Source organism: Streptomyces sp. NPDC026515, from assembly GCF_055567595.1.
Genome location: NZ_JBVHQD010000010.1, coordinates 1 through 56871, shown reverse-complemented (window position 1 = coordinate 56871; position 56871 = coordinate 1). Strand labels below are relative to the sequence as shown.

Genomic DNA, 56871 nt, shown 5'->3' with positions numbered 1-56871 from the left:
GACGGCCGGCAAGATCCGGTACGTCGGTTTCTCGGACACCCCGGCCTGGTTCACGGCCAAGGCCCACACCATGGCCCTGCTGCGCGGCTGGACGCCGGTGACCGCGCTGCAGATGGAGTACTCACTGCTGGAGCGCACCATCGAGGGCGAGCTGATCCCGCTCGCCGAGGACGCCGGGATGGGCCTGCTGCCCTGGAGCCCGCTCAAGAGCGGCTTCCTGTCCGGGAAATACCGCCGCGCCGGGGCGGCGCCCACCGACACCAGGCGGGCCGCGGTCCTCGGGCAGCCCAGCGAGGCCCAGTTCACGGTGATCGAGGCACTCGCCGCCGTCGCCGCGGAGGCCGGCGCGAGCCCCGCTGCCGTGGCGCTGTCCTGGGTGCAGAGCCGCCCCGGCGTCACCTCCACCCTGATCGGCCCGCGCACGCTCGGCCACCTGGAGGCGAACGTCGCCGCCCTGGACGTACATCTGACACCGGAGCAGACGGCACGCCTGGACGAGGTCTCGGCCCCCGCCCTCAATTTCCCCTACGACCTGAACCGCCAGGTCGGCGCGATGCTCAAGTACGCGGGTGCCACGGTCGACGGCGAGCCGACCGCGGTCTACCCGCCCCTGCTGGAGAGCACCGCACGCTACTGAACCGGGTCCTCGTCAGGGTGTACGTGGGTGAGCTTGTCCGGGTTGGTGACCACGTAGACGCCGCAGACCCGGTCGCCGTCCGGCGTGAGATCCATGACCATCATGGCGTACGGGGAGTCACCCGTGAACGGCACCGCCGCGTCGTCGCCGTTGACGCGACGGTAGTGGACGTCCAGGTCCCCGGCACGCCGCCGCCGGTCCACACCGTCACGTGCGGGGCGAGGATCGCCATGAGCGCGCGGAGGTCCCCGCCCAGTGCGGCCGACACGAACCGCTCGGTCGCCTCCCGGCGGACCCGGGGGCGGGCACGGTAACGGGGGCGGCGGGCGTGGACATGGGCGTGGGCCCGGTGGGCGAGCTGGCGTACCGAGACGGGGCTGCGGTCGAGCATGCCGGCGATCTCGGTGTGGCGATGGCCGAACACCTCGTGGAGGACGAACACCGCCCGTTCCAGCGGGGTGAGGGTCTCCAGGACCACCGGCATCGCCAGGGAGACGCTCCCACAGGGGAGCGTCTGGTCACCGGTGTCGGCGACCAGGGGTTCGGCCGGCCAGGGACCGACGTACGTCTCCCGGCGCAGGGCGACGGCCTCCCGCCGGGCGAGCGCGTGGTTCACCGCGGTCCGGACCGGATAGGCGCGCGGATGACCGATCGCCGGCAAGGGCGTCCGGCTGTTCCTGCCGGACCAGGACAGCCAGGTCTCCTGGAGCACGTCCTCGGTGCCGGCGACGCTGCCGAAGCATGTTGTGGACGCCGGAGAACAGCAGCTCACGGTGGGCGACGAAGAGCCGGGGCGCGGCGTCCGACGGGCCGTCACGGTCCGGTGCCGCTCGGCCCGCCGCAGCGGTGGAGGCGGCCGGCTCGGTCGGGTCCGGGCTCATTTCCCGCCCCCGAAAGCCTCTTTGCGGATGACGTCGAGGAGGCTCGGAACGCCCTGTGAGTACGGACGTCGACGAAGGCGCGCACATGAAGATCGCCGACCGCCTCGCGCAGCAGCGCGCTGCCCAGATCCGCGCGGGAGGTGAACCGGCCGGGCAGGCGCGAGACGGCGAGCCGGCAGGGGCTGGCGGCGTCCGTGTCGAAGAGTCCGGCGAGGCGGACGACGGTCCACCGGAGATCGCCGTCCCGCACGATCTCCTCCATGTGCCGCATGTCCTCGTACCCGGTGCGCCCGACGGTGCCGGCGATGGCGGGTTCGAGCACCTTCCGGAAGAAGAAGGTCCTACCGGGTGCCGCCACGCCGAAGAGTACGGTCGAACTCACGCAGACCAGACGCCGGACGCCGTGTTCGGTCATGGCCTGCGCAATGCGGGTGACGCCCTCGGAGTACACGCTGACCGGCTTTCGGCCGTAGGGCACCCCGAGTGCCGAGATCACCGCGTCCTGTCCGGCGACGGCGCGTTCCCCCGCGACCGGGTCGAGGACGTCCGCGCCGGCCACCCGCAACCGCGCGTCGCCGAGCGGGAAATCCTCGAGGTGGCGGGTGACGGCGGTGACCGTGTGCCCTTCGGCGGACGCCCGTGCGGTGACCTGTCGGCCGGTCGGTCCGTTCGCCCCGGATACGACGATTTTCGCGTGGTCTTCCCCTCTCTGCGGTCTCCTGCCGGCTGAGAGGGGCCCGGCGGCGGGTGTGACATCCCGCCACCGGATGGGACGTGGATCACTCCTCCCGGGCGGGGAGGTCCAGGAGCGCGAGCCGATCAGGGTCGGCCAGGATGTACATCTCGGTGATCCGGCCGTCCACGACGGTGACCGCCGAGACCGACAACGGGCGGCCCTCGGGCATGGTGACCACGCCGACCGTGCCGTTGACGAGCACGAGCCGCGACCAGAGGGAGAACTGCCGGAAGGTGAACGCCCCTTCGGCCACCGACCGGGCTCCGCGCAGCACCTTGGAGGCGGCCGCGCCCTGGACCAGTGCGCCCGAGTCCACGCGCAGCACCACATCGGGGTGGAGGACCGCGAGCAGCGCCTCGAAGTCACCGCTGCGGGAGGCGGCGAGGAATGCCTCCAGCGCCTGGCGCTGCCGGACGGGATCGGGTTCGGCCGACGGGGCGGCCCCCTGAACCCGGCGGCGGGCCCGGCTGGCCAACTGCCGGGTCGCCGCCGCACCGCGTTCCACGATCGGCGCGATGTCGTCGAAGGGCACCGCGAACATGTCGTGCAGCACGAACGCCAGCCGCTCGTCGGGCTCCAGCGTCTCCAGGACGATCAGCAGGGCGATCCCCACGGAGTCGACCTCGACCGCCTCCCGCTCGGGGTCCACTTCCGACAGCGGCCTGACCAGCGGGTCCGGGACGAACGTCTCGTCGATCGGCTGCTCGCGGCGGGCCGTGCGGGAGCGCAGCATGTCGAGGCAGACCCGGCCGACCACCGTGGTCAGCCAGCCGCCGAGGTTCCGGATCTCGTCCGCGTCGGTGCGGCCGAGCTTGAGCCAGGCCTCCTGGACCGCGTCCTCCGCCTCGACGACCGAGCCGAGCATCCGGTAGGCCACCGCGCGCAGCCGGTCGCGGTGTTCCTGGAAGCGGCGGGCCAGCAGTTCCGTGTCGTTCATCCGGTCTCCCCGTTCGTCGGCCGGGGCGCCCGGTCACCGCCGGGCGCCCTCCCCGCACACCGTCTTACCAGGAGGTACGGACAGCGGGCGTCCGCTTTCCCCGTCCGCCTGCTCCGGCGGCGGGTGTCAGGCCTCGTCGCGGACGAGCGCGAGGAGCCGGTCGAGGACCCGCGGGGCGCCGGTGCGCAGTCCGTCGTGCTCGAACTCGTCGGTGACCCAGGTGCGCAGACCCCGCACGGCCCGTGCGGTCTCCAGCGAGTGCCCGGCGTCGACGTACATGTCGTCGTGGTACACGGCGGCGGCGACCGGCACCTCGTTGACGGCGAGCCGGGCCGGGTCGTACAGCGGCTGCCAGTCGGTGCGGGCGGCGAGCAGTTCGGCGGTCTCGCGCAGCGGGCGCAGGGACGGGTCGGTCTCGAACACCCAGGGGTGGACCGTCTCGCCGGTGAAGAGCACCGGCGCGTCGTCGGTGAGCGCCTTGGCCGCGTCGAACTGCGGGAACTCGGCGCGCACCCGCTCGGCCGCCCAGGCGGTGGGCCGGCTGTCCTGCCCGTAGACCGGCTCGTGGACGAGGGCGTACAGCGGGTTGCTCGCGTACGACAGCAGGGCCTGGGCCTGCTCCTGGAAGCTGTCGGACAGTTCATGGCCGGCCGGGGTGCGGACGAAGGCGTCCTCCAGCAGGAAGTGCAGGCGGTGGCTGCCGTCGCTCATGCCCAGCATCAGGCCGAGGGACTGGAAGGCCTCGACGGTGAGCCGGTAGCCGCCCGGCAGCACCACCGGGTGGTCGAGGAGGTGCCCGGCGATCCGCCGGACCCGCTCGACGTCCATCGGGTAGCGGTCGTAGTGCGCGGCGACCTTGCGTTCGATGCGCGGGTAGGCGGCCCGGTAGACGTCGTCGGCGTGTGCGTCCAGGGACGGCAGGCCTCCGGTGACGAGGGAGGTCCTCAGACCTTCCGGGAAGAACGACAGGTAGGTGACCGTGCAGAAGCCGCCGTAGCTCTGGCCGAGGGTGGTCCAGGGGGCGCCGCCGGTGACCTGCGGGCGGATCGCCTCGCAGTCCCGGACGATCGAGTCGGCGCGGAAGCGGGCGAGGTGGTCGGCCTGGGCGGCCGGGCCGCCGCGCAGGGGCAGCGTCTGCCGGCTGACCGGGGTGGAACGACCGGTGCCGCGCTGGTCGAGGAGGAGGACGCGGTACTCCCGCAGGGCCCGGTCGAGCCAGGCCTGCCGTCCGACGAAACGATTCGCCCCGAACCCCGGGCCGCCCTGCAGATAGAGCAGCCAGGGCAGCTCCTGGTCCGCCTTGTCGCTCGCGACCGCCTCCCGGGCGTACAGCTCGATGATCTCCCCGTCCGGATCAGCGTGGTCCAGGGGGACGGTGAAATGGCGGTCGGTGAGGACGACGCCGGGCTGGCGGTAGCTGAGGCTCAACGTTTCTCCCGTGACGGACGGATGGTCGCGACCCAGTTGAGCACATGTCCGGGGCCCCGCCGCGCCCGGGATCATGAAATCGTTACTGAATAGCCGATCAGCGGGCCACGAGGCTGGAACGGCGCACCACCAGTTCCGGCTGGAGCACCACCCTGCGGTGCTCGTGCGCCGCCCGCCCCTCGCGCTCCTCGGTCTCCTCCAGGAGCAGGTCGGCGGCCATGGCGCCCATGGTCACGGCCGGCTGGCGGACCGAGGTCAGCGGTACGGCGGCCGCGGCGGCGAACTCGATGTCGTCGTAGCCGACGATCGCCAGGTCGTCCGGGACGACCACCCCGGCCGCGTACAGGGCCTGCAGGACGCCGAGGGCGAGCAGGTCGTTGGCGCAGAACACGGCGGTGGGCCGGTCGGCGAGGCCGAGCAGCCGGGCTCCCGCGTCCCGGCCCGCCGCGACGTCCAGCCGCTCCGTCGGCAGCTCGCGCAGCGCGTCGGGCCCCAGGCCCGCCTCGGCGAGGGCGTTCAGCGCACCGGTGCGCCGGTCGCGGACCTGGTTGAGCCCGGGCGGCCCGCTGACGTAGGCGATGGACCGGTGCCCGGCGTCCACGAGGTGACGGACCGCGAGCGCGCCGCCCGCCACGTCGTCCACGCTGACCGAGCACTCGGTGGTGCCCTCCGCGACCCGGTCGACCAGGACGAAGGGGATGCCGTGCCGGCGGAAGGCCTCGATGTTGCGGCCGGTGGCGTCCGCCGGGGTGAGCAGGACGCCGCGCACCCGCTGTTCGGCGAAGAGCGCGAGGTAGTCGGCCTCCTCACCGGCGTTCTGGGCACTGTTGCAGACCATCACACCGAGCCCGGCGTCCCGCGCCGCCCGCTCGGCGCCCCGCGCCACGTCCACGAAGAAGGGGTTGCCCATGTCGAGCACGAGCAGGCCCATGATCCGGCTGCGGCCCGCGCGCAGCTGGCGCGCGGACTCGCTGCGGACGTAGCCGAGCCGGTCGATCGCCGACTGCACCCGCGCCCGCGTCTCACCGGCCACGGAGTCCGGGCGGTTGATGACGTTGGAGACCGTGCCCACCGAGACTCCGGCGGCGCGGGCGACGTCCTTGATACCCACCGACTGGGCCATCGGGCGAGACCTCCAGGGAACCGTGGACGGCACCTTCGCAGCGAGGAAGGGCGCATCCGGAAGGGCTTCACATTACGACATGACTCGCACACCGGCCCGGGTCAGGCGGGCAGCGCGAAGTCGACGACAGGGGGCGCCGAGGGGGTCCTGCCGCTCGACGTCTCCTGGTACATGAACGACAGCACGTGCTCCGACCCGGCCCGCATCTCGTCGATCACGACCTCGCCGAAGGCGTTCAGCCCGCCGCCGTCGTGGAGCAGGGCCCAGTCGGTGTGTCCGAAGGCGCTGGGCGCGCCGGCGATCCGGCCGCGGGGGAACACCGCGTAGGCGTTGTCGTACCTGTCCAGGACCGGCTTGGTGCGCTGGCTGGAGTTCAGGGCGACCGGGATCTCGGTCTTCTCCCAAATACCGGCGGAGTTCCTGCGGACGTTCAAGGCCCGTCCGTTCGCCGTGCGGTGGCCGGCATAGCCCGTGGTGCACCGGCCGAAGCGCCCGGGCACATAGCTGATGATCGCGTGCGGCAGACCCGCGGAATCGGTCCACTGGCTCTCCTGGTTCATCAGCGAGTGGTCCGGGCCGAGCGGGTCGACGACGAGACCCGGGTCGGTGACGGAGACGGTGTCCGCGGTGCCGGTGGTGGCGACCAGGGCACCGGCGTCGTTGCGCCAGGTTCGGCCGCGGTCGGTGGAGCAGACGTAGCAGGTGTCGTAATTGGTGATGCCGCCGCTGTCTTTCGTCACGGCGCCGCTCTGCTCCCGCCAGGTGAAGAAGGCGTGCAGCCGCCCGTGCACGTCGTAGTCGAGACCGTGCAGGTACATGTTCCGGGCGCTGGACGAGCCGTGCTCGCTCGTGTACGTCCCGTCGGAGGCGGTCCGCTCCCCCAGCACGCTCCAGCGCGAACCGTCGTGCTCGGCGAGCGCGTTGCGGCCGTTCCCGGAGATGCCCGTCCGACAGCTCAGTTGCAGCCTCCCCTCGGGCGTGGAGACGAACTGCGGGTAGGTGGACCGCGAGGCCGGCTCCACCCCGTCCAGCGACGTCTGTACGGCCCCGAGGAGGGCCGGGGTCCAGGGCGCGGACCCGGGGTCGTCCAGCAGCCCGGCCACCGACTTCATGCAGAAGAAGCCGTCGCTGTGGGAGTCCATGGTGATGTGGAGGCGGCCGACGACCCCGGAGAGACCCATGGAGATGACGTTGTGGGAGTCCTCGGCCTTCAGCCGGTGGGCGAGGGTGACGGTCGCCCAGCTGGACCCGCCCGGCGACCGGCGCCCGATCACCGCGGCGCCGGTCGCGGTGTACCAGCCGGCGTACTGGTAGCCCTGGTAGGTGAACAGGCCGTCCTTCTGGAAGGAGTTGTTGTTGACCAGGCCGTCGTAGGAGACGGAGTAGACGGCCTGGGCATCGAGTCGACTGCTGCCCGTCCTGGTGACGGAGGGTCTCATGAGCGGCTCCTGGGCGCGGGTGCGGATGCGGGTCAGGCGAGGTGGAACACTTCGGTGAGCGGTCTCATCGCCTCGTCGGGCCGGGTGCCGTCCGGCGCCTCGAAGAACGGCCCCATCTCGGCCTGCCAGCGGGCGTTGACCTCGGTGGCCGCCATGCCGGCACGGGCGGCCTCGAAGTCCTCCGTCTCCAGATAGCCCACCAGCAGACCGTCCTCGCGCAGGAAGAGCGAGTAGTTCCGCCAGCCGGTGGCGGAGAGCGCCTCGCGCATCCGCGGCCAGACGGCGGCATGGCGCTCGCGGTACTCGGCGACGCGGTCCTGCCGGACCTTGAGAAGGAAACACACCCGCTGCATCGGCACCCCTTGGTCGCCTAGAAGTCGAACTGGTCGATGTTCTTCGCGTCGAACACGGTCGGCTTGCCGAGGTTGATCACGCCGTCCTTGCCGATGGTGTACGTGGTGTCGCCGGCCTTGAAGGTCTCGCCCTCCTTGCCGGTGATCTGCCCGGAGGCCAGGGCGACGGCGGTGCGGGCGGCGAGGTCGCCGAGCTTGGCCGGGTCCCACAGCTCGAAGCCCTCGACGGTGCCGTTCTTGACGTACTGGCGCATGTCGTTGGGCGTGCCGAGCCCGGTCAGCTTGACCTTGCCCTTGTACTTGGAGCCGGACAGGTACTGGGCGGCCGCCTTGATGCCGACGGTGGTCGGGGAGATGATCCCCTTGAGGTCCGGGTACTGCTGGAGCAGGCCCTGGGTCTGCTGGAAGGACTGCTGGGCGTCGTCGTTGCCGTAGGCGACCTTGACCAGCTTGACGTTCTTGTACTTCGGGTCCTTCAGCTCCTCCTTCATGAAGCCGATCCAGGTGTTCTGGTTCGTCGCGGTCTGCGCGGCGGACAGGATCGCGATCTCGCCCTTGTACCCGATCTGCTCGGCGAGCAGCTGCACCTCGGTACGGCCGAGGTCCTCGGCGCTGGCCTGCGAGACGAAGGCGTTGCGGCAGCCGGCGTTGGTGTCCGAGTCGTAGGTGACGACCTTGATCCCGTTGCTCATGGCCTGCTTGAGCGCGGTGCACAGGGCGCCGGGGTCCTGGGCGGACACGGCCATGGCGTCGACCTGCTGCTGGGTGAGGGTGTTGACGTAGGAGACCTGCCCGGAGGTGTCGGTGGCACTGGAGGGCCCGACCTCCTTGTACGTGGATCCCAGTTCGGTGAGCGCCTTCTCGCCGCCCTTGTCGGCGGAGGTGAAGTAGGGGTTGTTGACCTGCTTGGGCAAAAAGCCGACGGTCAGCCCCTTCTTGAGGGCGGCGTTCGGATCGGCCTTGGCGGTGGAGGTGGCCGCCGCCGAATTGTCACTGCCGGAGTTGTCCTTGGTGGTGCCGCCGCAGGCGGTGGCGGCGAGAGCGAGGGAGGAGACGGCGGCGAGAGCGACACAGGCACGCCGAAGGGATGACTTACGCATGACGGTTCCTTTTTGAGTAACGGCTCCGGGAGCGCCCTCCGTTCGGGGGCGCCGGGGTCCCCCGGCCGAAGGCCGGGGGAGGAACTGCGCGGCCGGCGACACGCGGCCCGCAGCGATCAGACGGCCTTCGCGCCCCTGTGCCGAGCCAGCGAGATCTGCCGGGCGACCCGGGGCCCGAGCACCGACACGACGAGCAACACACCGGTCACGACGATCTGGGACTGCGCGGACACGTTCAGCAGGCTCATCACGTTCTGGAGCGCCCCGAGCAGGAACACCCCCGCGATCGCCCCGCCGAGCGTCCCCCGTCCCCCGTCGAAGTCGATGCCACCGAGCAACACCGCGGCCACCACGCTCAGTTCGAGCCCGGTCGCGTTGTCGTAGCGCGCACTCGCGTAGTGCAGCGCCCAGAAGATCCCGGTCAGGGAGGCCATCAGCCCGGTGGCGACGAACAGAATCAGCTTGTTCCGCTTCACCCGGATCCCCGCGAACCGCGCCGCCTCCTCGCTCGCCCCGGTGGCGAACAGCGACCGTCCGAACGGCGTGGCGTGCAGCACCACCACGGCGATCACGAGGAGTACCAGGAACGGCAGGAAGGCCCGCGGCAGGAACGAGCCGCCGAGCCGGCCCGCCGCGAAGTCGAGGTACTGGGTGGGGAAGTCGGTGACCGCGTCCGAGCCGAGGACGATCTGCGCGAGGCCCCGGTAGGCGGCGAGCGTCCCGATGGTGACGGCCAGCGACGGCAGGCCCAGCCGGGTCACCAGCAGTCCGTTGACCAGCCCGCAGGCCACGCCGAGCAGCAGGCACAGCGGAATGATCGTCTCGATCGCCATGCCCTCGTTCCAGAGCCTGCCCATGACCGCGCCCGAGAGACCGGCGGTCGAGGCGACCGACAGGTCGATCTCACCGGCGACCACCAGCAGCGTCATCGGCAGCGCGACCAGGGCGATCGGCAGCGTGTTGCCGATCAGGAACGACAGGTTGAGCGCGTTGCCGAAGCCGTCCACGAAGCCGAAGGAGAACAGCAGCAGGACGACCAGCAGGGCGCCGACGACGGTGTCCCAGCGAATCGCACGCGTCAAGGACTCAGGCATGGCTGGTGCTCTCCTTGCTGGTCGCGGTCCTCTTGAGGGCCGACTTCTTCTTCAGCGCGGCCGCCACCCGCAGTGCCACCACCCGGTCGACGGCGATGGCGAGCAGCAGCAGGAAGCCGTTGATGGCGAGCACCCACACGGAGCTGACCCCGAGGGCGGGGAGCACGCTGTTGACGGAGGTCAGCAGCAGTGCGCCCAGCGCGGCTCCGTACACGCTCCCGGAGCCGCCGGTGAAGACCACGCCGCCGACCACCACGGCGCTCACGACGGTGAGTTCGTAGCCGTTGCCGGTGCCGGAGTCGACGTTGCCGAAGCGGGCCAGGTACATGGCGCCGGCCAGCCCGGCGAGTCCGCCGCAGAAGGTGTAAGCGACCAGGATCCGCTTGCGCACCGGGATGCCGGCCAGCCGGGCGGCCTCCGGGTTGGAGCCGAGGGCGTACAGCTCCCGGCCGCTGCCGAAGTGTTTGAGGTAGTAGGCGGTGGCGACCAGGACGGCGAGCGCGATCAGCGCGAGCCAGGGGACGGCCGACAGCCCGCCCGAGCCGAAGTCGTTGAACCCGCCGGGGAGATCGGCGGCCGTGATCTGCCGGGAGCCGACCCAGATCGAGTCGACGCCCCGGATGATGTACAGCGTGCCGAGGGTGACGACCAGGGCGGGCACCTGGCCGAGGCTCACGAGGAGGCCGTTGAGCAGTCCGCAGCCGATGCCGAGCAGCACGGCCAGCACGATCGCGACGACCGTGCTGCCGCCGCCGTGCAGGTAGTCGCCGGCGGCGAAGGCGGTGATGCCGAGGGTGGAGCCGACGGACAGGTCGACGTTCCTGGTGATCACCACCAGGGACTGCCCGGTGGCGACCAGCACCAGGATGGTCGCGTTGAGCAGCAGGTCCTTGATGCCCTGCTGGGAGAGGAACTCGCTGTTGCCGGCCTGGGTGACGGCGATCATCACCAGGAAGACGACCAGGATGGCGAGTTCGCGCATCTTGAAGACACGGTCGACGAGCCGGGTCCCACTGGACTCGGGTGTCCCGGCGACGGAGGTCTGTTCGGAGGTGGTCACCGTCATGCGGCGGCCCTCCCGGTCGCTGCGGCCATCACGGTTTCCTCGGTGGCGTCGGAGCGCGGGATCTCGGCGGTGATCCGGCCCTCGTGCATCACCAGCACGCGGTCGGCCATGCCGAGGATCTCGGGCAGGTCGGAGGAGATCATCAGGACGGCGACCCCGTCGGCGGCCAGCTCGCCGAGGAGCCGGTGGACCTCGGCCTTCGTGCCGACGTCGATGCCGCGGGTCGGCTCGTCGACGATCAGCACCTTCGGTCCGGTCGCCAGCCACTTGGCGAGGACCACCTTCTGCTGGTTGCCGCCGGACAGGGTCGAGACCGCGTCGGCGATCCGGGCGTACTTCACCTGGAGCCTGACCGCCCAGTCCAGCGAGCGGCTGCGCTCGGCGCCCCGGTCCATGAGTCCGGCCCGGACGGTCGTACGCAGTCCGGTCAGGCCGATGTTGCGCTCGATGGACATGTCCATCACCAGGCCCTGGGCGCGCCGGTCCTCGGGGACCAGGGCGAGTCCGGCGGCCATCGCCGTGGACGGGGCGCCGTTGGTGAGCCTGCGGCCCCGCACCTCCACCTCGCCCGCGTCCCAGCGGTCGACGCCGAACACGGCGCGGGCGACCTCGGTGCGGCCGGCGCCGACCAGTCCGGCCAGCCCGACGATCTCGCCGGAGCGGACCTCGAAGGAGACGTCGGTGAAGACGCCCTCCCGGGTCAGCCGCCGCACCGAGAGGGCCACTTCACCCGCCGGTACGTCCTGCTTGGGGTACAGCTCGTCCAGGTCGCGGCCGACCATCCGGCGGACCAGGTCGTCCTCGGTCATGCCGTCGACGGGCTCGCTGGCGATCCGGGCGCCGTCCCGCAGGGTGGTGACCCGGCGGCAGATCTGGAAGATCTCCTCCAGCCGGTGCGAGATGAACAGCACGGCCGCGCCCTGGTCGCGCAGGGTGCGCACGACGCCGAAGAGGCGGGCGACCTCGCTGCCGGTGAGGGCCGCGGTCGGCTCGTCCATGATCAGGACCCGGGCGTCGAAGGAGAGCGCCTTGGCGATCTCCACGATCTGCTGGTCCGCGATCGACAGGCCGCGGGCCGGGCGGTCGGGGTCGAGGGCGACGCCGAGCCGCTTCATCAGGGCGGCCGTGGCCGCGCGGGTGGCCTTGTGGTCGATCCGGCCCAGCGCACGCCGGGGCTGACGGCCCATGAAGATGTTCTCGGCGATCGACAGGTCGGGGAAGAGGGTGGGTTCCTGGTAGATCACGGCGATGCCGGCGTCGCGGGCGTCGCCGGGGCCGTGGAAGACGACGGGCTCACCGTCGAGCAGCACCTGACCGGCGTCCGGTCGGTGCACACCGGCGAGGGTCTTGATCAGCGTCGACTTGCCCGCGCCGTTCTCCCCGGCGAGCGCGTGCACCTCGCCGGGAAACAGCTCCAGGGCGACGTCCCGCAGGGCGCGGACGGCGCCGAAGGACTTGGAGACGTCCTTCAGCGCCAGCACCGGGGACGGTCCCGTGTCGGACGGGTGGGTCATGGATGGCTCCTCGACGACACCCGCGAGGCGGTCGGCACCGACCCCACAGCGTCGTGAAAGGTTTCAACTGGAATGCCGGGACCGTAGGCACCACGGGCATGTCACGTCAATGGGTCCGTATTGAAAAAATTTCGATAGCCTAAGGTCACGGCTGAGTCACGGAAAACCAGGTTGGCCGGAGAGCTTGACACCCCTTCGGGGGGCTCATACTTTGCCGTTCTGAATCGTTTCACCGTTCATACTCCAGGAGCTCCCAAGTGACCGACCTCGCCGCGGTGAAGGCCGCGCTGAAGACCCAGGCCGTCGAGACGCCGTCATGGGCGTACGGAAACTCGGGGACCCGTTTCAAGGTGTTCGCCCAGCAGGGCGTGCCGCGCTCGGTGAAGGAGAAGCTGGACGACGCGGCGCAGGTCCACGCGGTGACCGGGGTCGCGCCGACGGTGGCGTTGCACATCCCCTGGGACAAGGCGGACGGCTCCGACGGGTACGCGGACCTGGCCGCACACGCCGAGAAGCGCGGGCTGAGGCTGGGAACGATCAACTCCAACACCTTCCAGGACGACGACTACAAGCTGGGCAGCATCTGCCACCCGGACGCGGCGGTGCGCCGCAAGGCCGTCCGTCATCTCCTGGAATGCGTCGACATCATGGACGCGACGGGGTCCCGCGATCTGAAGCTGTGGTTCGCGGACGGCACCAACTACCCCGGCCAGGACGACATCCGGGCCCGCCAGGACCGGCTGGCCGAAGGGCTGTCGGAGGTGTACGCGCGCCTCGGCGAGGGGCAGCGGATGCTGCTGGAGTACAAGCTGTTCGAGCCGTCCTTCTACACGACGGACGTGCCGGACTGGGGCACGGCCTACGCCCACTGTCTGAAGCTGGGACCCCAGGCCCAGGTCGTGGTCGACACCGGGCACCACGCGCCGGGCACCAACATCGAGTTCATCGTCGCCACGCTGCTGCGGGAGGAGAAGCTCGGGGGCTTCGACTTCAACTCGCGGTTCTACGCGGACGACGACCTCATGGTCGGGGCCGCCGATCCGTTCCAGCTGTTCCGGATCATGTGCGAGGTGGTGCGCGGGGGCGGGTTCACTTCCGAGGTGGCCTTCATGCTCGACCAGTGCCACAACATCGAGGCGAAGATCCCGGCGATCATCCGCTCGGTGATGAACGTGCAGGAGGCCACGGCGAAGGCGCTGCTGGTGGACCGGGGGGCGCTCGCCGCGGCGCAGGCGGCGGGGGATGTGCTCGGCGCCAACGCGGTGCTGATGGACGCGTACGACACGGACGTGCGGCCGTTGCTGCGGGAGGTGCGGGGCGAGATGGGGCTGGACCCCGAGCCGCTCGCCGCGTACCGCCGGTCCGGGTGGGCCGAGAGGATCGTCGCCGAGCGGGTGGGCGGCGAGCAGGCGGGGTGGGGCGCCTGACCCGTCCGCCGGGATCCGTGAGTCGCGGGGCTGCGGGTCCGTCGCGGCCGGTCGCGCAGTTGCTCCCCCGGCCTTCGGCCGGGGGTACCCCCAGCGCCCCTGGGGAAGTGCAGTCACCCTCGTTCGAGAAGTAAGGAATCTCCCATGTCCACCCATCCCGAGGCCGCCGCTCTCCTCGCCCGGTCCCATCGGCTCGGTGCCGATCCCCGGAACACCAACTACGCCGGCGGGAACACCTCCGCCAAGGGCACCGCCACCGATCCCGTCACCGGTGGTGACGTCGAGCTGATGTGGGTGAAGGGGTCCGGCGGGGATCTCGGCACCCTCACCGAACCGGGGCTGGCCGTGCTCCGGCTGGACCGGCTCCGGGCGCTTGCCGGTGTCTATCCGGGCGTCGAGCGCGAGGACGAGATGGCCGGTGCCTTCGACTACTGCCTGCACGGCAGGGGCGGCGCCGCCCCTTCCATCGACACCGCCATGCACGGGCTCGTGGACGCCCGGCACGTCGATCATCTGCACCCGGACTCCGGCATCGCGCTGGCGTGTGCCGCCGACGGGGAGAAGCTGACCGCCGAGTGTTTCGGGGACTCGGTGGTCTGGGTGCCGTGGCGGCGGCCGGGGTTCCAGCTGGGGCTGGACATCGCGGCCGTGAAGGCCGCCAACCCGCGGGCGGTCGGATGCGTTCTCGGCGGGCACGGGATCACCGCCTGGGGCGACACCTCCGAGGAGTGCGAGCGGAACTCGCTGTCCATCATCCGCACCGCCGAGGCCTTCCTCGCCGAGCGCGGCAGGGCCGAGCCGTTCGGGCCCGTCGTCGAGGGGTACGGCGCGCTGCCGGAGGCGCAGCGCCGGGAGCGGGCCGCCGCCCTCGCGCCGTACGTCCGTGCCGTCGCCTCCAAGGACCGGCCGCAGGTCGGGCACTTCACCGACTCCGACGTGGTCCTCGACTTCCTGGCCCGCGCCGAGCATCCGCGGCTGGCGGCGCTGGGGACCTCGTGCCCCGACCACTTCCTGCGGACCAAGGTACGGCCGCTCGTACTCGACCTGCCGCCGACCGCGTCCCTGGACGAGGCCGTCGCCCGGCTCGGCGAGCTGCACACGGCCTACCGGGAGGAGTACGCGGCCTACTACCGGCGGCACGCCCTGCCCGACTCCCCCGCCATGCGCGGCGCCGACCCGGCGATCGTGCTGGTGCCGGGCGTCGGCATGTTCAGCTTCGGCAAGGACAAGCAGACCGCCCGGGTCGCCGGCGAGTTCTACGTCAACGCGGTCAACGTGATGCGCGGCGCCGAGGCCGTGTCCTCGTACGCGCCGATCGAGGAGTCGGAGAAGTTCCGGATCGAGTACTGGGCGCTGGAGGAGGCCAAGCTCCGGCGGATGCCGAGGCCGAAGGCCCTGGCGACCCGGGTGGCGCTGGTGACGGGGGCCGGCAGCGGGATCGGCAGGGCGATCGCGCACCGGCTCGTCGCCGAGGGGGCCTGTGTCGTCGTGGCCGATCTCAATGCCGAGGGTGCCGCCGCCGTCGCGGCGGAGCTCGGCGGCCCCGACCAGGCGGTCGCCGTCACCGTCGACGTGACGGACGAGGAGCAGATCGCCGCCGCCTTCCGGGCCGCCGCGCTGGCCTTCGGCGGGGTAGACCTCGTCGTCAACAACGCGGGGATCTCCGTCTCCAAGCCCCTGCTGGAGACGACGGCGAAGGACTGGGACCTCCAGCACGACATCATGGCCCGCGGTTCCTTCCTGGTGTCACGGGAGGCGGCCCGGGTGATGACCGCCCAGGGGCTCGGTGGTGACATCGTCTACATCGCCTCCAAGAACGCCGTGTTCGCCGGGCCCAACAACATCGCCTACTCGGCCACCAAGGCGGACCAGGCCCATCAAGTGCGCTTGCTGGCAGCGGAGTTGGGTGAGCACGGGATCCGGGTCAACGGGGTCAACCCGGACGGTGTGGTGCGGGGGTCGGGCATCTTCGCCGGCGGGTGGGGGGCTCAGCGGGCCGCCGTGTACGGGGTGGAGGAGGCGAAGCTGGGCGAGTTCTACGCGCAGCGGACCATCCTCAAGCGCGAGGTGCTGCCCGAGCACGTGGCGAACGCCGTGTTCGCGCTGACGGGCGGGGAACTGACCCACACCACCGGGCTGCACGTGCCCGTCGACGCGGGTGTGGCGGCCGCCTTCCTGCGATGACCGGCCCGAGGACCTATGCCGCGGTCGACCTCGGCGCGTCCAGCGGTCGGGTCATGGTCGGCCGGGTGGGCCCTGACTCGCTGGAGCTGACCGAGGCGCACCGGTTCGCCAACCGGCCGGTGCGAGTGCCGGAGGGGCTGCGGTGGGACGTGCTCGCCCTGTACGCCGGCATGCTGGACGGGCTCAGGGCGGCGGGGCGGGTGGACTCCGTCGGGATCGACAGCTGGGCCGTGGACTACGGGCTGCTGGACGCCGACGGGGCGCTGCTCGGCAACCCGGTGCACTACCGGGACGCCCGCACGGAGGGAGTCGCCGAGCAGGTGTGGGCGACCCTGCCGGCGGCGGAGCTGTACGCCCGCACCGGCCTCCAGTACGCGCCCTTCAACACCCTCTACCAGCTGGTGGCGGCGCGCTCCGGTGCCCAGTTCGCCCGTGCCGGGCGCCTGTTGCTCATCCCCGACCTGCTGTCGTACTGGCTGACCGGCGAACAGGGCACCGAGCTGACCAACGCCTCCACCACCCAGCTGGTCGATCCTCGGACCCGTGACTGGTCCCACGAGGTGGCGGACCGGGTGGGGATCGACCTCGGGCTGTTCGCGCCGCTGCGGCGGCCCGGGGACAGCGCCGGTCTGCTGCGGCCCGAGGTCCTGGAGGAGACCGGGCTCGCCGGGCCGGTGCCGGTGACCACCGTCGGCTCGCACGACACCGCGTCGGCGGTGGCCGCGGTCCCGGCGGCCGGTGAGCGGTTCGCCTACATCTGCACCGGCACCTGGTCGCTGGCCGGACTCGAACTGGCCGCGCCCGTGCTGACCGAGGAGAGCCGCGCCGCCAACTTCACCAACGAGCTGGGGCTGGACGGCACGGTCCGCTACCTGCGGAACATCATGGGGCTGTGGCTGCTGCAGGAGTGCGTACGGGCCTGGGAAGAGCCGGATCTGGAGGGGCTGCTGCGGGAGGCGGCCACCGTGCCGGCGCTGCGCTCGGTGGTCGACGCCGGCGACGCGGCGTTCCTGGCACCCGGCCGGATGCCGGAGCGGATCGCCGAGGCGTGCCGGGCGTCCGGGCAGCCGGTGCCGCGGACTCAGGGTGAGATCACCCGGTGCATCCTCGACTCCCTGGCGCTCGCCCACCGCCGGGCGGTCGCGGAGGCCCAGCGGCTCGCCGACCACCCGGTGGACACGGTGTACGTGGTGGGCGGCGGCACCCGCAACGCGCTGCTCTGCCAGCTCACCGCCGACGCCTGCGGGCTGCCGGTGGTGGCGGGTCCCACGGAGGCGGCGGCTTTCGGGAACGTGCTGGTCCAGGCCCGCGCCCACGGTCTGGTCGGTGACCTGGCCGACATGCGGCGGCTGCTCAGGCGCACCCAGCCGCTGACCCGGTACGCGCCGCGCGGGGACACCGTCCGCTGGGCGGCGGCCCAGGCGCGACTCACCACGCGGTGAACCGGGACTCCCGCGGATCGCACCGGCCCATTACCCTGCACTCATCGGATGATCGATCTCTAGGAGCCGCGATGCGTGTCGCCCTGTTCCTGACCTGTGTCAACGACACGCTGTATCCGGACACGGGCCGTGCCGTCGTGAAACTCCTGACCAGGCTGGGCGTCGAGGTGGACTTCCCGATGGCGCAGACCTGCTGTGGGCAGGCCCACTACAACACCGGATACCGTCATCAGGCGGAACCGCTGGCCCGGCATTTCTCCGATGTCTTCGGGGAGTACGAGGCGATCGTGACGCCGTCCGGCTCCTGCGGGGCGATGGTGCGGGAGCTGTATCCGAGGATGGGTGAGCGGGCCCGGGCCGAGGGCCGCGGCAACGGGCTCGCGCTCGCGCTGGCCCCGGTGGTGCCGAAGACGTACGAGCTGACGGAGTTCCTGGTCGACGTGCTCAAGGTGACGGACGTGGGCGCCTGCTACCCGCACAAGGTGACCTACCACCCCACCTGTCACGGGCTGCGGAGTCTGGGGCTCGGCGAGCGCCCGCGCCGGCTGCTCCAGGCGGTGAAGGGGCTGGAACTGGTGGAGCTGCCGGGAGCGGAGGAGTGCTGCGGGTTCGGCGGCACCTTCGCGGTCAAGAACGCCGACGTCTCGGCGGCGATGGGGGCCGACAAGGTGCGCAACGCCGAGTCGACGGGTGCGGAGGTGCTGTGCGCCGCCGACAACTCCTGCCTCATGCACATCGGTGGCACCATGACCCGGCTCGGTACCGGCATGCGGCCGGTGCACATCGCGGAGATCCTGGCGAGCACGGAGGAGGAGCCGGCCGCATGAGCGGGACCTATCTGGGAATGCCTGCCTTTCCGCAGGCCGCGCACGAGGCCGTGGGCGACCGCACCCTGCGCGGGAATCTGCGCCATGCCACGCACACCATCCGCGCCAAACGGGCCAGGGCCGTCGCCGAGGTGTCCGACTGGGACGCGCTGCGAGAGGCCGGAAAGCAGGTCAAGGACCACACGCTCCGTCATCTCGACCGCTACCTGGACCAGTTGGAGCAGGCAGTGACGGCGGCCGGCGGTACGGTCCACTGGGCCGCGGACGCCGACGAGGCCAACCGGATCGTGACCGGCCTGGTCAAGGAGACCGGCGAGTCGGAGGTCGTGAAGGTCAAGTCGATGGCCACGCAGGAGATCGGGCTGAACGAGGCGCTGGAGGCCGAGGGCATCCGGGCCTACGAGACCGATCTCGCCGAGCTGATCGTGCAGTTGGGCAGGGACCGTCCCTCGCACATCCTGGTCCCGGCGATCCACCGGAACCGCGGGGAGATCCGGGACATCTTCCGGCGCGAGATGGGCGAGTGGGGGCGTCCCGCGCCCGAGGGCCTCACCGACACGCCCGCCGAACTCGCCGAGGCGGCACGGCTCCACCTCCGCGAGAAGTTCCTGCGCGCCAAGGTCGGCATCTCCGGCGCCAACTTCATGGTCGCCGAGACGGGCACCCTGGTCGTGGTCGAGTCCGAGGGCAACGGCCGGATGTGCCTCACCCTGCCCGAGACGCTGATCTCGGTCGTCGGCATCGAGAAGACCGTGCCGACCTGGCGGGACCTGGAGGTCTTCCTGCAGACCCTGCCCCGTTCGTCGACCGCCGAGCGGATGAACCCGTACACCTCGATGTGGACCGGCACCACCGACGGGGACGGCCCCCGGGCCTTCCATCTGGTGCTCCTCGACAACGGCCGCACCGACACCCTCGCCGACGAGGTCGGCCGCCAGGCGCTGCGCTGCATCCGCTGTTCCGCCTGTCTGAACGTCTGCCCGGTGTACGAGCGGGCCGGCGGGCACGCCTACGGCTCGGTCTATCCGGGCCCGATCGGCGCGATCCTCAGCCCCCAGTTGCGCGGGACGGGGAGCGCGATCGACGCCTCGCTGCCGTACGCGTCGTCGCTGTGCGGGGCCTGTTACGAGGTGTGCCCGGTCGCCATCGACATCCCCGAAGTACTGGTCCACCTGCGGGAGCGGGTCGTGGAGGGCGGCGAGGCGGTCCGGGGCGGCAACAAGGTGCTGCTCAAACCGGCCAAGGGACACGCGGCCGAGCGGGCGGCGATGCGGGCGGCCCGCTGGGCTCTCTCGCACCCGGCCGCCCTGCGCACCGGCCAGCGGCTCGCCTCCCGCAGCCGCCGCCTCCATCCCCGCACGCTGCCGGGTCCCGGCAGGGCGTGGAGCGGCACACGGGACCTGCCGGCCGTACCGGCGGAGCCGTTCCGTGACTGGTGGCAGCGGACGAACGGCAAGGAGGACGGTGCCAAGTGAGCAGCAGGGAGCGGATCCTGGGCCGGGTACGGCGCGCGCTGGCCGACGTACGGGACGAGGAGGTACCGGTCGAGCGGGCGTATCTGCGCGAGCACGGGCAGCGCGGCGTCGCGGAGACGGTGGAGCTGCTGGCCGAGAACCTGGCGGACTACCGGGCGGTCGTACATCGCGCCACCGACGACGAACTCCCCCACGTCATCGAGCGGTTGCTCGCCGAACGCGGATCGCGGCAGGTGCTGGTGCCCCCCTCGCTGCCGCCGGAGTGGATGCCGGCCGCCGGGCCCACCCGGGTCCGCGACCGGGCGGCGAGCACGGCGCACGAGCTGGACGGGGTGGGAAGCGTGGTCACCGGGTGTGCGGTGGCGATCGCCGAGACGGGGACGATCGTGCTGGACGGCAGCCCGGACCAGGGCCGCCGCCGCATCACGCTCGTCCCGGACCATCACATCTGCGTCGTCCGGGTTCCGGACCAGGTCGTCTCCTCCGTCCCGCAGGCCCTCGAACGCCTCGACCCGGCACGTCCGTTGACCTGGATCTCCGGGCCGTCCGCGACCAGCGACATCGAGCTGGACCGGGTCGAGGGGGTGCACGGTCCGCGCACCCTGGAGGTGGTGCTCGTCAGCGCCGGCCCGCCGGACGCGGAGGTCACCTCGTAGGCGGGCCGGCGCCGCTTCGGCGCGCGGGGCGCAAGGGGCGCGGCTAGCGTGAGGGAATGATCCGGTTCGAGCAGGTCACCAAGCGGTATCCGGACGGCACGACCGCCGTGGACGGCCTCTCCCTCGAGGTGGCGGAGGGTGAACTCGTCACCCTTGTGGGCCCGTCCGGCTGCGGCAAGACCACCACGATGATGATGGTCAACCGGCTCATCGAACCGACCTCCGGCCGGATCCTGGTCGACGGCGAGGACATCGCCCGGGTCGACCCGGTCCGGCTGCGCCGCCGGATCGGCTACGTCATCCAGCAGGTGGGTCTGTTCCCGCACCGCACCGTGCTCGACAACACCGCGACCGTCCCGGCCCTGCTCGGCTGGAAGCGGGCCGAGGCCCGCAGGCGCGCCGCCGAACTGCTCGACCTGGTGGGCCTGGACCCGTCGACGTTCGGACCTCGTTATCCGGACCAACTCTCCGGCGGCCAGCGGCAACGGGTCGGCGTGGCCCGCGCGCTCGCCGCGGATCCTCCCGTGCTGCTGATGGACGAGCCGTTCGGTGCGGTCGACCCGGTGGTGCGCGAGCAGTTGCAGGACGAGTTCCTCAGGATGCAGGCCGCCGTGCGCAAGACGGTGCTGCTGGTCACCCATGACATCGAGGAGGCGGTGCGGCTCGGCGACCGGATCGCGGTGTACGGGCAGGGGCGCATCGAGCAGTACGACACGCCGGGTGCGGTGCTGGGGACGCCCGCCACGTCCTACGTCGCCGACTTCGTGGGCGCGGACCGCGGGTTGAAGCGGCTGTCGGTGACCGAGATCGAGCCGGACGACCTGGAGCAGCCGCCGGTCGTCCGCCCGGCCGAGTCCGCCGGGAGCGCCGCGGCGCGGTTGCGGTCGGAGGGCGCCCGCTGGGCGGTGGTCCTGGACGCGCACGGCGACCTGCACGGCTGGGTGGGCCGCGACGAGCTGGCGGCGGGCGGCAGCGTCGGTGACCTGGCACACCGGATGACCGCGTGGGTGCCGGTCGGTGCCCCGCTGAAGCAGGCGTTCGGTGTGATGCTCCAGCACGACGCCGGGTGGGTCGCGGTCCTCGACGGCTCGCGCTTCCTCGGCGTCTTGACCCCGGCCAAGCTGCACGAGGCGCTGCGCCGCTCGGTGGACGCGGACGCCCGCGGCGTCTCGCGGGGTCAGGTGCCGTTCGACTCGGTCTCCGACGCCTGACCTCCGGTCCGGCGGGGTGTCGGCCGGGCGTCCGTCAGCAGTACGTCATCGGGCGGGCGCGGCGCAGCGCGTGCTGGGCGGCCCGCAGGTACAGCGCGGCATAGAAGGCTGTGTCGAGGTCCTCGGCCCACGGGCCGGGACGGGCGGCGGCTTCCTCGGCCTCGCCCTCCAGGAACCACATCGTCAGCTCGAGGTTGTCGCAGGCTTCGGGTATCGCGTCGACGGGGAGCCGGACAGCCACCGCCAGCCGCTCCGTGAGGGCGAGCACCTCGGGCGCGCCGGCGATCACCGTCTCGTCGGTGCAGGGGGATGCGAGGGGCAGCCGGATCTCCTCGTCGAGGGAGACCGGCACCAGCACCGACCAGCCCAGCAGCAGGTCCGCCTCCCCCGGTGCCAGGTGTCTGCGGCACAGCGCGTCGAACCCGTGCGTGGACGGCACCAGCTTCTCCTCGAACGACTGCCCCGGGCCGGGCACCGGGACGGCCGCCTCGGGCACCGGCGCGTACGGCGCGAGCCCGCGCCGCCGCAACTCCTCGTTCAGGGCCGAGGCGATGGCGCCCTTGCCGCCGTCCTCCTCGTCCGCGCCGAACCACTCCCGCGCGGCGACACTCACCAGATGGATCCCCATGTCCCGGAAGGTAGCGGCCGCCACTGGCAACGGGCGCCGATCCTCACTTCACCAGGCCCTTGTCCCGCAAGTACGTCCGGGCGACGTCCTGGGCGAGCCGCCGCCAGCCGTCGACCTGCTGGTTCATGGCGGCCAGATCGGCGGTCGTCAGGACGTCGTTGAGCTTGCCGAGCGCCTTCGTCACGCCCTCGGCACCCGCCCGGGCGCGGTTGACGACCGGGACGACGTAGTCGGCGTTCTGGAGGTGCTTGTCGTCGGCGAGCAGGACCAGGCCGAACTGGCCGAGGGTCGCGTCCGTGGTGGTGGTCAGCAGCATCTGGTCCTGCCCGGCCTGTACGGCCCGTTTGGCCTGGGTGGTGCCGACGCCCTTGGGGTCGACGCCGGTGATGTCGATGCCGTAGACCTTCTTCAGCCCCGGCTCGCAGTAGGGCCGCCGCACGCACTCGTCCCCCGCCGCGAGCCGCACCTTCAGCCCCGAGGCGCCCAGGTCGCCGAGCGTCCTGAGGCGGTGCGCGCGGGCATAGGCGGCAGTGACCGCGAACGCGTTCTGGTCCACCGCGCGGCCCGGGTCCAGGACCGTGAGCCCGCGCGGTGCGGCGAGGCGGCGCAGCGCCTTCATCGTGGCGTCGAGGTCGGGTGAGCCGACGGGCGGCGCGTCGGGGCCGTTGGCCTTGGCGTTGAGCCAGTCGGCGAAGGTGGCCGCGTACTCGGGGACGGCGTCGATCTGCCCGGACTCCAGGGCGGGTTCGTAGATCTCGCGGTTGGCCACGGTGATCAGGGAGGTCCGGTAGCCGGCCTGGTTCAGCAGCTGTGCGTACATCTGGGCGAGCAGGTCGCTCTCGGTGAAGCCGGCCGAGCCCACGGTCAGGTGCCTGCTGTCGCCCGGGGGCGCGGTGACCGCGCCGCGGTTCTCCAGGGAGGGGCCGGTTGCGCAGCCGGTGAGGCCCACCAGCAGCACGGCCGCCACCGCCGTAGGGGATCTCACCGCGAACCCCGCGCCCGGACCGGGGCGAGCCGCTCGACGAGTTCGAAGATCCCCTCCACGATCAGCGCGAAGACGGCGACCAGGATCGCCCCGGCGACCACCTGCGGCGTGCTGGCCAGATTGAACCCGGCGGTGATGATCCGCCCCAGGCCGCCCCCGCCGGCCAGCGCGGCGATGGTCGCCGTGGCCACGAGCTGGACGGCGGCGATCCGCACCCCGTTGAGGAGCAGGGGCAGTGAAAGGGGCAGTTCCACGCGGAACAGCATCTGCGCGCCGGTCATCCCCATGCCGCGGGCCGCGCGCACGATGCTCCGGTCGACCTCGCGCATGCCCACGTAGGCGTTGGTGAGCAGCGGCGGTACCGCGAACAGCACCAGGGCCACCACCGTGGGGCCCTCGCCCCACCGGCCGATCGGGGTGAGGAGCAGCAGGACCAGGACGGCGAAGGTGGGGACGGCACGGCCGACGTTGGAGATGTTCACGGCGAGCGCGCCGCCCCTGCCGAGGTGGCCGAGGACCAGCGCGACCGGCAGCGCGACGGCGCAGCTGATGACGAGACAGACGGCGGTGAGGGCGAGGTGCTGCACGAGCCGGTGCCCGATCCCGTCGTCGCCCGCCCAGTGCGCGGAGTCGGTGAGCCAGCCCCAGGCGTCGGCGAGCGTGGTCATGCGCGGGCCGCCCGTGTCCACGGGGTGAGCAGACGCTGCACTCCGAGCAGCAGCAGGTCGGCCGCGACGGCGATCAGCACGCACAGCACGGAGGCGGTGAGGACCTGGGCCTTGAAGTAGGTGTTCATACCGGCGTAGATCAGGTTGCCGAGGCCGCCGAACCCGACGATCGCGCCGACGGTGACCAGGGAGACCGCCGAGACGGTGGCGATGCGCAGTCCGGCCATCGCGGCCGGCAGGGCGAGGGGGAGCTCGACGGTGAGCAGGAGGCGGACCGGGCCGTAGCCCAGGCCGCGGGCGGCCTGGCGGGTCTCCTGCGGGACGGCGCGCAGGCCCGCGAGGATGTTCCGGACGAGCAGGGTGAGCGAGTAGAGCACCAGCCCGGCGACGACGAGGGTGGCCGAGAGTCCGTAGACCGGCAGGAGCAGGGAGAACATCGCCAGGGAGGGGATGGTGTAGAGGATCGTCGTGACCCCGAGGACGGGCGCGGCCGACCAGCGCCAGCGGCGGGCCAGCACGGCCAGGGGAACGGCGATCACGAGGCCGATGAGCACGGAGACCGCGGTGAGCCGCAGGTGCTGCCCGACGGCGTCGAGGAGGATCTGGCGGCGGCTGCTCAGGTAGGCCCCGCAGATCCACTCGTTGCGCGCGAGACAGTCGTTCGGGGGCCCGGTCACGCGTCCATTGCACCGGGTGCGCGACAGCGCCGGCGCGTTGTGCTGACCCGTACGGGTCGTGCGTCACGAGCCGTCTCCCGGCCGCAGCACCCTTCCCGCCGACCGGTGCCCGCGGCCCACCCGGCCCCACGCAGACCGCACGCCACTGTCGATTACGCCATTCCCGCCGCATCCATCAGTGCCGTCGCCGTTCCCAGGGCCAGGCCGTCGTCCAGGCGTTCGATGCGGGCGCCGGCGCGGGCGCTGGCGCCGTCGAAGACCAGCATCAGCTGGCGGGCCAGGACGGCCGGGTCCGCTACGCCGCCCTGTTCGGCCTGTTGCCGGAAGTAGCTCTCCATCCGGCCCTTCGCGTCGCGGGCCACCACGCTCGCCGGGTGCTCGGGGTCCTTCAGCTCGACCAGGACGGCGAGGTACGGGCAGCCCTGGTAGCCGGGGGTCACCGAGCCCTTCTCCAGCCGCTCGAAGACGTCCCGCACCCGCTCACGGGGCGTGGCCGGCGCGCCGGCGCCGTCGGCGGGCGTGAGCTGGGCCTCGTACCAGGCCCTGCGGCGCTCCAGACTGGCGGCGAGCATCTCCTCCTTGCTGTCGAAGAGCTGGTACATCGAGCGCTTCGACACCCCGGCCGACCTGCACAGCGCCTCGACGCCCACGGAGACGCCGTCGCGGTAGAAGAGATCGGCGGCGGCTTCGAGCAGCCGGTCGCGGGGGGACGCCTTGTCGGTGGTGGCCATGGCCCCGAGACTACCTCTCGCCGGCACATTGGGAAACCGATCGGTATACAGGGTGGCCAGCTCACTGACCAAGCGCTTAGATAGGAAGGTCAGCACCACGCCGCTCAGCCGGAGGCCCCGTTGTTCACTTCCGTCGACGACGTCCGCGCCCGCCTCGCGGAGACCGGCTACCTCGCCTCCCCCGCCGTCGCCACCACCGTCTTCCTGGCCGACCGGCTCGGCAAGCCCCTCCTCGTCGAGGGCCCCGCCGGGGTCGGCAAGACCGAGCTGGCGAAGGCCGTCGCCGAGGTCGCCGGCGCCCGGCTGGTGCGCCTGCAGTGTTACGAGGGCGTGGACGAGTCCCGGGCGCTGTACGAGTGGAACCACGCCAAGCAGCTGCTCCGCATCAGCGCCGGCCGGGACGAGACCTGGGACGAGGCGCGCACCGACATCTTCAGCGAGGAGTTCCTGCTCCCCCGGCCGCTGCTCACCGCGATCCGGGGCGACGAACCGAAGGTGCTGCTGATCGACGAGACCGACAAGGCCGATGTCGAGGTGGAGGGCCTGCTCCTGGAGGTGCTCAGCGACTTCCAGGTGACCGTCCCCGAGCTGGGCACGGTCACCGCGACCCGCCGCCCTTTCGTCGTGCTCACCTCGAACGCGAGCCGTGAGCTGTCCGAGGCGCTGCGCCGCCGCTGCCTCTTCCTGCACATAGGGTTCCCCGACGAGGAGCTGGAGCGCCGGATCGTACGGCTGAAGGTGCCCGAGCTCACCGAGGCGCTCACCGAGTCCGTGGTCCGGGTGGTCGGGGCGCTGCGGGCGATGGACCTGCGCAAGGTGCCGTCGGTGGCCGAGACGATCGACTGGGCGCGCACCCTGCTGGCCCTGGGCGCCGACGCGCTGGACGAGCAGGTCGTACGGGATTCCCTGGGCGTGATCCTCAAGCACCAGGACGACATCCAGAAGGCGGCCGCCAAGCTGGACCTGGACGCGCTGTGAACGCGGTGGCCGACACGTCGGCCGACCTCGCCGGCCGGCTCACCGGTCTGGTGGGGGCGCTGCGGGCGCACGGGGTGCGGGTCGGCACCGGCGAGACCGTGGACGCGGGCCGGGCGGTTGCGGCGCTCGGCCTGGCGGACCGGGAGCTGCTGCGCGAGGGGCTGGCCGCGACCCTGCTGCACGGCAGTGCCCAGCGGGCCGTGTTCGACCAGGTCTTCGACCTCTACTTCCCGCGCGGGGTGGGCGGGCCCGGCACCGGGTCGGCCCACCGGGACGAACTGCGGGAGCGGCTCGCCGGCGCACTGGCCGACAACGACACCGCGCTGCTCAGGCAGTTGGCGGCGCAGGCGGTGGACGGCCTGGGCGGATACGGGAGTCCGTCGGGCTCCGACGGCTGGTCGTCGTACCAGACACTGGACCGGCTGCGGCCGCAGACGCTGCTGGCACGGGTGCGGGCGGACGTCCGGGCCCGGGGCACGGACCAGGGGTTCGCGGACCGGCTGCTGGACGACGAGATCCGGCGTCGGATCGAGACGTTCCGGGGCATGGTCGCGGCGGAGGCCCGGCGCCGGGTGGCCGAGCGGCGCGGGCGGGACGAGATCGCCCGGCGGGCGGTGCCGCCGAGCGCCGACCAGGTGGACTTCCTGTTCGCCGGGCGGGATCAACTTGCCGGTCTGCGCAGGGCTGTTCAGCCGCTGGCCCGTAAGCTGGCGACCCGGCTGGCGGCACGCCGCCGCCGGGCCGCGCGGGGCAGCATCGATCTGCGCCGCACCCTGCGCGGTTCGCTGTCCACAGGCGGGGTGCCGATGCGGCCGGTGCTGCGCCGGCGCCGGCCGGTGCGGCCCGAGCTCATCCTCCTGTGTGACGTCTCGGGCTCGGTGTCGGGGTTCTCCGACTTCACGATGCTGCTGGTGCAGGCGCTGCACGACCAGTTCAGCAAGGTCAGGGTGTTCGCCTTCGTCAACCGCATCGACGAGGTGACCGGCCTGCTCGATCACGGCCGGGCCGACCCGGAGGGGCTCGGCGCCCGGATCCGCGCCGAGGCGACGCTCACCGGCTGGCACGGCAGCAGCGACTACGGGGTGTCGCTGGGCGAGTTCGCGGAGCGGTACGGCGCCGCGGTCGGGCCGCGCAGCACCGTGTTCGTCCTGGGCGACGCCCGCACGAACAACCTCGACCCGAACCTCGCGGCCCTCCGCCGCATCACCGAACAGGCCCGCCGCGTCTACTGGTTGAACCCCGAGGCGCGCTCCCTGTGGGGCACCGGCGATTCGGCGGCACCCGACTACGCCGAACTGGCCGAGATGCACGAGTGCCGAACGGCCCGCCAACTGAGCGCCCTGATCGCACGGTTGCTGCCGATCTGACGCCCGGACGTGCCCCGGCTTGCGCCGATGCGGTGTCCTAGGCTTCGGGGTGGGCCAGTTCGATGTCGTGATCGTGGATGTCGGCACCGCAGACCAGCACTCCGGCGGCCCGCGGTGCGTAGCCGGTCGCGATGACGGTGTACGGGCCGGTGTCCAGGTCGCAGAAGGCGTACGCGCCGTCCTCCCCGGTGGTGGTCGTGGCGACGACGTTGCCGGCGACGTCCACCAGCGTGACCCGGGCGTCACCCAGCGGGCCCGCTCCGCCCCGTACCGTGCCGCGCACATGGGCACCGGGCCGCAGCTCGATCTCGACGCGGGTGGCCCCGGTTCCGGCGATCTCGACGGCCACGGCGAGCGGCCGGTGCTTGGGAGAGCTGACGGCGAGGGTCACGGCGCCGGGCACCAGCTCGCCGACCGAGAACTCCCCGACGCCGTCGGTCTGCCGGGTGGCGAGCACGTCCCCGCGCACATCGGTGACGACCACCACGGCTCCGGCGACCGGTTCCCCGCCGTCCGCGGCCCGCACCAGTCCGGCCAGGCCGCCGGCGCCGTCGAGCAGCATGTCGTACGCGACCGGTCCGGTGCTCACGACCAGGGCGGTGGCCTGCGGCCGGCAGCCGTCGGCGGCGGCTATGAGAACGTACGTCCCCTCTCCGGGCGCCGTCACGGCGTAGCGGCCCTCGGCGTCCGCCACCGCGCGGCCGAGCTGGCGGCCGCCGAGCGAGATCAGGGTGACGGCCGCCCGGCCGACGCCTGTTCCGTCGGCGGCGCGCACCTGCCCCCGCACCTGGACACCGTCGTCGGTGAGGCCGGCCGTCACCGCGGATCCGCCGGCACCCACCGGTGGCTCGGGCGCCGGCCCGGGTACGGACGCCGGTGCACCGGCGGCGGATCCGGCCGCCGCGGCGGGCTCCCGGCGCGGGATGAACGCGGCCACCAGCAGGGCGAGGACCGCCGCACCGGAGCCGACTGCCATGACCACCTTGAAGCCGTTCTCGGAGGGCACGGTCACACCGCCGAAGACGTTCGTCATCTGGGCCAGGATCACCCCGGCGACGGCACTGGCTGTCGACGTACCGATGGACCGCATCAGGGTGTTGAGGCTGTTGGCGGCGGCCGTCTCGTGCGGGTCGACGGCGCCCATGATGAGCGCGGGCATCGCGCCGTAGGCGAAACCGATTCCGGCGCCGACGATGCAGGAGACCAGCACCAGCTGCCAGACGGCGTCCATCAGCACGATGTTGAGCCCGTACCCGGCCGCCACGATCACCGCGCCGCACATCAGGGTGGTCTTCGGGCCGAAGTTCCTGGAGACGAGGGCCGACACGGGCGCCGTCGCCATCATCACCAGGCCGGTCGGGGCCATCACCAGTCCCGCGTCGAGCAGCGACTTGCCCAGCCCGTAGCCGGTCGCCTCAGGCAACTGCAGGAGCTGCGGAAGCACCAGGGACATCGCGAACATGGAGAACCCGAAGGCGATCGAGGCGAGGTTCGTCACCAGGACCTGACGGCGGGCGGTGGTACGCAGGTCGACCAGCGGCTGCCGGGTGCGCAGTTCGTAGAGGCCCCAGGCGAGCAGGGTCACCACGGCGGCTCCGAACAGACCGAGCGTGGTGCCGCTGCGCCAGCCCCAGTCGGCGCCCTTGGAGATGCCGAGCAGCAGACAGACCAGGCCCGCCGCCATGCCCAGGGCGCCGATCAGGTCGAACCTGCCGCCGGTGCGCACCTTGGACTCGGGCACCAGCACGAGGACCAGTACGGCGGCGACGACACCGAGCGCGGCCGAGGTCCAGAACAGCACGTGCCAGTCGAAGTGGTCCGCGATCAGCGCGGCGGCGGGCAGGCCGAGCGCGCCGCCGACACCGAGCGAGGCGCTCATCAGGGCGGTGGCGGACCCGAGGCGTTCGGCGGGGAGTTCGTCGCGCATGATGCTGATGCCGAGCGGGATCACACCCGAGGCCAGGCCCTGCAGCGCGCGGCCGACGATCATCGGTACGAGGGTGTCGCTGAGCGCGGCGGTGACCGACCCGGCGACCAGCATGAGCAGGCTGGTCAGCAGCATCAGCCGCTTGCCGTACATGTCGCCGAGCCGTCCCATGACGGGCGTGGCGACGGCGGCGGCGAGCAGGGTGGCGGTGACGGCCCAGACCGCGTCGGACGCCGAGGCGTCGAGCAGCTTCGGCAGCTCGGGCACGATGGGGATCACGAGGGTCTGCATCAGCGAGACCACGATCCCGCCGAAGGCCAGCACCGCGACGACTATCCGGGTCCGCGGCGGCGCGGACTCCCCCGCCGCTTCCGGCCGGGGCTGTGCGTGGGACATGGTCGAGCCTCCGTAGGGCCGTTCGACTCTGCACGACCCTCCCGAATGTAAGTCACTTGATTTACGCAAGCAAGCACGGTCGGATGCCCGCTCGGCTCGACTCGCGCACCACCGGCCGGCACGGGACCGTGTGCACCCCGGGTGCCGGTTCGGCGTCGATGGCCTGCAGCGGCCGCAGCGCGGCGATCCGCCCGATCTCGGCCGGGTTCATGTCGACGGTGGTGAGCGGCGGGCGACAGGCGAGGGCCATCGTGTCCCAGTTGTCGTAGCCGACGACCGCGACGTCCCCCGGCACGTCCTTGCCGCGCTCGCGCAGCGCGTCCGCCACTCCCCGGGCGGTCTGGTAGTTGCCGCAGAAGACGGCGTCCGTGTCGGGTGCCGTCCGCAGCACCGCGTCGGTGGCCCGCCGCCCCCAGGCCTCGCTCCACTCCCCGAGGTGCACCCGGCCGGGGGCGAGCCGGAGGGAGGCACCGGCCAGGTGCCGGACCGCGTGCGCGTCACGGTCGCGGGCCGCCTGGTGGTGTTCGGGTCCGGTGACATGGGCGATCCGGGTACGGCCGGCGGCCGGCAGGTGTTCCACGGCGAGCCGGGCGCAGCCCCGGTCGTCGGTGACGACGGAGGTGTCGGCGGGGTCGGTCGACGGCGAGAGGGCGTAGACGACCGGGATCGCCGGATCGATGCCGGACAGGGGCGGACGGGGGTCGGTGCGCCGCCCGGGGCGTTCGGCAGCACCGTGCACGTGAAGCTGGAGTACACCCCGTCCAGGGGCCGCACGAAGGCCGTCTCCGGGCCGATCACCGTCTCGGACGCCGACTACCCGGTCAGCGGCGGCTCGATCACCGTGCCGGTGACGATGAACGCCTCCGCCGGCCACCACCTGACCGTCACCCCGAGCGGCACCGCCACCTCGCCGGCCGGGCGCTGCCAGATCACCAAGCGCAACAGCGGCCTCGCCCTGGACACCAGCCGCGCGGGCACCGCCCAGGGCACCGCGGTCGTCCAGGCACCGCCACCACGGGCACCGACCAGAACTGGACGCTGGTGGCCGCCGGCAGCGGCCTCTACAAGATCCGGCAGCAGGCGAGCGGGCTGCTCCTCGGCATCACCGACGCGGGCACCGGCGCCGATGGCACCGCCCCGATCTGGGGCGACAACGGCACCGCCGGCCATCTCTGGCAGCTCGGCCCGTCCGGCGACGGCTGCTACGAGATCGCCAACTACAACGGCGGGCTGCTGCTAGGCGTGACCGCAACGAGTACCTCCGCCGGCGCCCGGGTCCTCCAGTGGGACGACAACGGCACGGCGGACCATCTGTGGACACTGACGGCGCGCTGACGCGGCCGTCGGTGCACCACCGGGCCCACGGCCACCGCCCGGACTTCGACGATGTGAGGGACGGATTCCGCATGAGCGGCCGACCGCTCGGCAACCGGGACGTTCGGCCGCTAAGTTGGGCAGCATGAGCAACCTTGACCGTGCGCCCGTCCCGAGCGTGTGCGGTGGCCGCGGATTCGTCGTCGCCGAACCCGTCCGCGAGCTGCTGAGCCCCCGCCGTGTGCAGCTCGGCGAGTCGACCGAGGTGCGGCGGCTGCTGCCGAACCTCGGCCGCCGCATGATCGGCGCCTGGGCGTTCGTCGACCACTACGGTCCCGACGACATCGCCGACGAGCCCGGGATGCAGGTGCCCCCGCACCCGCACATCGGACTGCAGACGGTCAGCTGGCTGCACCAGGGCGAGGTGCTGCACCGCGACTCGACCGGCAGCCTGCAGACGATCCGCCCGCGCGAGCTCGGGCTGATGACCTCGGGCCGGGCGATCAGCCACTCGGAGGAGAGCCCGCGGTCGCACGCCCGGTATCTGCACGGCGCCCAGCTGTGGGTGGCCCTGCCGGACTCCCACCGCCACACCGACCCGAAATTCGAACACCACCCCGATCTGCCGACGGTCACCGCTCCCGGCCTGACCGCCACGGTCATCCTCGGCTCCCTCGACGGCGCGACGTCCCCCGGTACGGCGTTCACCCCGATCGTCGGCGCGGACCTGTCCCTCGCCCGGGGCACCGACCTGCGCCTGCCCTTGGAGCCCGACTTCGAGTACGGCGTGCTGGGGATGTCCGGCGAGGTGAGCGTCGACGGCGTGCCGGTGCTGCCGGGCTCGATGCTCTACCTCGGCTGCGGCCGCACCGAGCTGCCGCTGCGCGCCGAGTCGGACGCGACGCTCATGCTCCTGGGCGGCGAGCCGTTCGAGGAGGAACTCATCATGTGGTGGAACTTCGTCGGACGCACCCAGGCGGATATCGAACAGGCTCGCGAGGAATGGATGAACGGGTCGCGATTCGGGGAAGTGAAGGGTTACGACGGAGCACCTCTGCCTGCTCCCGAACTGCCGCCGGTGCCACTGAAACCGCGAGGTCGAGTGCGCTGAGCAGGAACCTCACAAGCTGACGCACACAGCGCCGGGCGAGGTGAGACACACCCCGCCCGGTTCGCACGGACAGCCAGGCAAACCCCTGTCTCACCACTCGTTCCACCGCACTTCACGGCGCGGGTCCCGCCGGCCGTCGTCAGCTCTGATCGGGCTGCCGCCGGCCCAATGCCGACTTTGCTGTCGGACAGTCAGATCTCCCGCGGGGTTCCGCTCTCGCCTCACGCCATCGCCCCCGGGGAGACGTGCGCACTCGTGCTCCGGGAGGAGCGGCCGGGGGGCGAGACGGTGCCTGGGCCTGCTGCGTCGGCGTATCCGCGGAGATCCCTCAGGCGTGGGCCACGACGGCCACGGGGCAGCCGACATGGTGGATGGCGGCGTGGGTGACGGGGCCGGTGTGCGGTCCTGCCGGGCGTTCGGTGATACGGCGCCCGACGACGAGCAGGCCCGCCTCGGCCGCCGCGTGGACCAGAACGGTCTGCGGCCGACCCTCCGCGACGGTCTCGTCGACCTCGACCCCGGGATACTTGTCGCGCCACATCCGCAGCACGGCGGTCAGGAAGCCGAGCCACTCGTCGCCCCGCTCCGGGGCGCTGACCAGTCCGAGGTCACCGGGGCCGAGCCCGATCGGGGACGGCTGCCGCCAGGCGTGGACGACCCTCAGGCGGGCCCTGCGCAGCCGGGCCGCCTCGAAGGCGAACTCGATCACCTCGTCGCAGGGGTCGGCGAGATCGATGCCCAGGACGACATCCCGGTACGCGGAGCGGGTGGACGCACTGCCGTCGGCGGCAGGCAGGTGTTCGTCGGCGGGCTCCTCCCCCGCCCGGACCAGGACGACAGGGCGCTCTGTGCGTGCCACCACGCCAAGGGCCACCGAGCCGACCACGAAACCGGCGAATCCGCTCAGCCCTCGCGAGCCCAGCACCAGCAGCTCGGACTGGTCGGCGGCCTTCAGCAGGGCGGCGATCGCGGGTCCCTCGACCTGCTCGTCGTCCAGGCGGACATCGGGGCAGGTACGGCGGACCCGTTCCTCGGCCTGGCGCAGGGAGCGTCGGCCCTGGTACCGCTGAGCAGCGCCGGCCTGTTCACCGGACTCCTGGCGGGGGTGCCAGTTCCACGCGTGCACGAGGCGCAGCGGCCGGTCACGGCGGACCGCCTCGTGCGCGGCCCACTCGGCGGCGGCGAGGCTCTCGGCGGACCCGTCGACTCCCACAATGACCGGCGTAAGCATGACAGTTACCTCCTGTGTCCGGACTGCTCCCGGTCTTAGCGTCTTCTTGCGGCTCACCGCCGGACAGGGGCCGCCAGGGCTGCGACCGGGTCCGTTCGGCCCCCTCCCACCCGGCCCGCCGACGGACACGGCCGTGATCCCGTCCAGGGGAAAGTCGGTGCGACGCGGGGGGCAACCGCTCTCCGCGTGCACCGTCCGAAGCGCGCCGGATATCCGGACGTGAACGTCCCGGAGGATGTTCTGGGCATGCCTCCCGGCGAGGCGCTCGGCCCTGTCTCCGCGAACGCCGCGCTGGTGGCGCTCGGTCGGCGCACGGGCAACCCGCGCGAGTGCTGCCGGACGCCGTCCGGTGCCGGGTCGCCGTCGTGCCGTCGTGAGTCGCCGCGGGGCAGTTCGGCCGGGCCGAGGGACCCGTTCGGCCCGTGTGGGGCCCGGTCCCGGCGGCCCACCGTGAGCAGCACGGGGGCGCACCCCGCGATCGCCGTGATCGGTGTCGGAAACGAGTTCCGGTGCGACGACGGAGTGGGCCCGCCGTGGCCGCCCCGCTGCGGGAACGTGCCGTGGACCGGCCGCTGCCGCCCGAGCGGGTTGCGGCGCGGCCGCCACCGCCGGGTCCCGGCCGTCCGTACGTGCCGCACCGTGGCCGTCGTCACCACCTGGCCGGGCTGCCGTCGCGGACCAGGACCTCGGCGGGCGGGCGGCGCGGCGCGGTCCATGTCTGTGCGGGGCGGCCGAGCCGCAGCAGCGTCTGCGGAAAGTTCCCGGCCGTCAGGCGATGGCGCAACTGGGCGCGCAGTGCGGGCAGTTCGAGGGGCTGGGTGTGAAAGGCGGCCATGACCCCGCGGGCGGCGGCGGCCAGCAGGACACGCTGGAGCGCCTGCCCCGACCGCAGCCAGTCGTGGCGGTCGTCGCATGGGGTGGACAGCACCGCGACGGTTCCCGTCCCGTGGTGGCGACGGCGGGACGGGAGGAGGTAGCGGCGGGCGAGGCCGAGGTAGTCGCGACCGGCGAGGAATGTGCCGTCCGGGTGGTACCGGCAGGCCTCGGCGGGCACCCCGCCGTGCCCGAGGCCGCGCATCACCTCGCCGGCGCGTCCGGGATCCGCGCGCTGGGTGTCCTCGGCGGTGCGCACCAGTTCCGCGAGCACGTCCAGCTCCTCCGGCTCGTCGAAGACCTGGAGGACGGCGCCCTCCACCCGGGCGTGCTCGCGCAGTTCGTCCATGAGGCCGTCGGGCAGCGACTCGTTCAGGAACGGCCCACGGTGGGTGTGGCGGCGGGCGATCGCGTCGGCGAGCTCCGCCTCGTCGGGCGTGACCGGGGCGTGCGTCGCGTAACCCACGCGGGCGAGGAAGGCGGGGCTGCCGGGCTCCGGCAGCAGCTCGACGACCGGCCGGAACCCGAGGTGCCGCACAGCCGTCCGCGCGTTGAACAGAGCCGCCCCGCAGGCGATGACCATCTCCCTTCCGCCGGGGTCGGTGAGGATCAAGCGGCGCCCGACGTCGGCGTGCACCTCGAAGCCGTGGTCGTGGCCCTCCTCGACGAAGTACCAGGGCTGGCTGTTGTGCGGGGAGGGCGCCAGGCAGGCGGCGCGGGTCAGGTGCACCGCCGCGTGGCCGGGTTTCTCGTACGACACGGACATGGTGGATCCCGCCTCTCGCGGACCGTCCACCCTTCGTGAACCGTCCAACCCCAGCGTCCCCCGCTCGTGCCGCCTCTCGGCATGGGCCGACGGTCCCGGCACCAGGCCTCAGCGGCCCTCCCTCATTCCGGCAACTGCCCTTCGCCCGGCCCACGGTGGTACTTCCCGAGCCGAACCGCCCCCACCTGTACGTCCGTTCGGCCCACTGTCGAAGGCCGAACAGCACTGGGGGAGGCCCTCGGCGGGCGGTTGGCTGGAAGTGTCGGAGGAGGCTGCCATGTTCAGCGGCACACCGTACGCCCGCCGCGCCCGCCGCCACCGCTCCACCGTGGTCACGGCGACGCTGGCTCTCCCTCTGCTCACGCTCGCCGCCTGCGGCACGACCGCCGCGCCGGACCCGTCCGCCGGCACGTCGTCCGCCATGGACAGCGGAACCTCGGGAGGCACGACCGGTGCCGGCGCGCCCTCCTACTCCGCCGCACCGACGGCAGCGCCACCGAAGTCCTCGGCCGGCGGCTCCGGCCCGTCGGCGGGGAAGAAGGTCCGTACAGCGGTGTACTTCCTGCACGGCGCGAAGGTCTCAGCCGCGCCGCGCACGGTCGCCGCCCCCGCGACCGCCACCGGGGCGGTGCGCGCCCTGCTGGCCGGCCCCAGCCGCTACGAGGGCAGCCGGTCCCGCACCACCGCGATCCCGCCAGGCACCGATCTGCGTTCGGTCGCCGTCCGCAACCACGTCGCGACAGTCGATCTGTCCGGCCGCTACGACGACGCCGGTGGCAGCGGGTCGATGCGGGGCCGCCTGGCTCAGGTGGTGTTCACGCTGACCCGCTTCCCCGCCGTCCACAAGGTGGCGTTCGAGATCGAGGGCAAGCCGGTCACGCACTTCGGCCCGCGGAGGACCGTGCTCAACGGGCCGGTCGGCCGCGCCGACTTCGAGGACGTTTCCCCGGCCGTCCTGGTCGAGTCGCCGCTGCTCGGCGACACGGGCCGCACGCCGCTGCGCGTGTGGGGCAGCGCGAACACGTCCGAGGCCGAGTTCCGGCTGAAGGTGACCGACGCGGCGGGGCACGCGGCCGCCGACGTCCTGGTACGGGCCACGTCCGGCACCGGAGTCCGCGGCACCTTCGACGTCACCGTCCCCTATCGGGTCGTCCGGGCCGGTCCCGGCCTGCTCACTGCGTACTACGTGTCACCGAAGGACGGTCGGCCGGTGACCGTCGACACCGTTCCGCTGACGGTGAACCACTGACACCGGCCCACGGGACGGGTGGTCCCCGGCGCGTGACGCGCCGGGGACCACCCGTCCCGTGCCGACGGCGGTGCGTCACAGCCTCCGCAGGCATTCGTCAGCGACGCCGTGCATGGCCCGGTCCTCGGGCCGGACGCGTGAGTCGTCCAGCCGGAAGGTGAGCTTGTCGACGACCGCGACCACACCGTCGATCTGACGGGTCATGGAGACGGCGATCTCCGTGTCGGTCTTGCGGTCCATCTGTCCGGCAAGGGTGACCACGCCTTCCGTGACGGACACGTCGATGCTGCGCGGCTGCAGCCACAGAGCGCGCTCCAGCACCTCCTCGACGACCTGTGCGTGGATCTCCGCGTCGGGCCGCAGGAAGACCTGGAGCAGGTCGCGGCGGGTCACGATGCCGACGAGCCGCCGCTCCTCGTCCAGGACGGGCAGCCGGTCGACGTGGTGCAGGGCCATGGTGCGGGCGGCCACGACGATGGTGTCGTCGGCGTGGACCGTGACGGGTGGTGCTGTCATCAGCTGACTCGCGGTGCGGGCGCGCGCCTTGGCGGCCCGCGTCCGGCCCCTGCGGGTCAGACCGGGGAAGCGGTGGTGCTTCTTCGGCTCGTAGGGGTCCGGGGCGTCGGCCTGCCGGATCATCAGGTCGGTCTCCGAGACGACTCCGATGACCTTGTCGTCCGCGTCCACGACCGGCAGGCCGCTGATGCGGTGCTCGCCGAGCAGCCGGGCCACTTCCTTGAAGGGCGTCGCCTGCGCGGCGCGGACGACCTCCGTGGTCATCACGGAGCCGACCTTGTTGTGCTTCATGACTTTCCTCCTCGACGGAGCCGACGCTGACCCGAAGCCGGGGCCCGGGCGCCGGCAGGCGGGTGCTCGACCGGAAGCGGCCGACGCTCCGGTGGGTGTGCCTCCGCAGTTCGGCGCGGTCGTCGGCCCGCGCCTCATCGCCGAGTCTCCCCGGGTCTGTTGACACCTCGAAGCGTCCACCTGAACCGGCCGCCTCCCCATGGGCTGTTCGGGGCCGATCGAGGACCTGTCGGCCTTCGATCCGCGCCGGTTTACCGGCAGGGCGGGCTCGGTCCGCGGGCGAACGGACCTGCCCTGCCGACCGGTTCGTCTTCGTCCCAGCGGTCGGCCGGGTCCGGGCCTTCCGGCGCGGCGCAGGGCCGTCCGGCCCCTGCCCCACCGCCGGCGGGCGGGGCCATCGTGGACGGAACTTCCGACCGAGCCCGACGGCCCCTGGTCACCGAGCGGGGAGGAGACCCCATGTCCACCACGCTGCTCGACGTGGCGACCCTGGAGAAGATCGTCTCGGCTGCTGTGGCCGCCCCTTCGATCCACAACACCCAGCCCTGGCGATTCCGGCTGGACGCGGAGACGGCGACCCTGCAGATCCGGGCGGCCGCCGACCGCGGTCTGCGGCACATCGACCCTTCCGGGCGTGCGCTGCACCTGTCGGTGGGTTGCGCGCTGTTCAATGTGCGGCTGGCCGTCGCGCACTTCGGCTGGGAACCGGTGACCCGGCTGCTGCCCAGGCCCGACGAGCCCGGCCTGCTGGCCGCCGTCCGCCTCGGCGGTCCCGTCCGCTTCTCACCGGCGGCGGGCCTGTACGACGCCGTGTGGCGCCGGCACAGCAGTCGCTTCCCGTTCTCCGACCGGCCGCCGCCCGTCTCCCTGCTGCACGAACTCGCCGAGGCCGTGCACGCCGAGGGGGCCCTCCTCGGCTACCCGGATCCCGGCGAGACGGACCGCCTGCTACGGGTGACGCTGGAGGCGGAGCGGCGCAACACGGCCGACCGCGACCGGGGAGCGGAGAGCCGCCGGTGGATCCGGGAACCGGACGGCACGGCGCTCGGCGTTCCGCCGTCGGCCTTGGGGCCGCAGGACTACCGGGACCGGGTTCCGATGCGGGACTTCGCAGCCCACCGCCACCCGGCCGAACTCGCCGCCCGCACCTTCGAGCAACGGCCCACGATCGCCGTGCTCTCCACCTCGCACGACCGCCGGGCGGACTGGCTGCGGGCCGGTCAGGCGCTTCAGCGCGCCCTGCTGGTGGCGACGGCCGCCGGCCTGCGGGCGTCGCTGCTGCACCAGGCACTGGAATGGCCGGAGCTGCGTGAGCAGTTGGCAGGGCCGCAGGACGGCCGGGCGCATGCCCAGATGGTGGTCCGTCTGGGGTACGGACCGCAGGGGCCGGCCTCCCCTCGGCGTACGGCGGCGCAGGCCCTGGAGTAGGGCCCGCCCGTGCTCGGCCGGGAGCGCGCCGTGGGCTGACGTCCCGCGCCGCGCTCGCCCGCAAGGCACCGAACGGACCACTCGGACAGTCCCCTCGGCCCTCGCAGGCGCCCGCGGACTGCGATGTCCTGAGAGCGAGGAACGCTCCTGTTCCTCTCCGGGAAGGAGGAGAGTTCCATGTCCGAGTCCTCGACGGTCCGCCACATCACTCCGGGTTCCACGGTGCTGCCTCTCCCGTCGCAGGAGCCGGCCGCTCCCGCCTCCGGCGCCCTCGGGCGCGCGGGCAGGCCGTTGTCCGTCGTCGACCACGTCGCCGACTTCTACGGCGCCTACACCGACGCGCTGCGCGACCGGGGCCGGGGACAACTCGCCGACGCACTGCGGCATCACTACCTCACGCCCGAACTCCGCCGCAGCCTGATCAGCTGGGAAGCGGTTCACGACCGGGACGGTCTGCTGCGGGCGCGGGGCGTGCCGGCCTCATGGCGGGTGGTCTACGACAACAGCGGCACGGGGCACTGCTGGAGCCGGGTCACCCTGGTCTGGGAGGACGACGAGAACCACCCGTACCGCACCACCCGCCTCCTGGTCCGGTCCGATCCGGCCACCCGGCGCATCTGCGGCATACGGTCCCTGGGCACGTCGGACGCGGTCGACGCGACCTGACGCACCCCTGCCAGGGCGTCCGCCGGAGTGGGCCTTCAGGGCCCGACGACCCACCCGCCCGGTCCCGCTCCGGGACGTTCAGCACCTCATGCCGCCGGCACCAACCGACGCTTCATGGGGGCATGACAAACATCCATGACGTACCGTCAGCGGCCGCCGGACCGCGCGGGCAGGAGATGCGGAGCCGGTGGGCCACCCTTGTGGTGCTCTGTGTGTCACTGCTGATCGTGACACTGGACAACACCATCCTGAACGTCGCGCTCCCGACCCTGGTGAAGGAACTCGGCGCGACGACCACCCAGTTGCAGTGGATCGTCGACGCCTACGCCTTGGCCTTCGCCGGGCTGATGCTGGTCACGGGCAGCAGCGCGGACCGGTTCGGGCGCCGCCGGGTCTTCGTCACCGGGCTGGCCGTGTTCGGAGCCGCCTCGGCGTGGGCGGCCTACTCGGGCTCGGTGGGCATGCTGATCGCCGCCCGGGCGGCAATGGGCGTCGGTGCGGCGATGATGATGCCCGCCACGCTCTCGCTCATCACGGACGTGTTCCGTGATCCCGGCGAGCGGCAACGCGCGATCGGCCTGTGGGCAGCCACCAGCGGACTGGGCATCGCCATCGGACCGGTGGCGGGCGGACTCCTGCTGGAGCACTTCTGGTGGGGATCGGTGTTCTGGGTCAACATCCCCGTCGCCGCCCTCGGTCTGGCCTGTGCCGCCTTCCTGGTGCCGGAGTCCCGTAATCCGGCGGCGCTGCGGCCGGATCCGGCCGGTTCGGTCCTGTCGATGGCGGGGCTCGGCCTCCTGCTCTGGGCGATCATCGAGGCCCCGGTACGCGGCTGGTCCTCCGGCGTCGTACTCGGCGCGGGCGGCACCGGCCTTGTGGTACTGGTGGTTTTCGCCGTCTGGGAGCGGCGCAGCACGCACCCCCTGCTGAACCTGGCCTTCTTCCGCGACCGCCGGTTCTCCGTCGCCACCTCGTCGGTGGCGCTCGCGATGTTCGGGCTCTTCGGGGCCCTGTTCGTGCTGACCCAGTTCCTCCAGTTCGGTCTCGGCTACAGCGCACTGCGGACCGGTGTACGGGTGCTGCCCGTGGCCGGGCTGCTCGCGCTGGTCGCCCCGCTGTCCCCGGCCCTGGTGCGGTGGGCCGGCACCAAGGCAGTGGCCGGAACGGGTCTGCTGGCCGTGGCGACCGGGTTGTGGCAGCTGTCCACCGCGGAGTCGTCCGCCACGTACGAGGATCTGCTGGCCGGTCTGCTGATGCTCGGCCTCGGCGCCGGACTCGTGGTGCCCGCCGCCCTCGACGCCCTCATGGGAACCCTGCCCCAGGGCGACACCGGGGTCGGCTCGGCCACCAACGGTGTCTCCGTCCAGTTGGGCGGGGCGGTCGGAGTGGCCGTGATCGGCAGCCTGCTGACCGCCCGTTACCAGGACCGTATGGGTCCGCCGCTGAGGCCGTACCAGCTGTCGCACGACGTCTCGGACAGTGTGCTCGGCTCGCTCGGGGGCGCGCTCGCGCTCGCCGAACGGGTGGGGGGCGTGTCGGGGCGGATGCTGGCGGACCTGGCCCGCTCGGCGTTCGTCAGCGGTATGGGCCTCGGCCTCACGGTCGGCGCCTGCGTGGCCGCCGGCGGAGCCATGCTGGCCTTCGCCGCGCTGCCCGCCCGGCCGTCCGGGGCCTCCGTCGAGCCCAAGGAACCGCTGTAGGCCACACGACCACGCGAAGCGCGGGTCCGCAATGGCCAGGTCGGCCGGTGACCTGCCCGTTCAGCCCCTGCGGTGTGCGCCGGCCGCCGAACACGCTGGAAGAGAGGGATGAAGGAGATCCGCCATGACCGAGGTCCGCAACGCGTCGTCACGCGTCCCTCGCACCGGGGTTGTCCCCAGGGGCGAGAGCCTGGGCAGACCTGTCCGGACGCGGCGTGCGGCGACCGCCGGAGCGCGGCGCGGCGGGTCGGCTCGTCGGTGTCGGAGGCCGCCCGTGGGCGGACGGCAGAAGGAAGGCAGTCATGTTTCCCCTCATCCTGGTGGGCGCGACCGTCGTGGGCGCCTGCATGGTGTTCGGCTACAGCTCGTTCGTCGTCGGCTTCGCGCTGATGGCGGTCGGCATCCTCGGCCTGATCGTGTTCATGGTCACACCGGGCATGGTTCGGCGCCCGGGCGAGCGCGGGACGGTGATCGAGGAGCGCCACTACATGGGGACGGGCGAGCACGACGACTACCGGCACCACTCCCGGTGATGTCCCCTCCGGGTGCTGTCCACGGCTCGTCACACCCCGGTCCGGAAGGGACCGTTCGGCACGCACGCGGCACCGCCCGGCCCACGCCCCGGCCCCTCCGGCCGGGGCACCGTGGGAACACAGGCCGATCCCGGAGGCAGCCATGAGCGAGAGCACGTTCGGCAACAGGATCGTGGTGGGTGTCGACGGTTCCGAGGCGTCCCTGGCCGCACTGCGCTGGGCCGGGGAGCAGGCACGCATCCTCGGCGTCGAGGTCGTGGCCGTGCACGCCTGGGAGCCTGCCGCCCCGTTGGCGCCCTATGCTCCGGCCGCCGGCCGGCCGACGACTGCCGAACAGCGCGAACGGGCCACCGCCCTCCTTCACTCGACCGTGCGCAGGGCCTTCGGCGCGCGGCCGGCACCCTCGGTACGGGTGGTCCTCGTACAGGGCCCGCCCACGCGGGTGCTGCTCGGTCAGACACGGGGTGCCAGGATGCTGGCGCTCGGACGCCGGGCCCATGGGCAGTGGCAGCTGCCGGCCGTGGGTACAGTCGGCCGCGATTGCCTGCGATACGCGCAGGTACCCGTGGTGACGGTGCCGCCGTCTTCGGGCGCGGCGGTCCAGCCGCCCACGACCGGGGGAACGGCGCTCCCCCTCGGCAAGGCCCGAACGGCTTCCGTACGGACGGGGTGAGCGGGCCGTTCGGCCCGTCACCGGGGCCACGCAGCTCCTGCCGGGCCGTCGCCCCCGGCCGGACGCTGGGAGCCAACGGCCCTCGTGCGAGCGCCGGGCGGCCCGGAGAGGCCCAACGGCCCCGGCGATGGCCGCTCGGACCCGCCCTGGCCGGGAGTCAACTCTCCCGGGGGTCCCCACGTTCCAGGGTGGTCCAGCGAATCGAGCACGGCGACGGGCCACGCGGCCACAACGACCAGCCGTTCGACCGCCCGTCACCGTCGGCGTCACAATGGGGGGTTCGGCTGCCGCTCCCCCACGGGCACCTGCCACACCAGGGAAGTGCCGCCGCCCTCAGGGCGGTTCGTCTCCAGCGAACCGCCCAGCTGCTCGGCCCGCTCGGCCATGTTGCGCAGCCCGCTGCGGCGGCCCTCGGCCGGGATGCCCACGCCGTCGTCCGTCACCGTCAGCCGTACCTCACGGCCGTTCGCCTCCAGGGCCACATCGGCCCGTTGGGCCCGCGCGTGCCGGGCGATGTTGGTCAGGGCCTCGGACAGCACGGCGATCACGTGATCGGCGATCTCCCGCGGCACCTCCGTGTCGACCAGGCCCTCCATGCGCACACTGGGCGGGAAGCCGAGAACCTCGGCGGCCTCACCGATCGCCCGTACGACACGGGCTCTCAGCCCAGTCCCGGCACCGCCGTCCCGTGCCCGCAGCCCGAAGATGGTCGACCTGATGATCTTGATCGTCTCGTCCAGGTCCTCCACCGCCCGCACGACGCGCTCGGCGGCCTCCTCGTGCTCGATGAATCGGCCGGCGCTCTGCAGCGTCATACCGGTGGCGAACAGCCGCTGGATGGCCAGGTCGTGCAGGTCCCGGGCGATGCGGTCGCGGTCCTGGAGCACCGCGATCTCCTCGGCGTCCCTGCGCCGGTCCGCCAGCTCCATCGCCACGGCGGCCTGAGCGGCGAAGACCTGCAGGGTCTCGGTCTCCGTGCCCGTGAACGGCTGCCGCCCGGTTTCCCGCGCCAGCAGGACCACCCCTCGCGGACCCGCCTCGCCCGTGCCGATGGGCACCGCCACGGCAGGGCCCAGTCCCCCGAAGCGCGGAGGCGCCAAGGAGATGCGCTCATCGTGACCGACATCCTCACTGGTGACCGGAGTCGCAGCGGAGAAGGCCAGGCCCATCAGGGTCCGGTCCAAGGACAGCACCAGCCCCTCGTGTGCCTCGGCGTCGAGGCCGACAGCGATCTCCACGGCCAGCGACCCGGCGCCCTCCACGGGCAGGGCGACCACGGCCAGGGCCGACCCCGTGATCGCACCGGCCTGCTCCGCGATCAGGGCGAGGACCTCGGTGCGGTCGCCACCGGACATCAGCCTGTGGGTGATCTCGGCGTTCGCCCGCAGCCAGCGCTCCCGCAGCCGCGATTCCTCGTACAGGCGTGCGTTGTCGATCGCGACGCCGGCCGCCACGGCCAGGGTCGACAGAACCGACTCGTCCTCCTCGTCGAACTGCAGCCCGCCGCGCTTCTCGGTCAGGTAGAGGTTGCCGAATACCTGGTCGCGTACCCGGATGGGCACCCCGAGGAAGGTGTTCATCGGCGGATGGTGGGCGGGGAAGCCGTGCGAAGCGGGGTGCTGGGAGATCTTCGTCAGCCGCAGCGGCTCGGGGTGGCGGATGAGCTCCCCGAGGATGCCGTGGCCTTCGGGGAACGGGCCGATCGCAGCGATCCGGTCCTCGCTGACCCCGATCGTGTGAAAGGCGGACAGCCGCTTGCCGTCCAAGCCGATCACGCCCAGGGCCGCGTACTCGGCGTCGACCAGCACGGCCGCCGCCTCCACGATGCTGTACAGCGCCTGCTCCAGGTCGAGCTCCCGGCCGACCGACAGCACGGCCTCCAGCAGGCTGTGCACCCGGTCCCGCGTGCTACGGGCCGCGTCCAGCCGCGCCTGCAACTCCTCCAGCAGCTCGTCCAACCTGAGCTGGGGCAGCCGCACTCGAGCCCCTCCGGGCTCCTCGGAGCGTGCCACCGCTGACCCTCCCGATCGTGCGCAGGCCGGGCCGACAGTCGGCTGTCCGGTCACAGGACACCGTAACGTTCCGGGCCCGGTGAGAAAACAGAATCCGCCTCGCCGCGTCTTCCTCACGGGTCGCCGGAGCCGTCCGACGACCGTCTCCGCCCTCACGTCGAAGCCCAGGAACTTCTCCGGCCGGGGCCGCAGCAAAACCTCCGGAGCTTCCTGCTCGTCCAGGCTTCCAGGGTGCGTCGTACGCGGGTCACCTCCAGGCGGGCACCACCTCGTGGGTCAAGGGGTGCCGAGCCGGCCCACGGGTCCTTCCGTGGTGCCGAAGAGCCCGTGTGGCGGCACGTGACAACGCAGGAAAGGGCGCCGCCGCTGGAGGGTGTTCCCTCAACGGTGGCACCCCTGGTGCGATGCGCTCCGGGCTGTCGGAGCAACCACCGGTTCCAGAGCGGCTCACGGTTGCGGCCGACGGTCACAGCAGCCAGCGGTTGCGGCTGACGACGGGCAGCCGTGCCCAGACCTTGCCCAGGCCCCAGGTGGCACCGGCGCCCGCCGCCGCGAGGGCGATCAGCACGACGGCGTAGACGAGGTGGTAGTCGGCGAACGGGTTGGTGGACATGCTCAGCGACCCGTCCGACAGGTGCTTGGCCGGCGGCCACTCCGCCGTCCACATCAGGGCCATCATCGCCGTGCCCGCCACCGCGGTGAGCCGCAGCGCGACACCCGAGACGAGTGCCAGGCCGATGCCCAGCAGGCCGAGCATGAACAGCCAGTCCGCCCAGCCTGCCCCGGCCCAGTCGTGGAACGTGGACGCCAGCGGCCCGGCTGCGACCGAGCTCAGGAAGCCCCTGGTGGGCGAACCGTCGTCGATCCAGCCCTTGCCGGCCGGCGTGGCGTAGCCGAAGCCGAAGGTCTTGTCGAGGAACGCCCACAGGAAGACGAACCCGGTCAGCAGGCGCAGCCCGGCGAGCACGTGCGCACCGGTCACGGTCGCCGTCGCGGTGTCCGCGGCCTGCGGAACCGCTTCCGCCCGGTGCCGGGACGGGAGACGGAATCCCAGGTGACGTTGCGGGTGGTTGTGCACTGCCATGATCTTCATCCCCTCCGAGGAGTGTCACGCGAGGGCTGCCGCAGCCCTCGTCGCGTTTCCAATGTCCCTCCCGCGCGCCGCCCGCAGGAGGGGCTGCAAGGACCCGTCGACGGTCCGAACGTCTCCTGTCGCAGGGCCACTTGGCGGCCGCGGAGGTCCGTGTCAACGGCCCGTGGGCACCAGCACGACCGGGCAGTGCGAGCGGTGCAGCAGGGTGTGCGCGACGGGGCCGAGGTGCGGCCCGGGATGTCCCGTCCGACGGTGGGCGCCGATGACCACGACAGCCGCCTCGCGGGTCGCCTCCAGCAGGGCGTGGGAAGGTCCGGTACGCACGGTACGGGCGTCGACGCCCACGCGGGGGTACCGCTCCTGCAGACGGGAGAGGCTGAAACGAGGCACGGCCGCCTCCGCCCGGTCCCGCTGGGCCAGGCGCTGCCGGCCGGCGCTCGACGCGGAGGCCTGCCAGGGCAGTTCGGGCGTGACGTACCGGTGGTCGGGTGCGTGCAGGGCCCACAGCCACACCCCACGACGCTCCGCCTCCTCGAAGGCGTAGACCGCTGCCGTTGCGTCGGTGTCTCCCCGCAGGCCGAGCAGCACCGCCGGCCGCTCCCCGGAGGGAGCGGCGCCGGTGTCGCACGGATGGTCCTCCCGTACGACCATCAGCGGACCGTGCACATGCGCGGCCAACCGCAGGCTCACCGAGCCGAACAGGGCGCCGGTGACCCCGCCGAACCCCCGGGTGCCGACGACGGTGAGGGCGGCGCACCTGCTCTCTTCGGTCAGCACCTTTACGGCGCTTCCCTGTACGGCCTTGGTCACCACCCGCAGGCCCGGGTGGCGAACGGCGACGCGCGCGGCGGCCGACGCCAGGATGGGCCCGGCCTCGTCGTCGTCGGGCACCGCGTAGACGACGCGCAGTTCGGTGTGGCGGCGCACGGCTTCGTCGGCGGCCCGGTCCAGAGCCCGTACGGCGACCACCGAACCGTCCACTCCGACGGTCACGTGATGGAGAGTCATGTCCCTTTTCCCTTCTGTGTTCCTTGCTGCCGGCTCGCAGCGGAAGGGGCCGCCGGGACCAGGGCACGGACGCCGCCGGGCGGCTCGCGGGTCCCGATACGGCTCCGAGGACGATGCTCGCGCCGGGCGCACACCGGGGGCAGGGACCGCGAGAACCCCACCGCACGCCGTACGGCCCCTTGTCGTGGGGCCGTACGGGCCATCGGCGGCTCCTGGCGCGACCACCCGCCCCCGGTCAGGGAGGAGGTCGAGCGGCTGGGGGAGGCCGAAGCACGCCGGATGAGGGCGCGGCGGGGACGGCTACCGGTTCTCGGCCCGGCCGAAGTTCGGACAGGCGATGCGTCCGAAGGCGTTCCCGAAGGCGCGGGCGGCCAGCCAGACCCGGGGCGTCAGGCTCCGGGTGTTCGGGTGCCGGGCGATGTCGATCACGCGGAGGACGGCAGGGAGCACTGCGATCAGCGGCGCTGTCGCGACCCAGGGCGTGGCCGGTGATGTGCTGAGGGAGTCGGCTCGTCGGCGTCGAACGCGACCCGGGCCTTCGGCTCGCCGGCCGCGTAGCGCAGCGGGATGTCGGCCACCGTGTGATCGCCGGTGCGCCGGACGAACGGCTCGGCCCGGCCGAAGCCCTCGAAGGCGCCGACCGGTCCGGCGACCGTGGCGAGGCCGTTCCCGCGCACCTCGTCGGTGAACGCCGCCAGGACCTCGGCGTGGAAGGTTCGCCGGTCTCCTGCCAGGTGTGGCCGGCGTCCCGGGACTGCCGCACGCACGGCTTGAGCACCTGGCCCGCCAGGTCGTCGACCTCCTGGGCCCCGTTTCGACGGTGTGCGCGGCCGGCGAGCGACCGGCCGCGCACACCTGGTGCGGCTGCGGCGTGCCCTGTCTCAGCCGCGCCGCACCGGGATGGTCCTGGTTCCCGCCTTCTCCTCCGGGACCGGGACCGTGATGGTCAGCACACCGTCCTTGTACTGCGCGGTCGCCTCGTCGCCCTTCGCGCCGGAGGGCAGACGGACCGAACGGGCGAAGGTGCCGTAGCGGAACTCGGTGCGGTGCTTCTCCGTCTTCTCCTCGCTGCGTTCGGCGCGCAGGGTCAGAACGTTCTCCTCCACCGTGATCTCGACGTCCTTGTCGGGCTCGATGCCGGGGAGTTCGGCGCGCAGGACGTAGATCCCTTCCTTCAGGTGTTCCTCGACGCGGATGCCGTGGAGTCCCGCAGGCACATGTGTCCCGGGGATCCCTCCCTCGACCCAGCCGAACAGCTCGGGCAGTGTCGGGAGACCGGGCAGCCGCTCCATCACGCCGCTCATGCTCTGCCTCCTCTCCTTCCTGGTCGCTTCCAGCGTCCCGCGGTGCCGGCACGCCATGCGTGGGCCGTCCGGGCCTCTGATGGGCCCGGACGGCCCTCGCCTCTGCCACCGTTCCGGCGTCGGCCCCCGGTCAGTCGTGCGGCACCACCGCGACCGGCGCGGAGGCGTGTTGCAGCACCGCGTGGGTCACCGGGCCGATGCGGCCGCCAACCGAGGCCTGGCGCCGCTTTCGCCCAACGACGACCAACGCCGCGTCCCGTGAGGCGTGTACGAGGTGACGGCCGGCGCCGCCGACCACGGTCTGTGCGCTGACCTCCACGCTGGGGAACTTGTCCTGCCAGGGTCGCAGGACGTCGACCAGCCCCTTGCGTATCTCCTCCGCCCGTTCGAGGTTCAGCCCCGTGTCCAGGACGGCGCCATAGCCGTAGGAGGCCGCCTGGGTCCAGCCGTGGACCACCCGCAGACCGGCCACTCGACGACGGGCGGTCTCGAACGCGAAGTCGATGACAGCGTCGTCCGGATTCTCGACGTCCAGTCCCAGGACGATGTCGCGGTAGGGAGTGGTGATCGACCCGGCGCCCGTGGCGGCCGGCAGATGCTCGTCCTCGGCGCGCTCACCGGCCCGTACGAGGACGACGGGCCGCTCGGCGCGCGCCACGACGGCGAGTGCGACCGAGCCGACGATGAATCCGGGCAGAGTGCCGAGGCCCCGTGACCCGAGGACCAGCAGTTCCCCGTCCTCGCCGGCTGTCAACAGAGCGGGGACGGCTTGTTCCTGCACCAGCCGGCTCGTGATCCGGAGCCCGGGGTGACGCCCGGCGATCCGGGTCTCGGCCTCGCGCAGCAGGTCGGCGGCCCACGTGCGCTGTATGTCGAGCACGTCCAGGGCCGGGAAACCCGCATACGGGACATACATGGGGAGCGGTGGGTCATCGGCATGTACGAGACACAGGGACACATCACGTTGTGCCGCTTCGCGAGCGGCCCAGTCTGCGGCGGCGAGGCTTTCGGGCGAGCCGTCGAGACCGACGGTGATGGCGGACATGTGCGGACCTCCTTAGGGGATGCACGCTCAGTCTCCGAGGCACGCGCACGCGACAGGAGGGGCCCGAGGTCCCTGCCAGGGGGTCCGACCGGACCTCTGGGACGCGGGAGACGTGCAGCTCCGCCGTCGGGAAACCGCACCCGGCGTGGTCGGCTGTATCGTCGGCGGCCGTTCCGTGCGGCGGGCCTCGACTGCGTCTCCCGCCCGCCGTTCGGGGTCCCGGTCGCCCGCCTGGAGGCAGGGCGGGCCGCGCTTCCCGAGGCGGGGGCGAGCGACGGCAGGTGACAAGGGCCGGGCTCCGAGACGAGGCGGCCCCTCACCGACGGCAGCGGGACCTGTCGCTCCCGGGTCCCGGAGACCCGCCCACCGAGCCGTGGGCGGGTCGGACCCTCCGCACAGGACGCTCGGCCCTGCCAGGCACGAGGCGCGGGAGGGAGCCTGGAACCAGGTGTCGGATCCGGCCGGCGACGGCCCGCCCCCACGGCAGATCCGGTGGACGACCCCGCCTGGACACCTGATGAGGAAGGAAGTGGGTGCCATGACCCGCATCGTCGGCGAGGTGATGACAGACGACGTCGTCGAGGCGCACCGGGACACGTCGTTCAAGGATCTGGTGCGTTTGCTGGACCGGCATCGGATCAGCGGGCTGCCCGTCGTGGATCACGACGACAAGGTCGTGGGCGTGGTCTCCGAGACGGATCTGATCCGGCACCAGGCAACCAGGTCCGCATCCGGCCGGACGGGAAGGCTCCGCATCCCTCGGCTGAGGCGCGCGGCCCGTCGGACCGCCGCTGACACCCGCGCCGGTGCCGGCACCGCACAGGAACTGATGACGACGCCCGCGGTGACCGTGCATCCGGAGCAGCGGATCGCGGACGCCGCGCGCGTGATGGAGCGTCACCAAGTGGAGCGGCTCCCGGTCGTCGACGAGGAGGACCGGCTGATCGGCATCGCCACCCGCCGAGATCTGCTGCGTGTCTTCCTGCGCACGGACGACGAGATCCGCCGGGAGGTGTTCGACGACGTGGTGACCCGTGCCCTGGGCCTGCCGGCCGACAGCGTGACCGTGTCGGTCCGGGACGGCATGGTCACGCTCGCCGGGGCCGTCGAGCAACGGGACGACATCCCGCTCGCGATCCGGCTGACGTACCGGGTGGACGGAGTGGTCGGCGTTGTCAACGGGCTGAACGTCCGCATCGATTCGGGACCCCTCAGCCCTCCGAAGGGACCGGCGGGACCTGGGGGCGGGCCCCGCTGAAGAGGGACGCTGCTGCTGGGAGCAGTACCGGTCCCCCGCAGTGCCGCTCCCATCCCGCGCCGCCCCCGCGGCGGTGGTCTCTCGACGACGGAGGCTCGCCCACCATGACCCGCCACGACGACCGCAGCGCGACCACCGAGCCCGCCGGGGCGCCGTCCGGCATCTCCATCTCGGTGGACCGGCTGGTGACGAACGGCCTCAAGGCACTCGCCGACTACGAGGCGCTCGACCAGGAACAGGTCGACCACATCGTGAAGAAGGCCTCGGTCGCCGCCCTCGACCAGCACACCGCGCTCGCGCGGCTCGCGGTGGACGAGACCGGACGCGGTGTCTTCGAGGACAAGGCGGCCAAGAACATGTTCGCCTGTGAACATGTCACGCACAGCATGGGGCCGATGAAGACGGTCGGTGTCATCGCCCGCGACGACATCGACGACATGATCGAGGTCGCCGAGCCCGTCGGCGTCGTGTGCGCGGTCACACCGGTCACGAACCCGACCTCCACCACGATCTTCAAGGCCCTGATGGCGCTGAAGACCCGCAACCCGGTCGTGTTCGCCTTCCACCCCTCCGCCCAGAACTGCAGCTCGCAGGCGGCCCGTGTCGTGCGCGACGCGGCGGTCGCCGCTGGCGCGCCCGAGCACTGCGTGCAGTGGATCGAGACCCCCTCCGTCGAGGCGACCCGCGCCCTGATGCGGCACCCGGGTGTCTCGCTCATCCTCGCCACCGGCGGCAACGCCATGGTCAAGGCCGCCTACTCGGCCGGCAAGCCCGCCCTGGGCGTGGGCGCCGGCAACGTCCCCGCGTACGTGCACAAGAGCGCCGGGCTGCGCCGGGCCGTCAACGACCTCGTACTGTCCAAGTCGTTCGACAACGGCATGATCTGCGCCTCCGAACAGGCCGTCATCCTGGACGGGGAGATCTACGACGCGGCCCTGGCCGAATTCCGCACTCTGCACGCCCACTTGGCGACCGCCGAGGAGAAGGCGAAGCTGGAGGCGTTCCTGTTCCCGGCCGACGAAGCCACGGGAGCCGGCTGTGAGCCCAAGGTGAACTCCGCGGCCGTCGGCCAGAGCCCGGCGTGGATCGCCGAGCAGGCCGGGTTCACCGTACCGGCCGACACCTCGCTCATCCTGGTCCAGGCCGGTCAGGTCGGTCCGCAGGAACCGCTCACCCGGGAGAAACTGTGCCCGGTCCTCGCCGTCCTGCGCGCCGACTCCGAGCGGCGGGGCTTCGACCTGGCCGCCGACATGGTCGCCTTCCACGGGCAGGGCCACAGCGCGGTCATCCACACCGGGGACAGCGCGCTGGCCGAGGCGTACGGCCGGCGCATGAAGACCGTACGGATCATCGTCAACTCACCCTCGTCGCAGGCCGCGATCGGCGGGATCTACAACAGCCTGCTCCCGTCGCTGACACTGGGATGCGGCTCCTGGGGCAGCACCTCGGTCTCCAACAACGTCTCCGCCGCCCAGCTCCTGAACGTCAAGCGCGTCTCGATGCGCCACAACAACCTCCAGTGGTTCAAGGTCCCGCCGAAGATCTACTTCGAGCCGCAGTCCATCCGCTACCTGACCTCCATGCCGGACGTCCACCGCGTCACCGTCGTCACCGACGCGACGATGACCCGCCTTGGCCTCGTCGACCGGGTCGAGCGTGTGCTGCGACGGCGTCGGGAGCCGGTCACCATCCAGGTCGTCGACAACGTCGAACCCGAACCCAGCATCGACTCGGTGCGGCGCGGAGCCCGGCTCATGGGCGACTTCCGCCCTGACACCATCATCGCGCTGGGCGGCGGCTCTCCCATGGACGCGGCCAAGGTGATGTGGCTGCTGTACGAGCAACAGGCGCAGGGCAAGGACGTCGACTTCGCCGACATGCGGCAGAAGTTCTCCGACATCCGCAAGCGCGCCTTCCGCTTCCCGACGCTGGGCAGGCTGGCCCGCCTGGTGTGCATCCCCACCACCTCGGGCACCGGTGCGGAAGTGACCCCGTTCGCCGTCATCTCGGATCCCGTCACCGGCAAGAAGTACCCGCTGGCCGACTACGCGCTCACTCCCAGCGTGGCCATCGTCGACCCGCTGCTCACGACCGGGCTGCCCCGGGCGCTGGCCGCCGACAGCGGCTTCGACGCCCTCACCCACGCCATCGAGGCGTATGTGTCCGTCTACGCCAACGACTTCACCGACGGTCCGGCCCTGCACGCGATCCGGCTGATCTTCGACAACATCGAGGCATCGGTGAACGACGGCGCGGCGCAGCCCAGGGCCCGGGAGAAGATGCACAACGCCGGCACCATCGCCGGCATGGCCTTCGGCAACGCCTTCCTCGGCATCGTCCACGCGATGTCCCACACCCTCGGCGCCACCTTCCACCTTGCGCACGGCCGCACCAACGCCGTCCTGCTGCCCCATGTCATCCGATACAACGGCACCGTCCCCACCAAGCTCACCGGGTGGCCCAAGTACGAGAACTACCGGGCTCCGGAACGCTTCCAGGACATCGCCCGCACCCTCGGCCTGCCCGCCACCACGCCCGCCGAGGGCGTCGAGTCGCTCGCCTCGGCTGTGGAGCGGCTGCGCGAGGCGGTGGGTATCGAGCCGACGTTCCGGGCCCTTGGCGTCGACGAGCGCGAATTCCTCGACGCGCTGTCCCAGCAGGCCCTCAACGCCTACGAGGACCAGTGCGCGCCCGCCAATCCGCGAATGCCCATGCTCGACGACATGCGGGAGCTCATGCGCCTCGCCTACTACGGCCGTGAACAGGTCCGTCCCGCCCCCGGACAGGAGGCCCGGCCGTAGCGCGCATCGGCACCGCTCGCGCCGGCGTCCGCTCAGGGTGCCGGTCGCGAAGGGGGCCGACGGGGCGGTACCGCAGAGCCGTCCGGCCCTGGTGGGGGGAGCCCGGCGGGGCCGGTCCTCCTCAGGTGACGGGCCCTTCGGCACCTCTTCGGACCACCGCCCTCGGACGGCGCCGGAGGGCCCACGCACGCTGCACAGAGATCGCCGCCCACATCGACGCGGCCCCCTCTCCCCTTCCAAGTCGCCTTTCCGGGAGGTCTTTCATGCTGTCCGCGGAATCCGCCGCGCTCGTCCGGGCCACCCTGCCCGCCGTGGCCGGAGCACTCGACGAGATCACCACCCGCTTCTACGCCACGATGTTCCACGACCGTCCGGAACTGCTCGACGGCATGTTCAACCGCGGCAACCAGGCCAGCGGCGCGCGGCACCAGGCCCTGGCCGGATCGATCGCCGCCTTCGCGACCGCGCTGCTCGACGACCCGGACACCCGCCCGGACGCGGTCCTGGCCCGGATCGCGCACAAGCACGCCGCGGTCGGCGTCACCGACGACCAGTACACGATCGTGCACAAGTACCTGTCCGGTGCGACAGCCGAGGTCCTCGGCGAGGCGGTCACGCCGGAGGTGGCGGCCGCGTGGGACGAGGTCTACGAGCGTCCCGGAGCGGAGGAACCCGACGCCCGCACCGGTCCGATGGGCCTGGACGGCATCCAACTCCCCGACAGACCAACGGTGTTCCGGTGCGGCCCGCTTCCCTTCATACGCGCGGTACGCGGACAGCTGCTCGCCGGCGGGGTGCCCGCGAGGCGCATCCGCTACGAGGTCTTCGGCCCCGACCCGTGCCTCCCCGGTACGGCGGCCTGAGTCACGCCGAACGTCCGAGTCCCCCAGCATTCCGATGTCCGATGGAGGAACACCCATGACCACCGACCACGCCCAGGCGCTGCCCACCGTGCAGCTGCGTTCCGACGGCCCCGTGGACGAAGCGACGCTGGCGTACGCCCGTACGAAGATCGATGCCGTCGTGAGCAGGCCGGGACTGCCCGCCGTCACGGGAGTCGTGCGCATCGTGCGGGCGGGCGCTCGCCACGCCGACCAGCCGTGGCTGGCCACGGCCGACCTGCACGTCGGCGGTCGCCAGGTGATCGCCACGGCCGAGGAGGCCACGGGTACCGAGGCCGTCGACCGGCTCCAGGACCGGCTGCGCGGCCAGATCGACAAGGCCGCCCGCTCCTGGGACGACGGCCACCGGGCCGCGTCCCCGCCGTGGCGCGGCGGAATCCGGCGGTCCCGCGGCGAAACCGACCCCGGCAGCGGGGCGGAGGGCTCCCGCACGACCTGAATCCGCGGTGCGCACAGACCCGGTCGGCGGGCTTGATGCCGGCTGCACCATGCGCGGCGGGAGGATGTTCGAGGGCGAGTTCCGCTGCACGTACGACCTGCGTTCCGGCATCCCGGGTCTCGACGCCCCAGCCGTCTCCTTGACGATCCGTCCCCGTTCGCCGGTACAGGGGCAGGCGGCTGTTGCTCCCCCTCCGGCACCACGCGGGATCTGAGCGGGAGTCCGGTGGGCCCCCTCGCCTCCTGGGCTGAACGGCCCTGTCCAAGAGCTCAGTCGGTCCCGAGCAGCCTCTCCGCGGCACCTGGTCGGCCCATGTCGTCACGGGGGCGCGGCTGTCACCTTCGGACATGTCGCCACGACGACGAGAAGGAGGTGCGGACCGATGCCCAGGACCGGGTACTCAAGGAAACTGCTGTGGCGGTGGCGGAAGAATCCGCTGCGGCGGCGCCATGACATCGTCGAGGCCTGGATCGTGCTGGCCACGTGGACGGTCGTCGCCGTGGGCGGCACCGTCACCGGACTGGTCACGGCCCATACCGCGGACGAGATGTTCGCGCGGCAGCGAACGGAACGGCGCTCCGTCCGAGCCGTGCTCCTGAACGACGTCCCGCGCGGCACCGGCACGCTCGGCGGAACCGATCGCCGGCCGGCGTCGGTTCGCTGGACGACACCCGGCGGTTCGACCCGCACAGGCCGGACGCTTGTGAGCACTGGGCTCAAAGCCGGCACCAGGGTCACGGTCTGGCAGAACGCCCAGGGCGGGCTCACCCTCGCGCCGACGGGCTCCACGGAGGCCGCAATCGAGTCCGGGTTTCTGGGTGGCGCGGCCGCTCTCGCACTCGCCGCACCGGTGTTCGTCGCCGGCGCGGCCGCCCGGTGGCGGCTCGACTGCCGCCGCTTCGACGAATGGGGCCGGGAATGGGATCTGGTGGGACCGCGATGGGGCCACCAGACCAACTGAGTTCGTCACGGCCTAAAGGCTCCGGGCCCAGGGGCGGCCTGGAGCCTTGCCAGGTGTCCGCAGCCCGGGCCTGCCCCCCGTGCCAGACATCCGCGGGCCGTTCGGCCTCTCCCGGCATGCGACGGCACGCTCCAGGCTGGGCCGCGAAGGGACCGTCCGCCGCCCCGGACAGCTGTCCGGCCATGGGCGGGACTGGTCGTCGGCGGGCAGGACCTCGCGGGCCGGCCAGGGCGTGCCCGCCGGTCCGCGTCCAGCGCCGCCTTCCCCGCCTCATTGGCCCGGTGCACGCGGCGAGTACGGCCGCCGGCCACCCGGCTCAGAGACCAACAGGCCGTCCGACCGGTGCGGCGTGGAGAACAGCGCACGGGGGCCGATCTGGCAGCCGTGGCCGGCCAAGTCGCGGGCCCTCCACGCGCCCTGGATCACCCCGCTGGAACTCTCTCACCGGCGTCCACCGCCTCCCTGACCGCCACCACCGGGGATGACGAATCCGATCTCGGACCCCGATACGCCGGGCGCTCGGTGACGGACCGCCCGGCATGCCCGCAAGCCGACGGTCAGGCGGCCTGGCCAAGACCCGCGGCGGTGAAGTCGGCGTGGAGATTCGGGTCGTCGTCTCCCCTCGCCGAGCGGCAGGTCGGCTTCCGTCCGGGACAGCCGTAGCAGCAGTCGTTCCAGTTCTTCGAGGTCGACGGAGTGCTTCCGTTCGCGCCCAGCAACAGCGGGGCAGACCCCGGGGGCGGTCGGCTCTCACGCCTGAACCGACCGCCCCCTCCCCCCTCGCGGGGCCCGGCCGCGCGGGTCAGTCGTCCGCCACCAGGGCGGTGAGGTCCAGGAGCCGGTTGGTGTAGCCCCACTCGTTGTCGTACCAGCCGAAGACCTTGGCCAGGGTGCCGTTGGCCTGGGTCAGGGCCGGGTCGAAGACGCAGGAGGAGGGGTCACCGATGACGTCACGGGAGACGATCGGGGCCTTCGACACGCGCAGGATGCCGTTGAGCGCTCCCTCGGCCGCCGCCTCGAACACGGCGTTGATCTCGTCCGCGCTCGCCTCCCGGCCGAGCACCACGGCCAGGTCGGTGAGTGAGCCGTCCTCCACCGGGACGCGGACCGCGATCCCGTCCAGGGCCCCGGCGAGTTCCGGCACCACCAGACCCACGGCACGGGCGGCGCCGGTGCTGGTGGGGATGATGCTCAGGGCGGCCGAGCGGGCCCGGCGCAGGTCCTTGTGCGGGCCGTCGAGCAGGGACTGGTCGTTGGTGTAGCCGTGGATGGTGGTCATCACGCCGCGCTCGATGCCGAAGGCATCGTCGAGGACCTTCACCATCGGGGCGACACAGTTGGTGGTGCAGGAGGCGGCGGAGACGATCCGGTGCTGATGCCGGTCGTAGGAGGCGTCGTTGACACCCATCACGATGGTGGCGTCGACGTCCTTGCCCGGCGCGGACAGCAGCACGGTGTGGGCGCCGGCCTTCAGATGCAGGGCGGCGGAGTCCCGGTCGCGGAACCGGCCGGTGGACTCGATGACGATCCCGGCGCCGTAGTCCAGCCAGTGCAGGGCCGCGGGATCGCGCTCGGCGGTGACGGTGATGCGCCGGCCGTCCACCGTGATGGAGCTGTCGTCGTGCAGGACGTCGCGTCCGATGTGCCCGAACGTCGAGTCGTACTCCAGCAGGTGGGCCAGGGTGGCGGGCGAGGTGATGTCGTTGATCGCGACCACCTCGACGTCCTGGGTGCCCGCCTCGGCACGGTCGAGTGCCGCGCGCAGGTAGGTACGGCCGATGCGGCCGAATCCGTTGATGCCGACGCGTAC

The 56871-nt window shown here is 72.3% G+C and carries 52 protein-coding genes and 1 pseudogene (1 of these 53 only partly in view); 23 read left to right on the top strand and 30 right to left on the bottom strand.

What is annotated here, in order from left to right; translation table 11 throughout:
* Window positions 1-637 carry the 3' portion of an aldo/keto reductase gene (locus ACZ4O3_RS21930; RefSeq protein ID WP_362727334.1) on the top strand. 446 nt of this gene lie to the left of the window's left edge, so only the last 637 of its 1083 coding nucleotides appear in the window; its start codon lies off the left edge, out of view; it ends in the stop codon at window positions 635-637.
* Between the two features lie 100 nt (window positions 638-737).
* Here the strand turns inward: ACZ4O3_RS21930 and ACZ4O3_RS21925 are convergent, their stop codons facing one another.
* From ACZ4O3_RS21925 to ACZ4O3_RS21875, 11 genes are all read right to left on the bottom strand, one after another.
* On the bottom strand, window positions 738-1409 hold the full coding sequence (locus tag ACZ4O3_RS21925; RefSeq protein WP_467723734.1) for a sigma factor-like helix-turn-helix DNA-binding protein: 672 nt from the start codon (window positions 1407-1409) through the stop codon (window positions 738-740).
* Window positions 1410-1450: 41 nt separating this feature from the next.
* A complete protein-coding gene (locus ACZ4O3_RS21920) occupies window positions 1451-2206 on the bottom strand; it encodes an NAD(P)-dependent oxidoreductase (protein WP_467724045.1) in 756 nt (251 codons plus the stop codon).
* Window positions 2207-2297: 91 nt separating this feature from the next.
* Window positions 2298-3191: an RNA polymerase sigma factor SigJ gene (gene sigJ, locus ACZ4O3_RS21915; RefSeq protein WP_467723732.1), complete on the bottom strand. Its 894-nt coding sequence runs from the start codon at window positions 3189-3191 to the stop codon at window positions 2298-2300.
* A 126-nt stretch (window positions 3192-3317) separates the two neighbouring features.
* Window positions 3318-4619, bottom strand: coding sequence for an alpha/beta fold hydrolase (locus ACZ4O3_RS21910; RefSeq protein ID WP_467723730.1), 1302 nt, complete (start codon window positions 4617-4619; stop codon window positions 3318-3320).
* A gap of 97 nt (window positions 4620-4716) precedes the next feature.
* A complete protein-coding gene (locus tag ACZ4O3_RS21905) occupies window positions 4717-5742 on the bottom strand; it encodes a LacI family DNA-binding transcriptional regulator (RefSeq protein WP_385000347.1) in 1026 nt (341 codons plus the stop codon).
* A gap of 101 nt (window positions 5743-5843) precedes the next feature.
* Window positions 5844-7181, bottom strand: a complete 1338-nt coding sequence (locus tag ACZ4O3_RS21900) for a BNR repeat-containing protein (RefSeq protein ID WP_467723728.1) — start codon at window positions 7179-7181, stop codon at window positions 5844-5846.
* 32 nt (window positions 7182-7213) lie between these two features.
* Window positions 7214-7534 carry an L-rhamnose mutarotase gene (locus tag ACZ4O3_RS21895; protein WP_362725173.1) on the bottom strand — a complete coding sequence of 107 codons (321 nt, stop codon included), beginning with the start codon at window positions 7532-7534 and terminating at the stop codon, window positions 7214-7216.
* 17 nt (window positions 7535-7551) lie between these two features.
* A complete protein-coding gene (gene rhaS, locus ACZ4O3_RS21890; protein WP_362725170.1) occupies window positions 7552-8634 on the bottom strand; it encodes a rhamnose ABC transporter substrate-binding protein in 1083 nt (360 codons plus the stop codon).
* Between the two features lie 116 nt (window positions 8635-8750).
* Complete coding sequence (locus ACZ4O3_RS21885; RefSeq protein ID WP_362725168.1) at window positions 8751-9728, bottom strand: ABC transporter permease; 978 nt, start codon at window positions 9726-9728, stop codon at window positions 8751-8753.
* Window positions 9721-10794 (bottom strand): ABC transporter permease, encoded by a 1074-nt coding sequence (locus tag ACZ4O3_RS21880; RefSeq protein ID WP_362725164.1) that lies wholly within the window; start codon window positions 10792-10794, stop codon window positions 9721-9723. Before ACZ4O3_RS21880 ends, ACZ4O3_RS21885 begins: the two co-directional genes overlap by 8 nt.
* The gene (locus ACZ4O3_RS21875) at window positions 10791-12308 is read right to left on the bottom strand and encodes a sugar ABC transporter ATP-binding protein (RefSeq protein WP_467723725.1); all 1518 of its coding nucleotides are present in this window, start codon (window positions 12306-12308) and stop codon (window positions 10791-10793) included. The genes ACZ4O3_RS21880 and ACZ4O3_RS21875 overlap by 4 nt, the downstream gene beginning before the upstream one ends.
* Window positions 12309-12565: 257 nt before the next feature.
* On the opposite strand from ACZ4O3_RS21875, the gene rhaI reads away from it, so the two are divergent.
* The 7 genes from rhaI (at window position 12566) to ACZ4O3_RS21840 (ending at window position 21530) form a co-directional block, all read left to right on the top strand.
* A complete protein-coding gene (rhaI, locus tag ACZ4O3_RS21870) occupies window positions 12566-13735 on the top strand; it encodes an L-rhamnose isomerase (protein WP_362728770.1) in 1170 nt (389 codons plus the stop codon).
* A gap of 144 nt (window positions 13736-13879) precedes the next feature.
* Window positions 13880-15919 carry a bifunctional aldolase/short-chain dehydrogenase gene (locus ACZ4O3_RS21865; RefSeq protein WP_467723723.1) on the top strand — a complete coding sequence of 680 codons (2040 nt, stop codon included), beginning with the start codon at window positions 13880-13882 and terminating at the stop codon, window positions 15917-15919.
* Window positions 15916-17361 (top strand): rhamnulokinase, encoded by a 1446-nt coding sequence (locus ACZ4O3_RS21860; protein WP_467723721.1) that lies wholly within the window; start codon window positions 15916-15918, stop codon window positions 17359-17361. The genes ACZ4O3_RS21865 and ACZ4O3_RS21860 overlap by 4 nt, the downstream gene beginning before the upstream one ends.
* Window positions 17362-17432: 71 nt before the next feature.
* Window positions 17433-18188, top strand: a complete 756-nt coding sequence (locus ACZ4O3_RS21855; RefSeq protein ID WP_362727192.1) for a (Fe-S)-binding protein — start codon at window positions 17433-17435, stop codon at window positions 18186-18188.
* On the top strand, window positions 18185-19663 hold the full coding sequence (locus tag ACZ4O3_RS21850) for a LutB/LldF family L-lactate oxidation iron-sulfur protein (RefSeq protein ID WP_362727194.1): 1479 nt from the start codon (window positions 18185-18187) through the stop codon (window positions 19661-19663). Before ACZ4O3_RS21855 ends, ACZ4O3_RS21850 begins: the two co-directional genes overlap by 4 nt.
* Entirely contained in the window at window positions 19660-20319 is a 660-nt protein-coding gene (locus ACZ4O3_RS21845; RefSeq protein WP_467723719.1) for a LutC/YkgG family protein, read from the top strand. The genes ACZ4O3_RS21850 and ACZ4O3_RS21845 overlap by 4 nt, the downstream gene beginning before the upstream one ends.
* 56 nt (window positions 20320-20375) lie before the next feature.
* Complete coding sequence (locus ACZ4O3_RS21840) at window positions 20376-21530, top strand: betaine/proline/choline family ABC transporter ATP-binding protein (protein ID WP_467723717.1); 1155 nt, start codon at window positions 20376-20378, stop codon at window positions 21528-21530.
* Between the two features lie 34 nt (window positions 21531-21564).
* On the opposite strand, the gene ACZ4O3_RS21835 is transcribed toward ACZ4O3_RS21840, so the two are convergent.
* The 5 genes from ACZ4O3_RS21835 to ACZ4O3_RS21815 all read right to left on the bottom strand — a co-directional run bounded on the left by ACZ4O3_RS21835 (window position 21565) and on the right by ACZ4O3_RS21815 (window position 25219).
* Complete coding sequence (locus ACZ4O3_RS21835; RefSeq protein WP_467723716.1) at window positions 21565-22158, bottom strand: hypothetical protein; 594 nt, start codon at window positions 22156-22158, stop codon at window positions 21565-21567.
* A 43-nt stretch (window positions 22159-22201) separates the two neighbouring features.
* On the bottom strand, window positions 22202-23143 hold the full coding sequence (locus ACZ4O3_RS21830) for an ABC transporter substrate-binding protein (protein ID WP_467723714.1): 942 nt from the start codon (window positions 23141-23143) through the stop codon (window positions 22202-22204).
* Window positions 23140-23811, bottom strand: a complete 672-nt coding sequence (locus tag ACZ4O3_RS21825) for an ABC transporter permease (protein WP_362720805.1) — start codon at window positions 23809-23811, stop codon at window positions 23140-23142. Before ACZ4O3_RS21825 ends, ACZ4O3_RS21830 begins: the two co-directional genes overlap by 4 nt.
* Window positions 23808-24488, bottom strand: coding sequence for an ABC transporter permease (locus tag ACZ4O3_RS21820; protein ID WP_467723712.1), 681 nt, complete (start codon window positions 24486-24488; stop codon window positions 23808-23810). The genes ACZ4O3_RS21825 and ACZ4O3_RS21820 overlap by 4 nt, the downstream gene beginning before the upstream one ends.
* 152 nt (window positions 24489-24640) lie before the next feature.
* Window positions 24641-25219 (bottom strand): TetR/AcrR family transcriptional regulator, encoded by a 579-nt coding sequence (locus ACZ4O3_RS21815; RefSeq protein ID WP_467723710.1) that lies wholly within the window; start codon window positions 25217-25219, stop codon window positions 24641-24643.
* Window positions 25220-25339: 120 nt separating this feature from the next.
* Between ACZ4O3_RS21815 and ACZ4O3_RS21810 the strand changes: the two genes are divergently transcribed.
* Both ACZ4O3_RS21810 and ACZ4O3_RS21805 read left to right on the top strand, forming a co-directional pair.
* On the top strand, window positions 25340-26197 hold the full coding sequence (locus ACZ4O3_RS21810) for an AAA family ATPase (RefSeq protein ID WP_467723709.1): 858 nt from the start codon (window positions 25340-25342) through the stop codon (window positions 26195-26197).
* Window positions 26198-26202: 5 nt separating this feature from the next.
* The gene (locus ACZ4O3_RS21805; RefSeq protein WP_467723707.1) at window positions 26203-27564 is read left to right on the top strand and encodes a VWA domain-containing protein; all 1362 of its coding nucleotides are present in this window, start codon (window positions 26203-26205) and stop codon (window positions 27562-27564) included.
* 37 nt (window positions 27565-27601) lie between these two features.
* On the opposite strand, the gene ACZ4O3_RS21800 is transcribed toward ACZ4O3_RS21805, so the two are convergent.
* The 3 genes from ACZ4O3_RS21800 to ACZ4O3_RS21790 form a co-directional block, all read right to left on the bottom strand.
* The gene (locus tag ACZ4O3_RS21800; RefSeq protein WP_467723705.1) at window positions 27602-29887 is read right to left on the bottom strand and encodes an MFS transporter; all 2286 of its coding nucleotides are present in this window, start codon (window positions 29885-29887) and stop codon (window positions 27602-27604) included.
* Window positions 29888-29948: 61 nt separating this feature from the next.
* A complete protein-coding gene (locus ACZ4O3_RS21795; RefSeq protein ID WP_467723704.1) occupies window positions 29949-30626 on the bottom strand; it encodes a substrate-binding domain-containing protein in 678 nt (225 codons plus the stop codon).
* 74 nt (window positions 30627-30700) lie between these two features.
* Window positions 30701-30823, bottom strand: a complete 123-nt coding sequence (locus ACZ4O3_RS21790) for a hypothetical protein (protein ID WP_467723702.1) — start codon at window positions 30821-30823, stop codon at window positions 30701-30703.
* A 105-nt stretch (window positions 30824-30928) separates the two neighbouring features.
* On the opposite strand from ACZ4O3_RS21790, the gene ACZ4O3_RS21785 reads away from it, so the two are divergent.
* On the top strand, window positions 30929-31222 hold the full coding sequence (locus ACZ4O3_RS21785) for an RICIN domain-containing protein (protein WP_467723700.1): 294 nt from the start codon (window positions 30929-30931) through the stop codon (window positions 31220-31222).
* Window positions 31223-31346: 124 nt separating this feature from the next.
* Window positions 31347-32312, top strand: coding sequence for a pirin family protein (locus ACZ4O3_RS21780; RefSeq protein ID WP_362728693.1), 966 nt, complete (start codon window positions 31347-31349; stop codon window positions 32310-32312).
* Between the two features lie 328 nt (window positions 32313-32640).
* On the opposite strand, the gene ACZ4O3_RS21775 is transcribed toward ACZ4O3_RS21780, so the two are convergent.
* Together ACZ4O3_RS21775 and ACZ4O3_RS21770 are read right to left on the bottom strand one after the other, a co-directional pair.
* Window positions 32641-33543, bottom strand: a complete 903-nt coding sequence (locus tag ACZ4O3_RS21775; RefSeq protein WP_467723698.1) for a universal stress protein — start codon at window positions 33541-33543, stop codon at window positions 32641-32643.
* 649 nt (window positions 33544-34192) lie between these two features.
* A complete protein-coding gene (locus ACZ4O3_RS21770; RefSeq protein WP_467723696.1) occupies window positions 34193-35182 on the bottom strand; it encodes an Acg family FMN-binding oxidoreductase in 990 nt (329 codons plus the stop codon).
* 277 nt (window positions 35183-35459) lie between these two features.
* Between ACZ4O3_RS21770 and ACZ4O3_RS21765 the strand changes: the two genes are divergently transcribed.
* Complete coding sequence (locus tag ACZ4O3_RS21765) at window positions 35460-36431, top strand: GerMN domain-containing protein (protein ID WP_467723695.1); 972 nt, start codon at window positions 35460-35462, stop codon at window positions 36429-36431.
* Between the two features lie 75 nt (window positions 36432-36506).
* Here ACZ4O3_RS21765 and ACZ4O3_RS21760 read toward each other — a convergent pair whose 3' ends face one another.
* A complete protein-coding gene (locus ACZ4O3_RS21760; protein ID WP_467723693.1) occupies window positions 36507-37238 on the bottom strand; it encodes a CBS domain-containing protein in 732 nt (243 codons plus the stop codon).
* A 459-nt stretch (window positions 37239-37697) separates the two neighbouring features.
* Here ACZ4O3_RS21760 and ACZ4O3_RS21755 point away from each other — a divergent pair, with 459 nt between their 5' ends.
* From ACZ4O3_RS21755 to ACZ4O3_RS21735, 5 genes are all read left to right on the top strand, one after another.
* Window positions 37698-38666, top strand: coding sequence for an Acg family FMN-binding oxidoreductase (locus tag ACZ4O3_RS21755; RefSeq protein WP_362719911.1), 969 nt, complete (start codon window positions 37698-37700; stop codon window positions 38664-38666).
* Between the two features lie 177 nt (window positions 38667-38843).
* Window positions 38844-39332: a hypothetical protein gene (locus ACZ4O3_RS21750; protein WP_467723692.1), complete on the top strand. Its 489-nt coding sequence runs from the start codon at window positions 38844-38846 to the stop codon at window positions 39330-39332.
* Between the two features lie 122 nt (window positions 39333-39454).
* A complete protein-coding gene (locus ACZ4O3_RS21745; protein WP_467723690.1) occupies window positions 39455-41032 on the top strand; it encodes an MFS transporter in 1578 nt (525 codons plus the stop codon).
* Window positions 41033-41334: 302 nt separating this feature from the next.
* Window positions 41335-41565, top strand: coding sequence for a hypothetical protein (locus ACZ4O3_RS21740; RefSeq protein WP_362719920.1), 231 nt, complete (start codon window positions 41335-41337; stop codon window positions 41563-41565).
* A 142-nt stretch (window positions 41566-41707) separates the two neighbouring features.
* Window positions 41708-42238, top strand: a complete 531-nt coding sequence (locus ACZ4O3_RS21735) for a universal stress protein (protein WP_467723688.1) — start codon at window positions 41708-41710, stop codon at window positions 42236-42238.
* A 266-nt stretch (window positions 42239-42504) separates the two neighbouring features.
* On the opposite strand, the gene ACZ4O3_RS21730 is transcribed toward ACZ4O3_RS21735, so the two are convergent.
* The 7 genes from ACZ4O3_RS21730 to ACZ4O3_RS21700 all read right to left on the bottom strand — a co-directional run bounded on the left by ACZ4O3_RS21730 (window position 42505) and on the right by ACZ4O3_RS21700 (window position 48700).
* Window positions 42505-44250, bottom strand: a complete 1746-nt coding sequence (locus ACZ4O3_RS21730; RefSeq protein ID WP_467723686.1) for a sensor histidine kinase — start codon at window positions 44248-44250, stop codon at window positions 42505-42507.
* A gap of 466 nt (window positions 44251-44716) precedes the next feature.
* Window positions 44717-45334 (bottom strand): hypothetical protein, encoded by a 618-nt coding sequence (locus tag ACZ4O3_RS21725; protein WP_467723684.1) that lies wholly within the window; start codon window positions 45332-45334, stop codon window positions 44717-44719.
* Between the two features lie 162 nt (window positions 45335-45496).
* A complete protein-coding gene (locus ACZ4O3_RS21720; protein WP_362719933.1) occupies window positions 45497-46351 on the bottom strand; it encodes a universal stress protein in 855 nt (284 codons plus the stop codon).
* 300 nt (window positions 46352-46651) lie between these two features.
* Window positions 46652-46780 (bottom strand): hypothetical protein, encoded by a 129-nt coding sequence (locus ACZ4O3_RS21715; RefSeq protein WP_467723682.1) that lies wholly within the window; start codon window positions 46778-46780, stop codon window positions 46652-46654.
* A gap of 26 nt (window positions 46781-46806) precedes the next feature.
* A complete protein-coding gene (locus ACZ4O3_RS21710) occupies window positions 46807-47118 on the bottom strand; it encodes a hypothetical protein (protein WP_467723681.1) in 312 nt (103 codons plus the stop codon).
* A gap of 114 nt (window positions 47119-47232) precedes the next feature.
* Window positions 47233-47655: an Hsp20/alpha crystallin family protein gene (locus ACZ4O3_RS21705; protein ID WP_362724238.1), complete on the bottom strand. Its 423-nt coding sequence runs from the start codon at window positions 47653-47655 to the stop codon at window positions 47233-47235.
* Window positions 47656-47785: 130 nt separating this feature from the next.
* Complete coding sequence (locus tag ACZ4O3_RS21700; protein WP_467723680.1) at window positions 47786-48700, bottom strand: universal stress protein; 915 nt, start codon at window positions 48698-48700, stop codon at window positions 47786-47788.
* A 538-nt stretch (window positions 48701-49238) separates the two neighbouring features.
* On the opposite strand from ACZ4O3_RS21700, the gene ACZ4O3_RS21695 reads away from it, so the two are divergent.
* The 5 genes and pseudogenes from ACZ4O3_RS21695 (at window position 49239) to ACZ4O3_RS21675 (ending at window position 55061) form a co-directional block, all read left to right on the top strand.
* On the top strand, window positions 49239-49958 hold the full coding sequence (locus ACZ4O3_RS21695; RefSeq protein ID WP_467723679.1) for a CBS domain-containing protein: 720 nt from the start codon (window positions 49239-49241) through the stop codon (window positions 49956-49958).
* Window positions 49959-50062: 104 nt separating this feature from the next.
* Window positions 50063-52759: a bifunctional acetaldehyde-CoA/alcohol dehydrogenase gene (adhE, locus tag ACZ4O3_RS21690; protein ID WP_467723677.1), complete on the top strand. Its 2697-nt coding sequence runs from the start codon at window positions 50063-50065 to the stop codon at window positions 52757-52759.
* A 263-nt stretch (window positions 52760-53022) separates the two neighbouring features.
* Window positions 53023-53409: pseudogene (locus ACZ4O3_RS21685) on the top strand (globin domain-containing protein); the annotation flags it as partial.
* 268 nt (window positions 53410-53677) lie between these two features.
* Window positions 53678-54100 (top strand): hypothetical protein, encoded by a 423-nt coding sequence (locus ACZ4O3_RS21680; RefSeq protein WP_467723675.1) that lies wholly within the window; start codon window positions 53678-53680, stop codon window positions 54098-54100.
* Between the two features lie 382 nt (window positions 54101-54482).
* A complete protein-coding gene (locus ACZ4O3_RS21675; RefSeq protein ID WP_467723673.1) occupies window positions 54483-55061 on the top strand; it encodes an Rv1733c family protein in 579 nt (192 codons plus the stop codon).
* A gap of 802 nt (window positions 55062-55863) precedes the next feature.
* Here the strand turns inward: ACZ4O3_RS21675 and gap are convergent.
* A partial coding sequence (gene gap, locus ACZ4O3_RS21670; protein ID WP_467723671.1) for a type I glyceraldehyde-3-phosphate dehydrogenase occupies window positions 55864-56871 on the bottom strand: 1008 nt, incomplete at its 5' end.

Excerpts from the sequence above, each read along its gene's own strand:
- ACZ4O3_RS21895 (WP_362725173.1), bottom strand. The coding sequence starts at position 7,534 with ATGCAGCGGGTGTGTTTCCTTCTCAAGGTCCGGCAGGACCGCGTCGCC.
- ACZ4O3_RS21725 (WP_467723684.1), bottom strand. The coding sequence starts at position 45,334 with ATGGCAGTGCACAACCACCCGCAACGTCACCTGGGATTCCGTCTCCCG.
- ACZ4O3_RS21675 (WP_467723673.1), top strand. The coding sequence starts at position 54,483 with ATGCCCAGGACCGGGTACTCAAGGAAACTGCTGTGGCGGTGGCGGAAG.
- ACZ4O3_RS21705 (WP_362724238.1), bottom strand. The coding sequence starts at position 47,655 with ATGAGCGGCGTGATGGAGCGGCTGCCCGGTCTCCCGACACTGCCCGAG.
- rhaS (WP_362725170.1), bottom strand. The coding sequence starts at position 8,634 with ATGCGTAAGTCATCCCTTCGGCGTGCCTGTGTCGCTCTCGCCGCCGTC.
- sigJ (WP_467723732.1), bottom strand. The coding sequence starts at position 3,191 with ATGAACGACACGGAACTGCTGGCCCGCCGCTTCCAGGAACACCGCGAC.
- ACZ4O3_RS21885 (WP_362725168.1), bottom strand. The coding sequence starts at position 9,728 with ATGCCTGAGTCCTTGACGCGTGCGATTCGCTGGGACACCGTCGTCGGC.
- ACZ4O3_RS21750 (WP_467723692.1), top strand. The coding sequence starts at position 38,844 with ATGTCCGAGTCCTCGACGGTCCGCCACATCACTCCGGGTTCCACGGTG.
- ACZ4O3_RS21835 (WP_467723716.1), bottom strand. The coding sequence starts at position 22,158 with ATGGGGATCCATCTGGTGAGTGTCGCCGCGCGGGAGTGGTTCGGCGCG.
- ACZ4O3_RS21775 (WP_467723698.1), bottom strand. The coding sequence starts at position 33,543 with ATGCTTACGCCGGTCATTGTGGGAGTCGACGGGTCCGCCGAGAGCCTC.
- ACZ4O3_RS21850 (WP_362727194.1), top strand. The coding sequence starts at position 18,185 with ATGAGCGGGACCTATCTGGGAATGCCTGCCTTTCCGCAGGCCGCGCAC.
- ACZ4O3_RS21825 (WP_362720805.1), bottom strand. The coding sequence starts at position 23,811 with ATGACCACGCTCGCCGACGCCTGGGGCTGGCTCACCGACTCCGCGCAC.
- ACZ4O3_RS21865 (WP_467723723.1), top strand. The coding sequence starts at position 13,880 with ATGTCCACCCATCCCGAGGCCGCCGCTCTCCTCGCCCGGTCCCATCGG.
- ACZ4O3_RS21765 (WP_467723695.1), top strand. The coding sequence starts at position 35,460 with ATGTTCAGCGGCACACCGTACGCCCGCCGCGCCCGCCGCCACCGCTCC.
- ACZ4O3_RS21755 (WP_362719911.1), top strand. The coding sequence starts at position 37,698 with ATGTCCACCACGCTGCTCGACGTGGCGACCCTGGAGAAGATCGTCTCG.
- ACZ4O3_RS21770 (WP_467723696.1), bottom strand. The coding sequence starts at position 35,182 with ATGTCCGTGTCGTACGAGAAACCCGGCCACGCGGCGGTGCACCTGACC.
- ACZ4O3_RS21735 (WP_467723688.1), top strand. The coding sequence starts at position 41,708 with ATGAGCGAGAGCACGTTCGGCAACAGGATCGTGGTGGGTGTCGACGGT.
- ACZ4O3_RS21700 (WP_467723680.1), bottom strand. The coding sequence starts at position 48,700 with ATGTCCGCCATCACCGTCGGTCTCGACGGCTCGCCCGAAAGCCTCGCC.
- ACZ4O3_RS21760 (WP_467723693.1), bottom strand. The coding sequence starts at position 37,238 with ATGAAGCACAACAAGGTCGGCTCCGTGATGACCACGGAGGTCGTCCGC.
- ACZ4O3_RS21880 (WP_362725164.1), bottom strand. The coding sequence starts at position 10,794 with ATGACGGTGACCACCTCCGAACAGACCTCCGTCGCCGGGACACCCGAG.
- ACZ4O3_RS21840 (WP_467723717.1), top strand. The coding sequence starts at position 20,376 with ATGATCCGGTTCGAGCAGGTCACCAAGCGGTATCCGGACGGCACGACC.
- ACZ4O3_RS21875 (WP_467723725.1), bottom strand. The coding sequence starts at position 12,308 with ATGACCCACCCGTCCGACACGGGACCGTCCCCGGTGCTGGCGCTGAAG.
- adhE (WP_467723677.1), top strand. The coding sequence starts at position 50,063 with ATGACCCGCCACGACGACCGCAGCGCGACCACCGAGCCCGCCGGGGCG.
- ACZ4O3_RS21720 (WP_362719933.1), bottom strand. The coding sequence starts at position 46,351 with ATGACTCTCCATCACGTGACCGTCGGAGTGGACGGTTCGGTGGTCGCC.
- ACZ4O3_RS21680 (WP_467723675.1), top strand. The coding sequence starts at position 53,678 with ATGACCACCGACCACGCCCAGGCGCTGCCCACCGTGCAGCTGCGTTCC.
- ACZ4O3_RS21860 (WP_467723721.1), top strand. The coding sequence starts at position 15,916 with ATGACCGGCCCGAGGACCTATGCCGCGGTCGACCTCGGCGCGTCCAGC.
- ACZ4O3_RS21905 (WP_385000347.1), bottom strand. The coding sequence starts at position 5,742 with ATGGCCCAGTCGGTGGGTATCAAGGACGTCGCCCGCGCCGCCGGAGTC.
- ACZ4O3_RS21780 (WP_362728693.1), top strand. The coding sequence starts at position 31,347 with ATGAGCAACCTTGACCGTGCGCCCGTCCCGAGCGTGTGCGGTGGCCGC.
- ACZ4O3_RS21855 (WP_362727192.1), top strand. The coding sequence starts at position 17,433 with ATGCGTGTCGCCCTGTTCCTGACCTGTGTCAACGACACGCTGTATCCG.
- ACZ4O3_RS21695 (WP_467723679.1), top strand. The coding sequence starts at position 49,239 with ATGACCCGCATCGTCGGCGAGGTGATGACAGACGACGTCGTCGAGGCG.
- ACZ4O3_RS21740 (WP_362719920.1), top strand. The coding sequence starts at position 41,335 with ATGTTTCCCCTCATCCTGGTGGGCGCGACCGTCGTGGGCGCCTGCATG.
- ACZ4O3_RS21800 (WP_467723705.1), bottom strand. The coding sequence starts at position 29,887 with ATGTCCCACGCACAGCCCCGGCCGGAAGCGGCGGGGGAGTCCGCGCCG.
- ACZ4O3_RS21900 (WP_467723728.1), bottom strand. The coding sequence starts at position 7,181 with ATGAGACCCTCCGTCACCAGGACGGGCAGCAGTCGACTCGATGCCCAG.
- ACZ4O3_RS21745 (WP_467723690.1), top strand. The coding sequence starts at position 39,455 with ATGACAAACATCCATGACGTACCGTCAGCGGCCGCCGGACCGCGCGGG.
- ACZ4O3_RS21815 (WP_467723710.1), bottom strand. The coding sequence starts at position 25,219 with ATGGCCACCACCGACAAGGCGTCCCCCCGCGACCGGCTGCTCGAAGCC.